52 protein-coding genes and 2 tRNA genes (2 of these 54 only partly in view) are annotated in these 56,642 nt (G+C 67.9%); 19 read left to right on the top strand and 35 right to left on the bottom strand.

The window, feature by feature from the left end:
• The 3 genes in view from RG19_RS10700 to RG19_RS10710 are tightly spaced (each overlapping or abutting the next) and all read left to right on the top strand, a layout consistent with a single transcriptional unit that may run on beyond the window.
• Positions 1-253, top strand: the end of a protein-coding gene (locus RG19_RS10700; RefSeq protein WP_058835255.1) for an SURF1 family protein. 551 nt of this gene lie to the left of the window's left edge; only the last 253 of its 804 coding nucleotides appear in the window; its start codon lies beyond the left edge, outside the window; its stop codon occupies positions 251-253.
• Positions 216-1,613: an ATP-binding protein gene (locus tag RG19_RS10705; protein WP_082672610.1), complete on the top strand. Its 1,398-nt coding sequence runs from the start codon at positions 216-218 to the stop codon at positions 1,611-1,613. Before RG19_RS10700 ends, RG19_RS10705 begins: the two co-directional genes overlap by 38 nt.
• Positions 1,603-2,139, top strand: coding sequence for a response regulator transcription factor (locus RG19_RS10710; protein ID WP_058835256.1), 537 nt, complete (start codon positions 1,603-1,605; stop codon positions 2,137-2,139). Before RG19_RS10705 ends, RG19_RS10710 begins: the two co-directional genes overlap by 11 nt.
• A 58-nt stretch (positions 2,140-2,197) precedes the next feature.
• Here the strand turns inward: RG19_RS10710 and RG19_RS10715 are convergent, their stop codons facing one another.
• Positions 2,198-2,425 carry a hypothetical protein gene (locus RG19_RS10715; RefSeq protein WP_157515238.1) on the bottom strand — a complete coding sequence of 76 codons (228 nt, stop codon included), beginning with the start codon at positions 2,423-2,425 and terminating at the stop codon, positions 2,198-2,200.
• 550 nt (positions 2,426-2,975) lie between these two features.
• Here RG19_RS10715 and RG19_RS10720 point away from each other — a divergent pair.
• Positions 2,976-3,170: a hypothetical protein gene (locus RG19_RS10720; protein WP_058835258.1), complete on the top strand. Its 195-nt coding sequence runs from the start codon at positions 2,976-2,978 to the stop codon at positions 3,168-3,170.
• 190 nt (positions 3,171-3,360) lie between these two features.
• Here RG19_RS10720 and RG19_RS10725 read toward each other — a convergent pair.
• Positions 3,361-3,435 (bottom strand) — tRNA-Val (locus RG19_RS10725).
• A 159-nt stretch (positions 3,436-3,594) separates the two neighbouring features.
• A complete protein-coding gene (gene uvrB, locus RG19_RS10730; RefSeq protein ID WP_058835259.1) occupies positions 3,595-5,619 on the bottom strand; it encodes an excinuclease ABC subunit UvrB in 2,025 nt (674 codons plus the stop codon).
• A gap of 226 nt (positions 5,620-5,845) precedes the next feature.
• On the opposite strand from uvrB, the gene RG19_RS10735 reads away from it, so the two are divergent.
• Positions 5,846-6,358, top strand: coding sequence for a GspH/FimT family pseudopilin (locus RG19_RS10735; RefSeq protein ID WP_058835260.1), 513 nt, complete (start codon positions 5,846-5,848; stop codon positions 6,356-6,358).
• Positions 6,359-6,499: 141 nt separating this feature from the next.
• Here RG19_RS10735 and RG19_RS10740 read toward each other — a convergent pair.
• From RG19_RS10740 to grxD, 12 genes are all read right to left on the bottom strand, one after another.
• Positions 6,500-6,576 (bottom strand) — tRNA-Asn (locus RG19_RS10740).
• A 46-nt stretch (positions 6,577-6,622) separates the two neighbouring features.
• Positions 6,623-7,072 carry a type IV pilin protein gene (locus tag RG19_RS10745; protein ID WP_058835261.1) on the bottom strand — a complete coding sequence of 150 codons (450 nt, stop codon included), beginning with the start codon at positions 7,070-7,072 and terminating at the stop codon, positions 6,623-6,625.
• Positions 7,069-11,004: a pilus assembly protein gene (locus tag RG19_RS10750; RefSeq protein WP_058835262.1), complete on the bottom strand. Its 3,936-nt coding sequence runs from the start codon at positions 11,002-11,004 to the stop codon at positions 7,069-7,071. The genes RG19_RS10745 and RG19_RS10750 overlap by 4 nt, the downstream gene beginning before the upstream one ends.
• Before the next feature lie 10 nt (positions 11,005-11,014).
• Positions 11,015-11,497, bottom strand: a complete 483-nt coding sequence (locus tag RG19_RS10755; RefSeq protein ID WP_425599699.1) for a PilX N-terminal domain-containing pilus assembly protein — start codon at positions 11,495-11,497, stop codon at positions 11,015-11,017.
• A 73-nt stretch (positions 11,498-11,570) separates the two neighbouring features.
• Positions 11,571-12,716 (bottom strand): PilW family protein, encoded by a 1,146-nt coding sequence (locus RG19_RS10760; protein ID WP_157515239.1) that lies wholly within the window; start codon positions 12,714-12,716, stop codon positions 11,571-11,573.
• Between the two features lie 23 nt (positions 12,717-12,739).
• Positions 12,740-13,276, bottom strand: coding sequence for a type IV pilus modification protein PilV (gene pilV, locus RG19_RS10765; protein ID WP_058835265.1), 537 nt, complete (start codon positions 13,274-13,276; stop codon positions 12,740-12,742).
• A complete protein-coding gene (locus tag RG19_RS10770; protein WP_058835266.1) occupies positions 13,273-13,797 on the bottom strand; it encodes a GspH/FimT family pseudopilin in 525 nt (174 codons plus the stop codon). The genes pilV and RG19_RS10770 overlap by 4 nt, the downstream gene beginning before the upstream one ends.
• Positions 13,798-14,104: 307 nt before the next feature.
• On the bottom strand, positions 14,105-15,487 hold the full coding sequence (gene ppnN, locus RG19_RS10775; protein WP_058835267.1) for a nucleotide 5'-monophosphate nucleosidase PpnN: 1,383 nt from the start codon (positions 15,485-15,487) through the stop codon (positions 14,105-14,107).
• 111 nt (positions 15,488-15,598) lie between these two features.
• Positions 15,599-18,820, bottom strand: coding sequence for a TonB-dependent receptor (locus RG19_RS10780; protein WP_058835268.1), 3,222 nt, complete (start codon positions 18,818-18,820; stop codon positions 15,599-15,601).
• 294 nt (positions 18,821-19,114) lie between these two features.
• Positions 19,115-19,720, bottom strand: a complete 606-nt coding sequence (locus RG19_RS10785) for a YhgN family NAAT transporter (RefSeq protein ID WP_058835269.1) — start codon at positions 19,718-19,720, stop codon at positions 19,115-19,117.
• A complete protein-coding gene (locus RG19_RS10790) occupies positions 19,717-20,463 on the bottom strand; it encodes an SDR family NAD(P)-dependent oxidoreductase (protein WP_238376694.1) in 747 nt (248 codons plus the stop codon). The genes RG19_RS10785 and RG19_RS10790 overlap by 4 nt, the downstream gene beginning before the upstream one ends.
• Before the next feature lie 2 nt (positions 20,464-20,465).
• The gene (grxD, locus tag RG19_RS10795; RefSeq protein WP_058835270.1) at positions 20,466-20,792 is read right to left on the bottom strand and encodes a Grx4 family monothiol glutaredoxin; all 327 of its coding nucleotides are present in this window, start codon (positions 20,790-20,792) and stop codon (positions 20,466-20,468) included.
• Positions 20,793-20,914: 122 nt separating this feature from the next.
• Between grxD and RG19_RS10800 the strand changes: the two genes are divergently transcribed.
• Complete coding sequence (locus tag RG19_RS10800; protein ID WP_058835271.1) at positions 20,915-21,511, top strand: Fe-Mn family superoxide dismutase; 597 nt, start codon at positions 20,915-20,917, stop codon at positions 21,509-21,511.
• Positions 21,512-21,518: 7 nt separating this feature from the next.
• Here the strand turns inward: RG19_RS10800 and RG19_RS10805 are convergent, their stop codons facing one another.
• Both RG19_RS10805 and purE read right to left on the bottom strand, forming a co-directional pair.
• Positions 21,519-22,670, bottom strand: a complete 1,152-nt coding sequence (locus RG19_RS10805; protein WP_058835272.1) for a 5-(carboxyamino)imidazole ribonucleotide synthase — start codon at positions 22,668-22,670, stop codon at positions 21,519-21,521.
• Positions 22,667-23,191, bottom strand: coding sequence for a 5-(carboxyamino)imidazole ribonucleotide mutase (gene purE / locus RG19_RS10810; protein WP_058835273.1), 525 nt, complete (start codon positions 23,189-23,191; stop codon positions 22,667-22,669). The genes RG19_RS10805 and purE overlap by 4 nt, the downstream gene beginning before the upstream one ends.
• 118 nt (positions 23,192-23,309) lie before the next feature.
• Between purE and RG19_RS10815 the strand changes: the two genes are divergently transcribed.
• The 3 genes from RG19_RS10815 to RG19_RS10825 all read left to right on the top strand — a co-directional run bounded on the left by RG19_RS10815 (position 23,310) and on the right by RG19_RS10825 (position 25,019).
• Positions 23,310-23,588 (top strand): Trm112 family protein, encoded by a 279-nt coding sequence (locus tag RG19_RS10815; RefSeq protein WP_058835274.1) that lies wholly within the window; start codon positions 23,310-23,312, stop codon positions 23,586-23,588.
• Positions 23,585-24,454 carry a carboxylating nicotinate-nucleotide diphosphorylase gene (nadC, locus tag RG19_RS10820; RefSeq protein WP_058835275.1) on the top strand — a complete coding sequence of 290 codons (870 nt, stop codon included), beginning with the start codon at positions 23,585-23,587 and terminating at the stop codon, positions 24,452-24,454. Before RG19_RS10815 ends, nadC begins: the two co-directional genes overlap by 4 nt.
• A 235-nt stretch (positions 24,455-24,689) precedes the next feature.
• Positions 24,690-25,019 carry a DUF3301 domain-containing protein gene (locus RG19_RS10825; protein WP_058835276.1) on the top strand — a complete coding sequence of 110 codons (330 nt, stop codon included), beginning with the start codon at positions 24,690-24,692 and terminating at the stop codon, positions 25,017-25,019.
• A 140-nt stretch (positions 25,020-25,159) separates the two neighbouring features.
• Here the strand turns inward: RG19_RS10825 and RG19_RS10830 are convergent, their stop codons facing one another.
• The 6 genes from RG19_RS10830 to RG19_RS10855 form a co-directional block, all read right to left on the bottom strand.
• Complete coding sequence (locus RG19_RS10830) at positions 25,160-25,606, bottom strand: ClpXP protease specificity-enhancing factor (RefSeq protein ID WP_058835277.1); 447 nt, start codon at positions 25,604-25,606, stop codon at positions 25,160-25,162.
• Positions 25,607-25,665: 59 nt separating this feature from the next.
• On the bottom strand, positions 25,666-26,301 hold the full coding sequence (locus RG19_RS10835; protein WP_058835278.1) for a glutathione S-transferase N-terminal domain-containing protein: 636 nt from the start codon (positions 26,299-26,301) through the stop codon (positions 25,666-25,668).
• A gap of 165 nt (positions 26,302-26,466) precedes the next feature.
• Positions 26,467-27,237, bottom strand: a complete 771-nt coding sequence (locus RG19_RS10840; protein ID WP_058835279.1) for a cytochrome c1 — start codon at positions 27,235-27,237, stop codon at positions 26,467-26,469.
• Positions 27,230-28,489, bottom strand: a complete 1,260-nt coding sequence (locus tag RG19_RS10845; RefSeq protein WP_058835280.1) for a cytochrome b — start codon at positions 28,487-28,489, stop codon at positions 27,230-27,232. The genes RG19_RS10840 and RG19_RS10845 overlap by 8 nt, the downstream gene beginning before the upstream one ends.
• Positions 28,490-28,492: 3 nt before the next feature.
• Positions 28,493-29,131: a ubiquinol-cytochrome c reductase iron-sulfur subunit gene (gene petA / locus RG19_RS10850; RefSeq protein ID WP_058835281.1), complete on the bottom strand. Its 639-nt coding sequence runs from the start codon at positions 29,129-29,131 to the stop codon at positions 28,493-28,495.
• A 151-nt stretch (positions 29,132-29,282) separates the two neighbouring features.
• Positions 29,283-30,233 carry a lytic transglycosylase domain-containing protein gene (locus RG19_RS10855; protein ID WP_157515240.1) on the bottom strand — a complete coding sequence of 317 codons (951 nt, stop codon included), beginning with the start codon at positions 30,231-30,233 and terminating at the stop codon, positions 29,283-29,285.
• Positions 30,234-30,447: 214 nt separating this feature from the next.
• Between RG19_RS10855 and miaB the strand changes: the two genes are divergently transcribed.
• Positions 30,448-31,968: a tRNA (N6-isopentenyl adenosine(37)-C2)-methylthiotransferase MiaB gene (gene miaB / locus RG19_RS10860; protein ID WP_082672611.1), complete on the top strand. Its 1,521-nt coding sequence runs from the start codon at positions 30,448-30,450 to the stop codon at positions 31,966-31,968.
• 82 nt (positions 31,969-32,050) lie between these two features.
• Here miaB and RG19_RS10865 read toward each other — a convergent pair whose 3' ends face one another.
• From RG19_RS10865 to RG19_RS10880, 4 genes are read right to left on the bottom strand one after another with little or no spacing between them, the layout of a single operon-like run.
• Positions 32,051-33,145 carry an ABC transporter permease gene (locus RG19_RS10865; protein ID WP_058835282.1) on the bottom strand — a complete coding sequence of 365 codons (1,095 nt, stop codon included), beginning with the start codon at positions 33,143-33,145 and terminating at the stop codon, positions 32,051-32,053.
• Complete coding sequence (locus RG19_RS10870; RefSeq protein ID WP_058836557.1) at positions 33,142-34,068, bottom strand: ABC transporter ATP-binding protein; 927 nt, start codon at positions 34,066-34,068, stop codon at positions 33,142-33,144. The genes RG19_RS10865 and RG19_RS10870 overlap by 4 nt, the downstream gene beginning before the upstream one ends.
• A gap of 55 nt (positions 34,069-34,123) precedes the next feature.
• On the bottom strand, positions 34,124-35,146 hold the full coding sequence (locus RG19_RS10875; protein ID WP_082672819.1) for an HlyD family secretion protein: 1,023 nt from the start codon (positions 35,144-35,146) through the stop codon (positions 34,124-34,126).
• Positions 35,146-35,847, bottom strand: a complete 702-nt coding sequence (locus RG19_RS10880; RefSeq protein WP_058836559.1) for a TetR/AcrR family transcriptional regulator — start codon at positions 35,845-35,847, stop codon at positions 35,146-35,148. The genes RG19_RS10875 and RG19_RS10880 overlap by 1 nt, the downstream gene beginning before the upstream one ends.
• 95 nt (positions 35,848-35,942) lie before the next feature.
• Between RG19_RS10880 and RG19_RS10885 the strand changes: the two genes are divergently transcribed.
• The gene (locus tag RG19_RS10885; RefSeq protein ID WP_058835283.1) at positions 35,943-36,926 is read left to right on the top strand and encodes a PhoH family protein; all 984 of its coding nucleotides are present in this window, start codon (positions 35,943-35,945) and stop codon (positions 36,924-36,926) included.
• A gap of 59 nt (positions 36,927-36,985) precedes the next feature.
• Positions 36,986-37,474 carry an rRNA maturation RNase YbeY gene (ybeY, locus tag RG19_RS10890; protein ID WP_058835284.1) on the top strand — a complete coding sequence of 163 codons (489 nt, stop codon included), beginning with the start codon at positions 36,986-36,988 and terminating at the stop codon, positions 37,472-37,474.
• 67 nt (positions 37,475-37,541) lie between these two features.
• On the opposite strand, the gene RG19_RS10895 is transcribed toward ybeY, so the two are convergent.
• Positions 37,542-38,069 (bottom strand): hypothetical protein, encoded by a 528-nt coding sequence (locus tag RG19_RS10895; protein ID WP_058835285.1) that lies wholly within the window; start codon positions 38,067-38,069, stop codon positions 37,542-37,544.
• Positions 38,070-38,287: 218 nt separating this feature from the next.
• Here RG19_RS10895 and RG19_RS10900 point away from each other — a divergent pair, with 218 nt between their 5' ends.
• The 6 genes from RG19_RS10900 to RG19_RS10925 all read left to right on the top strand — a co-directional run bounded on the left by RG19_RS10900 (position 38,288) and on the right by RG19_RS10925 (position 46,415).
• Positions 38,288-39,172 (top strand): CorC family transporter, encoded by an 885-nt coding sequence (locus RG19_RS10900; RefSeq protein WP_058835286.1) that lies wholly within the window; start codon positions 38,288-38,290, stop codon positions 39,170-39,172.
• On the top strand, positions 39,169-40,410 hold the full coding sequence (locus tag RG19_RS10905; RefSeq protein ID WP_058835287.1) for a lipoprotein N-acyltransferase Lnb domain-containing protein: 1,242 nt from the start codon (positions 39,169-39,171) through the stop codon (positions 40,408-40,410). Before RG19_RS10900 ends, RG19_RS10905 begins: the two co-directional genes overlap by 4 nt.
• A gap of 212 nt (positions 40,411-40,622) precedes the next feature.
• Positions 40,623-42,665 carry a glycoside hydrolase family 97 protein gene (locus tag RG19_RS10910; protein ID WP_238376623.1) on the top strand — a complete coding sequence of 681 codons (2,043 nt, stop codon included), beginning with the start codon at positions 40,623-40,625 and terminating at the stop codon, positions 42,663-42,665.
• Between the two features lie 313 nt (positions 42,666-42,978).
• On the top strand, positions 42,979-43,989 hold the full coding sequence (locus tag RG19_RS10915) for a magnesium and cobalt transport protein CorA (RefSeq protein WP_058835288.1): 1,011 nt from the start codon (positions 42,979-42,981) through the stop codon (positions 43,987-43,989).
• A gap of 114 nt (positions 43,990-44,103) precedes the next feature.
• Entirely contained in the window at positions 44,104-46,191 is a 2,088-nt protein-coding gene (locus tag RG19_RS10920) for a carbon starvation CstA family protein (RefSeq protein ID WP_058835289.1), read from the top strand.
• Positions 46,191-46,415: a YbdD/YjiX family protein gene (locus RG19_RS10925; RefSeq protein WP_058835290.1), complete on the top strand. Its 225-nt coding sequence runs from the start codon at positions 46,191-46,193 to the stop codon at positions 46,413-46,415. The genes RG19_RS10920 and RG19_RS10925 overlap by 1 nt, the downstream gene beginning before the upstream one ends.
• 191 nt (positions 46,416-46,606) lie before the next feature.
• Here RG19_RS10925 and RG19_RS10930 read toward each other — a convergent pair whose 3' ends face one another.
• The gene (locus RG19_RS10930; RefSeq protein ID WP_162267069.1) at positions 46,607-48,463 is read right to left on the bottom strand and encodes a M61 family metallopeptidase; all 1,857 of its coding nucleotides are present in this window, start codon (positions 48,461-48,463) and stop codon (positions 46,607-46,609) included.
• Positions 48,464-48,706: 243 nt separating this feature from the next.
• Here RG19_RS10930 and RG19_RS10935 point away from each other — a divergent pair, with 243 nt between their 5' ends.
• Complete coding sequence (locus tag RG19_RS10935; protein WP_058835292.1) at positions 48,707-49,330, top strand: helix-turn-helix transcriptional regulator; 624 nt, start codon at positions 48,707-48,709, stop codon at positions 49,328-49,330.
• 156 nt (positions 49,331-49,486) lie between these two features.
• On the opposite strand, the gene RG19_RS10940 is transcribed toward RG19_RS10935, so the two are convergent.
• The 6 genes from RG19_RS10940 to RG19_RS10965 form a co-directional block, all read right to left on the bottom strand.
• Positions 49,487-50,482, bottom strand: coding sequence for an ArsA family ATPase (locus RG19_RS10940; RefSeq protein WP_058835293.1), 996 nt, complete (start codon positions 50,480-50,482; stop codon positions 49,487-49,489).
• On the bottom strand, positions 50,473-50,742 hold the full coding sequence (locus RG19_RS10945; RefSeq protein WP_058835294.1) for a cory-CC-star protein: 270 nt from the start codon (positions 50,740-50,742) through the stop codon (positions 50,473-50,475). Before RG19_RS10945 ends, RG19_RS10940 begins: the two co-directional genes overlap by 10 nt.
• On the bottom strand, positions 50,735-52,417 hold the full coding sequence (locus tag RG19_RS10950) for a carbon starvation CstA family protein (RefSeq protein ID WP_058835295.1): 1,683 nt from the start codon (positions 52,415-52,417) through the stop codon (positions 50,735-50,737). The genes RG19_RS10945 and RG19_RS10950 overlap by 8 nt, the downstream gene beginning before the upstream one ends.
• 97 nt (positions 52,418-52,514) lie before the next feature.
• The gene (locus RG19_RS10955; protein WP_058835296.1) at positions 52,515-53,765 is read right to left on the bottom strand and encodes a DUF819 family protein; all 1,251 of its coding nucleotides are present in this window, start codon (positions 53,763-53,765) and stop codon (positions 52,515-52,517) included.
• A 133-nt stretch (positions 53,766-53,898) separates the two neighbouring features.
• Entirely contained in the window at positions 53,899-55,977 is a 2,079-nt protein-coding gene (locus RG19_RS10960) for a S9 family peptidase (RefSeq protein WP_058835297.1), read from the bottom strand.
• Between the two features lie 101 nt (positions 55,978-56,078).
• On the bottom strand, positions 56,079-56,642 hold the 3' end of the coding sequence (locus RG19_RS10965) for an alpha/beta hydrolase family protein (protein ID WP_157515241.1). It continues 1,404 nt past the right edge of the window; the window shows 564 of its 1,968 coding nt (coding positions 1,405-1,968); its start codon lies beyond the right edge, outside the window — the gene reads right to left on this strand; the stop codon is at positions 56,079-56,081.

Consider the following 56,642-nt stretch of genomic DNA (forward strand, 5'->3'; position numbering starts at 1 on the left):
AGCCGCGCTGGCGCCCTATTTCGTCGACGCCGAACGCGACCCGGCCATGCGCGGGTGGCCGCGCGGCGGCATGACCGTGGTGCGGTTCCGCGACCACCACCTGCAGTACGCGCTGACCTGGTTCGCCATGGCCCTGCTGACCGTGGTCGCCGGCGGCTGCCTGGTCGTGCTCGACCGCCGTTTGCGGCACCATCGTCGGTCTCCCGGAGAGACCCATGCCGCATCCGACCCCGGACCGTCCCCACCCCGCTGACACCGCCGCCGGCGACGACGGCATCGCCGCCGATGTGATCGCGGACGTTCTGCCCCGCCCCGATGGCCTGAGCGCACACCGCGACCGGGCCGGCCTGCGCAACATGCAGCAGCTGGTGCAGTTGCGCTGGATCGCCGTGGTGGGTCAGGTCGCGGCCATCCTCGTGGTGCATTACGGCCTCGGCATCGACCTGCCGCTGCAGGCGATGTTCGCCGTGCTCGGCGTGCTCGTGGTGTTCAACCTGATCAGCCTGGCCTGGTGGCACGGCCGCAGCCGGATCGCCGGCGGTGCGCTGTTGCTGGCGTTGCTGGTGGACATCGGCTCGCTCACCGCGCAGCTGTATCTCAGCGGCGGCATCACCAATCCGTTCGTGTTCCTGTACCTGCTGCAGGTCGCGCTGGGCGCGGTCCTGCTGCGCTCGCCCGCCAACTGGATGCTGGCCGCCGCCACCGCGCTGTGCGTGGTCGGCCTGGTGGTCTTTCCCGGCCCCACGGCGATTCCGGTCGATCCCGGCCGTGGCCTCGCCGATCCCTACGTACAGGGCCTGCTGATCTGCTTCCTGCTGATGGCCACCCTGCTGGTGGTGTTCATCGCCCGCATCGGCCGGATCCTGCGTGACCGGACCATGCACCTCGCCGCCCTGCGCCAGCGCGCGGCCGAGGAGGAACACGTCGTCCGCATGGGCCTGCTGGCCTCCGGCGCCGCCCACGAGCTCGGAACACCGCTGTCGACGCTGTCCGTGATCCTGGGCGACTGGCAGCACCTGCCCGCGTTCAGATCGGACGCCGAACTGCTGGCCGACGTGAAGGAGATGCAGACCCAGGTCCTGCGCTGCAAGGCGATCGTCACCAATATCCTGCTTTCCGCCGGCGAGACCCGCGGCGAGGCCCCGGCCCAGACCACGCTCCACGCGTTCCTGGACAACCTCGCGGACGAATGGGCCGCGTCGCGCCCGACACCGGAATTCGCCTACCGCAGCCGTTGCGACGCCAACCCTGCGATCGTCTCCGACACCGGCCTTCGGCAGATGGTGTTCAACGTGCTCGACAACGCGCTCGAGGCCTCGCCCGACCATGTGACCCTCGATGTGTCCTGCCGCGACAGCGATCTGGTCATCGAGGTGACCGACACCGGACCGGGCTTCATCGACGACGTGCTGCGACGCCTGGGCACGCCCTACAATTCGAGCAAGGACCGCCCGGGCGGCGGCCTCGGCCTGTTCCTGTCGGTCAACGTCGCCCGCACACTGGGTGGACGCCTGTCCGCCCGCAACCGCCCGGAGGGCGGTGCCGTGGTGACCGTGGTGCTGCCGCTGTCGTCGCTGGCGCTGCCTGCCGAGGAGCACGACGATGACGACTGACCGCCGGCTGCTGCTCGTCGAGGACGACGCCGCCTTCGCCCGTACCCTGACCCGCTCGTTCGAGCGCCGCGGCTACACCGTGCGCACGGCCGTCAGCGACGAGACCCTCGACACGCTGCTGTCCGAGTACACCCCGACCCACGCCGTGGTGGACCTGAAGCTCGCCGGCGGCGCCTCCGGCCTGTCCTGCGTGAAGATCGTGCACGAGCAGGTGCCCGCGGCCCTGATCGTGGTCCTGACCGGCTACGCCAGCATCGCCACCGCGGTGGAGGCGATCAAGCTCGGTGCCTGCCATTACCTCGCCAAGCCGTCGAACACCGACGACATCGAAGCCGCCTTCGAGCGTGCCGAGGGCAGCGTCGACGTCGAACTGACCGCGCGGAAGACCTCGATCAAGACGCTGGAGTGGGAACACATCCACGAAACCCTGGCCGAGACCGGTTTCAACATTTCCGAAGCCGCACGTCGCCTGGGGCTTCACCGGCGCACGCTGGCCCGCAAGCTGGAGAAGCGGCGAGTGAAGTGAGGGCGGACCGCGACCGCCACGGCGTGCGGCCGCGCCCGACCACGCGCCGTGGCGGCCGTCAGCCGAAGATCAACTCGCAGTGGCCGTTGTCGATGTACACGCTCCAGGCGCGCCAGGCCGTGCCGTCGCAGATCCAGTACACGGTCCGATCGGCTTCCCGGGTCACCGTCTCCTGACCGTCGACCTGACATGCCGTGGACGGCGGCACGTACGCCATCGCCTGTCCCGCGCACGACAGCGCCAACACCACCCCGGCCAACACGCCACGCTTCATTGTCGTCTTCATGTTCAGCTCCATGCCGCCAGAAGAAGGATGACCGGCACCTGGCGGCTCCGCCGCCGGCCGACCGACGACGCGTCATGCCGCCGGACCACGCCAGCCTACGCCCGGACCGAAGCCGCTGTCGCGGGTAGCGGATCGCGCGAACGGCGTCTCGCCATCGAGGCCGGCACGAACACGGGCGCACACCGCCCCGGCATCCAATCGCGAGCACACCACTGCCGCGCCGAGCGATCCCGAGGCCACGATCGCTCACACCAATGGCTCGAGGAGAGACGTCCCGAGGAAAGCGCCAGGTTCAGCGCGACCGCCCTCACCCTGCGCGACATGGTGGCGGACGCCATGCTGCCTCAACGCACTGCGCCGGGCACGCGGCGGCACGCCACGGTCTTACCGGCCAGTACGTGCTGCCGGAAGGCACAGCGGCGGCAACACCGGGCCTTTGCACCTTCTCGCGCGTCGGGAGTGCGCATCCGATGGCGTTCACCCGGGCATCGCTTCCGACCACAGGATACTGGCACCTCCTACGCGCACCGCGCGCGGATCCGGAGGCGACATGAAGTCTGGCGGCAATCCGAACGGGCAATGGCGGTTCTTCTTCTTCGTGCTGCTCGCGATCGCGGCGGCAGTGATCATCGCGCGGTTGAGCGACCGCAGCGCTGCCGACGCGACGACGTCGATCGAGACGTGGGGCGATGAGGCAGCCGTCGTACAGCCCCCACCGGTGGCGACCCGCATGCAGGTGGGATGAGCAGGCGGGCAGCGGTGCCGCCAACGCACTCATCGGCGCCATCTCGATGGAGGACCACCGGTTACAGGCGCGGGCGCGGGAACCGCACGTGATGCCGAAAAAAGAAAGAAAGCGCACATACGCGGTCCGTATGCGACCGGACCGGGATGGTCCGGGACCACCGAAACCGTCGTTGAAACCGGGTTTCGAGTGGTGGGCGGTACAGGGTTCGAACCTGTGACCCCTACCATGTCAAGGTAGTGCTCTACCGCTGAGCTAACCGCCCGTGGATCGGGCTTCGACCCGACCGATCCGATCATCGCGCTGTCGCGTCTGATCGGGCCGCGCATTCTATCCCAGCCGGCAGAGCCCCACAAGCCACGCGTGGCCACCGATTGCTGCGAGACGGGCCCGCGCTTCGGATGCCGCGAGCCCGACGGCCGCCCTAGCCCCGCGTCGCGTCCTTCAGCCGCCGGATCTCGTCGCGGATCTGGCCCGCCTCCTCGAACTCGAGATCGCGCGCGTGTTGGTACATCTTCTGCTCCAGCGCCTTCAGCTTGGCGGCCGCCTGGTTGGCATCCAGCGTGGCGTAGTCCTCGGCGGGCTCCGCCACGCGACGGCTGCGGCCACGGCCCTTCTTCTCGCCGGGCTCGGGACGCGCACCCTCCATGATGTCGACGATGGCCCGTTCGACCGACTTCGGCGTGATGCCGTGTTCAGCGTTGTAGTCGACCTGCTTCTGACGACGGCGATCGGTCTCGTCCAGCGCGGCCTGCATCGAGCGGGTGATCGAGTCGGCGTACAGGATCGCCTTGCCGCGCAGATTGCGTGCGGCACGGCCGATGGTCTGGATCAGGGAGCCGGCCGAACGCAGGAATCCTTCCTTGTCGGCATCCAGGATCGCCACCAGCGAGACCTCGGGCATGTCCAGCCCCTCGCGCAGCAGGTTGATGCCGACCAGCACGTCGAACCGGCCCAGGCGCAGGTCGCGGATGATCTCCACACGCTCGACGGTGTCGATGTCCGAATGCAGGTAGCGCACACGCACGCCGTGCTCGCCCAGATACTCGGTGAGGTTCTCGGCCATGCGCTTGGTCAACGTGGTGACCAGCACGCGGTCGCCCATGCCCACGCGCTCGTGGATCTCGCTCAGCAGATCGTCGACCTGGGTGCCGACCGGACGGATCTCGACCTCGGGATCGATCAGCCCGGTCGGCCGCACCACCAGCTCGACCACCTCGCCCTCGGACTTCTCGAGCTCGTACTTGCCGGGCGTCGCGGACACGAAGATCATCCGCGGCGCGCGCTCCTCCCATTCCTCGAAACGCAACGGCCGGTTGTCCAGCGCGGACGGCAGGCGGAAGCCGAACTCCACCAGCGTTTCCTTGCGCGAGCGGTCGCCCTTGTACATGCCGCCGATCTGCGGCACGGTCACGTGCGACTCGTCGAGCACCAGCAACGCATCCGGCGGCAAGTAGTCGAACAGCGTCGGCGGCGGCTCGCCGGCGGCGCGACGGGTCATGTGGCGCGAGTAGTTCTCGATGCCGTTGCAGAAGCCGACCTCGGCCATCATCTCGATGTCGAACTGCGTGCGCTGCGCGAGCCGTTGCGCCTCGACCAGCTTGTTCTGCGCGTACAACTGCTCCAGCCGCTCCTTCAACTCGACCTTGATCGTCTCGATCGCACCGAGCACGCTCTCGCGGGTGCTGGCGTAGTGGGTCTTCGGATAGACCGTGTAGCGCGGCACCTTCTGGCGGACCTCGCCGGTGAGCGGATCGAACAGGCTGAGGTTCTCGATCTCACCGTCGAACAGTTCGATCCGCAGCGCCTCCTCGTCGGACTCGGCCGGGTGCACGTCGATGATCTCGCCGCGCACGCGATAGCTGCCGCGTCGCAACTCGGTGTCGTTGCGGGTGTACTGCAGCTCGGTGAGGTGGCGGATCAGCGCCCGCTGCTCGATGCGTTCGCCGCGGGCCAGGATCAGGCGCAGCTTCAGATAATCCTCGGGATCGCCGAGGCCGTAGATCGCCGACACGGTCGCCACGATCAACGCATCCGGCCGCGACAGCAGCGCTTTGGTCGCCGACAGCCGCATCTGCTCGATGTGATCGTTGATCGAGCTGTCCTTCTCGATGAAGGTGTCCGACGCCGGCACGTAGGCCTCGGGCTGGTAGTAATCGTAGTAGCTGACGAAGTACTCGACCGCGTTGTGCGGGAAGAAGCTCTTGAACTCACCGTACAGCTGCGCGGCCAGGGTCTTGTTCGGCGCCATCACCAGGGTCGGCTTCTGCACCTGCTGGATCACGTTGGCGACGGTGTAGGTCTTGCCGGAACCGGTCACGCCCAACAGCGTCTGCCGTGCGAGGCCGGACTCGAAGCCCTCGATCAGCCGCTCGATCGCGCGCGGCTGGTCGCCGGCGGGGGCGTAGGGAGAGACCAATTGAAAGGGACGCTGCTGCGGATCGCGCATGGGGGCTCGGCTCCGGGAATCGATCAGTGTAGTGAAACGGATCTCATCAGGCGTGACGGACCCACGGAATCAGGCTGAGCTGAGATTCCGGCTGAGCTGAAACAGAACCGACACCTGGGCGGGGCCTTGTCCGACAGCCCGGTGCGCGCCTCGCCGATCGTCGTGCCGCCGAGCGGCGACCAGCATAGGAACCTCAGCATGAATACGGTCAGCAGGGAGGCTGTCCATGTCGTCGCACGCCCGGGGATTCAGCCTCGCCGAGGCACTGGTCACACTGGCAATCGTGTCCATTCTGGTCACCATCGGCCTGCCCGGTTTCGCCGGCATGCTGGCGGATGTCCGCACGCAGACCAGCCGCCACCAGCTGGGCGCGGACTTCGCGTTCGCGCGCAGCAGCGCCGTCACCCGGAGACAGTCCGTGGTCGTCTGCGCGGACGACGGCCAGCAACAGTGCGCCCGCAGCCGGGACTGGTCGAACGGCTGGATCGTCTTCGTGGATGCCGACCGGAATGGACAGCTCGGGGCCAAGGACACGCTTCTCCGTGTCACCCACGGCCCACGCCTGCACCGGGCACACGCCACGCGAACGATGGTCAGATTCCAGCCCGATGGCCGCGCAGCGGGCACCAATCTGAGCGTTCACCTGTGCCGGAACCGGACCCAGGCCGGCAGCGTCGTTGTGAACAATCTCGGACGTGTCCGGACCGTACGCGAAGCGGTCCAGTCGCATTGCGACTGACTCGACTGGTCGGGCGTGCTGGACCTCGGCGCACCACCCGCCCACGTCGAGCCTTGCCACACCGCCCTCCCTGCCCGACTGGGAATCTGATGTCCCAGAACGCAAACAGGCCGCGGATCGCCGCGGCCTGTCTACGAAATCTGGCGCCCGAAGTTGGACTCGAACCAACGACCCCCTGATTAACAGTCAAGTGCTCTAACCGGCTGAGCTATTCGGGCGGGGACGCGTATTGTAGAGGCTCCGGGCGCCGGGTCAAGCGGCAGATCAAGGCCTGGAGCCGAAATCGCACTCTGCGCTCTCGCCTGTCGTGTGTGTCTTCTTGCCGGTGTTGGTGAGGCCCAGCGCGCCGCATCTGTCGGGCAACTGCGCAGCACTGGTCGGCGTCGCAGTCAAGGTGAAGGTGCTGGGGCTCACGCCGCTTGTGGCGATGGTGTAGTGCGCGACACCCTCTCTGGGCGACTGGGTGAACGCGGGCGTCCAACTGGCGTACGAACTGTTGACCGTGTAGTGGCGCTCGGCCATCTGCGCCAGTTCCACCAGATCCGCCTTGGCCTGCGCGCGCCGCGACTTGCGCACCTGCTCCTGATAGGCCGGGTATGCAATGGCGGCCAGGATCGCGATGACCGCCACCGCGATCATCAGTTCGATCAGGGTGAAGCCCCTCGCCCGTCCTGCACGCGACCGTATCCGGGCTGCCACTGTCGTTCCGGTCATTGCACCTGCCTCCAGGATTGGCGGCCACAGGGATACCTCAGATACATCGGATTCGCACCCGCGACGGACACCACCATCCAGCACTGCTGATCGGCCGGATCGGGTGGATCGCCCGGGCCGCTAGGCTCGCCGGGACCACCCGGCTCGGGCAACCCCGGCGGCGGCGTCCTTGGCAACGTCATCACCGCCACATCCCGGACCGGCGCGCTGATGCTGGTGCCGTCCTCCTGGGTCAGCTCGACGCCGGCGACATTGTCAGCATCGAACATGGCATTACCGCCGGGGGCATCACGCACGCTCGACAGGGCCGGCGCACCGGTTCTCGCATTCAGGCCGAACAACCAGTTGCTGCCGCCCGCCGAGCACCCGCTCGCGTTCGGGTCGGGCACATAGGTCGGCAGGAACACATTGCCGCTGGTCACGGTCGGATAACCGATCACGCGCTCGCGCGACGGAAGATCGAAGTACCAACCACGTGACGTCGTAGGCACTGAACCCGGTCGAGTCACTATGCGTCCGCCACCCGTGGCGCTTCCGACCGTGGAGCGCGCCAGATTGCTGCTGTTGAGGGTCGACGACGGCACTCCGACCGAAGTGTCGTTCACCGCATAGACGGACTGGGTCGAAGTATCGGCCGGGTCGTCGTAGAAGGAGAAGCTGCCGGTTCCGAACAGGAGCATCACGCCGCCGGCCGGGCCGGCCGTGGCGGCGATACCGCCGGTGATGGGCTGGCGGAATCCACCCTGGGTCTGGGTCACGAACACCGGCTGCGTCACCGAGGTCGCGGTCGAGGTCAGGTCGAACTTCCACAACGCGCCCTTCTGGTCGCCTGCATACACCGTGTCCGCGAACCCGTCCGGGCCGGCGGCCCAGCCATTGCCCGTACGACGCCAACGGTCGACCACGACGATGTTGCCCAGTCCGTTCGGATTCGCACGGCTATTGGGATTCGCCGGTTCTTGCGCTTCGATCATCCGGATCGTCGGCGTGCCCGAGGCGATGTCCACGACGAACAGCACCGCCTTACCGCTCGCGCTGTTGTACCCGTTGCCGAAGATCGCCTTCCAGCTGACACTTCCGTTGTTGGCGCGTACCGGCACGATCACCGGGCGACCCAGCACGTGACCGATGTTGTCGCGCACCTCCTGCGGCAGCGAGGTGTTCATGTCGCTTATTTCCCACAGCCGGTCGCTCGCCGAGAACGAGCCCGCCGAGCGCGACGCAGCGGCGACGTCCAACGCGAATACGGAGCGGCCACCTGCCCCGGACGTGCCGACCAGCACCGTGCTCCAGCCGTTGCTCGGCCGGTAGGCATCCGACACCACGACCGGCCCATCCACGTAGTAACGGTGCTGGAAGGCCTGGTTGTTCTGATCGGCCGCATTGTAAGGCAGCAGCAGATTGCCCATGTGGCCGATCGAGGTCGCGGGAATGTAGGCGAACTTCTCGCGGCCACCCTGGTCGTCGGGTGCGTCGTTCCGGCGCGCCATGGCCGCGGTCAGACCACCGTCGAAGGCATGCAGCATGCCGTCGTTGGCGCCGGCATACACCATGTACCGGCGGTTCTGATCCGCACTGGCCTTCTGGCTCAAATAGGTGCCGTACGTGCTGCCATAGTTGACGTTGTTGACCGTGGGCAGCCCACGGTACCCGTAGTCGTCGGTCGGCGCGCTGACTACGGGAGTGGAGTTCACGATATCGCCGAGCACCGTCGTGCGGTCGCGCAGCCGCCCGCCATTGCGGACTTCCAGTGTCGTGGTGCCGAGCAGATAGTTCAGCGCCTGAGACACGTTCACGTTCAACGCTGCGAGGTTGGCCGCCGTGCAGGTACGCATGTTCTCGTACAGGCTTCCCGGCTTGCGGCACAGCACATTCAGGTTGGAAATGTTGCTGGCATTGAACTGCACGACCGTGTTGTCGTTCGGTGTATCGAGGCCGTTACGCGCGAAGAACACGTTGCGTGCCGCCGCACCCTGCACTCGCATGCGGGCGGACGCTTCCCACGCGTTCTCGAACCGCGCGACGCGATTCGCACCAACCAGCACACGCTCGGCGGTCAGCGTGCTCGACCAGTCGGTGCCCTGATTGGTCACCGAGTAAGCTGGCGTTACCGCGAGCGACCCAGGGCCAATCCGCGCCCCGCTGAGCGCGATACCCCCCGAAGGTGACGCGCCCGAACTGACCGACGCGAGGATGCGCCGCATCGCCGCGGTGATGTCCGCCGGCGTGTTCGCATTGATGAACTCGCCGCGGGTATTGAGCGAGGCGTGCCAGATCTCGTCCACCGTCGGGCCGCCATCCGAGTCGCGGGGATTCCCTGCGGCATTCCAGTTCGGCGGATTGCCGAACGGATCGCGAGTCGCTGCCTGGTTGACGTCGTAGATCGCGCCACGCGCCCCCAGCGTCACGCCATAGAAGTTCATGTGCAGGTCGGCTTGGCAGTTTAACCGCGAGCTCGGATTTGCCGCGCTGCAGCCGGGCGGTACCGGAACACGTCCTGGCGGAAAACCTGTACCAGTACGCAGCGGCGCAACACCTTGCCCCGAAGCTCCCGTACCGCTGACGTAATAGCGGGCCGCGATATCGGCGATCGTGTTGGAAAAATTATCAGCGAACGGCGATCCCATGTTCGTATCGACATTGCCCACATTGGTCGGGCCATTGCCGCTGTTGGTGAAGCCGTCGGTGAACAGCATGCCGCCGTTGCGCTGGCAGGCGTAGGTGATCGGCGCACCGGCCCCCGTCCGGCGGAACTGCTCGCCCATATGCGACACCGCATCGCGGTTGGGGGTGCCGCCGCCCGACCCCAGCGCCAGCAGGCCGGCCTGCAAGCCGTAGAAGCTGCTGTAGAGGTTGGTCCGTGCAGCAGGCAGGTCGTGCATGGTCACGTTCACGCGATTGTTGATCGTGAAGTAGCCGACCCGCATGTTGTTGACGCCCGCCACCGAGTGGGTCATTGCACCGACCATCGACAGCAGCCGGTTGCGGTGGTATTGGAACCAGTTGGCGAAGTTCTGGATGGCCGCGTCGTATTCGGCGGTGGAGTTGTAATTGGCGGGCTTGATCTCGTAGCGCCGCATGTTGCAGCCGGGGCCGCACGCGTTGTTGACGATCGGCCGGTTGGCGTCGGCGGTGCGATAGCCCGCGGGCGCCGCGTTCGCTGCAGGGAGATAGAAGGTGGCCGGGAAGTAATCGAATCCGTACGCGGGATTGCCGCTGATCGTCGTGGCGCCGGTGTTCCAGGTGCCATTCGCCGTCGTCCGGTAACGCATTCCTCGACCGGCGAGATTTGGAATCGTCATCCCGCTGACCATCTGGAACGGTTCGTTCGTCGCCCGGTTACTGGTCAGGTCGTAGGTGACGTTGTAGGCGCGCGTGAACGAACTGCCGTAGGTCCCGGGCGCGCGCGGATCGGCGCGGGCTGCGGTCGGACTGGCATTGGGCCAGGAGGTCACACCATCGGCGTTGCGCCACGGCTCGTACACAACAGCCGGATTGAAATAACCTGCGTTGTACGCGTGCGAACGCGCGAACCCGAACGCATCGAGCGGCGGGATCGCCCGCCCCGGACTGTATGATGAGTTGAAGCCATCGTGCGGGAAGAGATACAGATAGCAGTCGACCGAGTTGTTCGCGCACGCCGGGCCCACGTTGAAGAACACGCCGCTGCTGCTGAAGAAACTGCCGTTGCTGCTGTTCCAGAGCATGCGGCCGTCGCCGCCGGGGAAGATCCGTTCGAAGGTCATCGAGTTGGAATCGTCCACCGCCATGATGAAGGCCGGCGGCACCTGTACCTGGGTATTGAGTGGCGCCTGCGCCAGCGCATCGCCAGGACGCGCCTGCGCGGCGAACACCGAGTACGCCAGGTAGGCGCCTCCGGCGACCAGACCGAGCGCCGCCACCATGGGCAGCATCATCCGACGACGAAGCATCGCATTCCCCTCAAAGCTTGTAGATCGAATCGACCGCGGCCGCGGAGGTGTGGTTCGTGGTCGAATCGACGTTGTAGGTGGTGATCTGGTAGATCCGAATGGGCGCCACGTTCCCGGTCGGGCCGAGCCCCATGGCGACGGGCGACTCGCCCACCACGCACTGGTCGATCTGGCGCACGTTCACGGCGGGCGCGCCCTCCATGTTCTGGTTCGCCACCCAGCTCGAGGTGTCGAAGCCCTCGTCGCAGCGCCGGTTGATGTCGGCCTCGGTGACCACGGCCTCGACGGCACCGGCGCATCCGGAGGTGTCGGTGCGATCCTCGAATGCCTGGATGAGGCACTCGTTGCTGCGCAACGTACCTTCCGCGTTCTGGAACGCCAGATTGACCGCACGGTAGCCGGCCGCCATGCGTTCCTGCATGCCGACCACCTGCAGGCCGACCACACCGAGCAGCGCCAGCAGGATCAGCATGATCAGGGCGATGTAGAGCACCGCACCCCGCTGCCGGCGTGGCGCTCGGAACGCCCTGCGACCTGGAAGAACTCGTAGCGATCGCGTCATCGTCTCAGTTCCCGAACAGGCGGTTGCGCACCGCGACCGTGGCCTGGTAGCCGGCGCGATAGTGCGTGTCGTTGGCCGAGGGCGGGTGGAAGCTCACGCCCATGACGTCCAGGGCGTCCGCCGTCTGCACGGCCGCAGGAGAAGGGCTGCCCACCACGAGCCCCGCACGCACCACGCCCACGCGCCGCCACTGCGCGGCATCCTCGCCGAGCGTGGCGGCGGTGACGTAATCGCTGATGCTGCCGAGCGGCGGGCTGTCCTGCGAGATATCGGGGGTCTCGTCCAGCCCGTAGATCAGTTGCAGGCTCTCCACGCCCTCCACCAGCTCTTCGATATGCCCTGGGTCAAACGTACCGCCACTGTTGGCGCGTGCGCGATACAGCGACGGCAAGCCGGATGCCCCGGGTGCAACGTAGTACACGAGAACATTGGCCCGATACAGGCTCGTCTGCCCCTGTGGCGACGGTGTGTAGCGGTCAGCAAGCGCGGTCGCGCCCGAACCCGTGGCGATCACGCTGCCCGTCCCTCCGCTTCCGGGAAACACATCGGCGAACGAGCAGTCGGCGATGCCGAACATCGTTGGAGCGCCGACGCCTTCATCAGTGAGGACCTCCCAGCCGTCCGTCGTGGCGCCGGTTGCGACCGGAATCGTCACGACACCCGCACTCGTCACCCCGTTGACCTGGGTGCCCCGGGCACCGAAGAAACGAAGCACGATGATGTCACTGCCAGCGGTCAGCTCCGGATTGAGGCCTTCAATCTCTGCAGGCAATGCAGGCACCCACGTCGCCGCACCGGCACGCAGCGTCACATCGTCTCCCGGTGCCGTCCCGGTCGCCTCGTAGCCTTGCACGGAGACGCTGAAATCTAGGATCTGGTTGGGGCCAGTGGCCGTGCCCAATCGGTTGACTGGATCACCCTCACCCACGATGAAATGCGCCTGGTCGTTGACGCACCCGAAGTGCCCGGCCATGCGCAGGTCGCGCTGCAGGTAATCCAGCGCGAACCGCGCGTTCTCCTGCACCCGGGCCAGTCCCTCCGAGGTCTGGTAGGCCGTGCGCGAAGCACCGAAAACCTGCACCAGTCCGAGGATCAGCAACGAACCGATCAACAGCGCGATCAGCAGTTCGATCAGCGACACGCCCGCCATCGGATGAGTAGAACGTCCAGGCCTCATAGCCGGCTCACCACTTCGAACGACCCCTGCACGTTGGCATTGCCCGTATCCCAGTTGTCCGGACTCCAACGCTCGTCGGCCCAGTACACCGACACCGAAATCTGGCCATCGGACAGGAAGTTCACATTCGCACCCGCGCTGGGGCCGAGCGTCTGCAGCACCTGGCACTGCCAGCGCAGCACATTGCCGGCGATGGTGACCTCACCGATCGGCTGGCTGGCTGGCGCACCGCTTCCGCCGCAGTCATCGGCATCGATCGAGCCCGGGACGAAGCCTGCCCCGGACGAGCCGGTGTAGTACGCGGACTGGTAGCGGTTCGCCCGCATCTGATCGAGCAGGTCGTACGCGAGGTTGGTCGCCTGGGTGCGCTGGTTCGCACTCTGGGCGAAACGCAGGTTCATCGTCTGCAGCAGCGCGAAGCCCAGCAGGCCGACGCCCAGGATCACCAGGGCGACGAGGACCTCAATCAGGCTGAAGCCCCGTGCCGCGCGAAGCGTGCCGAAGCGTCGGGGTGGCTGTCTCCTACTGTTCATTCGCAGAGCTCCCTCTCCACGGTCACCTGACCGGTTGCGTTCACGGTCAATTTCCTGCGCAGCTCCTGACCGTCGGGACAGACATCCGGTTGCACATGAAAGGTCCGTGGCACCACGGCACGCCCGCGTTGATCGAATGCGAGGGTCGTCGCGGTCCCGGCACCGGCACCTGTCGTCGCCTCGACCTCCATCTTCCGACGCGCGTCCACGACCCGGAGCACCTGGTCGTTTTCTCCGCCAAGCGTGCCGTCGCCGTCGCCATCGATCCATACCAGCCAGCCGTCGTTCCACGTGCCGGAACAGGCGGTGCCGTCCGCACTGGCGCAGATGCCGGCACCGCCGGGGCTGCGCAACGCCTCGACGCGCGCCAGCGACAGCGAGGCGATCAGCTCGTTCGTGGTCGTGGCCACACGGTTACTGCGCATCGTGCCTTCGAAATTGGGGAACGCGATGGCAATGACGATCGCGAGGATCGCGATCGTCACCATCAGTTCCACCAGCGTGAATCCCCTCTCGCCCATACGGCGCACACCTTTCGGAGGCTCCCATCCCAGCCGACAGGGTAGCCCCCGCCAGCGCCTGTTCAAGCGGGACGGGGACGAACGGTCGTCCGGTCCGGACGAACGCTGCGGGCGGCTGTCTCCCGGCCAGGGAGGGTGGACGACCACCATCCGTTGGGCGCACTTCTGTGATTCAGGACATGCCTGCACGACGAGGACCAGCCTCGGTGTCCGTCACTCATAGGGATACGAGCGCGCCAGCTCGCCCTCGACCACTGGAAGGCCGGCTGCCGGCGTGCGGTGGACGCGCGCCGACGGGGTGGCCGACCTAGACCACCACCTCGTAACAAGGCCGATACTGCCCGGAGATCTTCATCCGGCGCTGGGCCACGAAGGCCTGCAGCAGGGCGTCGAGGGCGCGCATGATCGCCGGATCGCCGTGGATCTGGAACGGCCCGTGGGCTTCCACCCGGCGCATGCCGTCCTCCTTGACGTTGCCGGCCACGATGCCGGAGAACGCCCGCCGCAGGTCGCCGGCCAGCTCGTGCGGCTTGCGGCCCGGGTTGAGGTCGAGCGCAGCCATCGCCTCGTGGGTCGGCTCGAACGGCGACTGGAACTCCAGCGGGATCGTCATCGACCAGTTGAAGTAGAACGAATCCTTCTGGTGGATGCGGTGCTCGCGCACCTTCTTGATGCCTTCGGCCATGCGCCGGGCCACCTGCTGCGGATCGGCCACGATGATCTCGTAGCGCGAAGTGGCCGCCTCGCCCAGGGTCAGGCGCAGGAACTGGTCGATCTGCTCGAAATACGGCGCGGACGCCGTCGGCCCGGTCAGGATCAGCGGGAACGGCACGTCCGCATTCTCCTCGCGCATCAGCAGACCGAGCAGGTACAGGATCTCCTCCGCCGTGCCCACGCCCCCCGGGAACACGATGATGCCGTGGCCCAGGCGGACGAAGGATTCCAGCCGCTTCTCGATGTCCGGCATGATCACCAGGTGGTTCACGATCGGGTTCGGCGATTCCGCCGCGATGATCCCCGGTTCGGTGATGCCGATGTAGCGCGACTGATAGCGGCGCTGCTTGGCATGGGCCACGTTGGCGCCTTTCATCGGCCCCTTCATCGCCCCCGGCCCGCAGCCGGTGCAGATATCGAAACCGCGCAGGCCCAGCTCGTAGCCGACCAGCTTGGTGTAGTCGTACTCGTCGCGGTTGATCGAGTGCCCGCCCCAGCACACCACCAGGTTCGGGTCCGACGGCTGCAGCAGACGCGCGTTGCGCAGCAAACCGAAGATCTCGTTGGTGATGCCTTCCGAATCCTGCGCCTCGCGTCCTTCGTCCAGCTCGATGGCGCGATAGGCCAGGTCGCGGACCACGGCGAACAACAGCTCGGCGATACCGCGGATGATCTCGCCGTCGACGAACGCCATCGCCGGCGCGTTCTGCAGGTCGATGCGGACGCCGCGGTCCTGCTGGGTCACCTGGATATCGAAGCTCGGGTACAGCTCCTGGGCGGCGCGCGGATCGTCACTGGCGCTGCCGCTGGTCAGCACCGCCAGCGCGCAACGCCGCAGCAGATCGTGCATGCCGCCACCGGAGGCGCCCTTGAGCCGGGCGACTTCCTCGCGGGAGAGGATATCCAACCCGCCACGCGGGTAGATCCGCGCGTTCACTACCGGCAGCGTGGTCGCCACCCCATTCTGGTCCGTCATTCTCGTCTTCTTCTTGTCGTCTGAGCCGGCGCACTGTAGCGCAGCGGTCGGCGCAAAAGGAAACGGCCGGGACAAGGCCCGGCCGTTTCCAGTTCAGCGTACGACGGTGGATCAGAAGCGGTAGCGGTAGCTCAGCATCGCCGACCAGCGGCTGACCGCGGTGTTGCCCTTGTCGTTGTTGTTTTCCTGGATCGCGGCGCTGTCCGGGCGGGTGAAGTCGTACACGTACTTGCCCGTCTCCGGATCGATGCCGGCATAGTTCGCGACACGCTGCGTCGAGAAGAAGCCGTAGTCGTCGATCAGACCCCAGTCGCTGTTGATCAGGTTGCCGATATTGAAGATATCGAGCGCGATCTCGGAACGGTGACCCTGGAAGAAGCCGGGCAGTTCCTGACTGATGCGCACGTCGAAGCTGTTGACCCACTTGGCGCGGAACGCATTGGCCGGCGCCACGCCACCCTGATGACTCTTGACGTGCGGGTTCTGGTCCAGCCATTCGAAGAACGCGCGCTCCATCTCGGCACCGCCAGTGAAGAGCACATCGCCCGGACCATTGGGCACGTAGAACAGATCATTCGTGCCGGCACCGTCACCGTTGGCGTCGTTGAAGTACACCAGGCTGTAAGGACGACCCGAGCGGCCTTCGTAGAAGGTCGAGACCTTGGTCTGGTAGTCGCCGAAGAACGCGTGCTGCCACGACAGGATCGCGCTGAAGCGGTCCTTGATCGCGTAGCGCGAGTTGTAACTCATCGGGTCGTTGGCCTGGAAGCTCAGCGTGTTGTTCCAGTTCGAGGTGTTCTGCGAGCTGGTCAGCGGGCTGACTTCCTGCGCATTGGTGTAGGTGTAGGCCAGCGACCAGTTCCAGTTGCCGTCGTTGAACGGCTTCTGCAGAGAGAACGTCGCCTGCGAGCTGTAACCGCTGCTGGTGTTGCGGCCGATCAGCACGTCGCCGATGTCGCCTGGCCGATCGGCACGGTTGCTCACACCATTGCGGCCGTTCTGGATGCTGGTGACGCCCGTCCGGGAGTCAGTGGACGCATTCGCGCTGTCGAGGCCGGCACCGTTCCAATACATCGCGCGCCCATCCGGTCCAAGGCGGGTGGGATCGCCGATGTCCAGACGCTCGAAATACACAGCATCGTTAACCTTCGTGTAGAGATACTCCGCCGATGCGACGATGCCGTACCACGGCAACTCGTGATCGAACGCGATGTTGGCTTTCCACGACGACGGCTGACGGAAGCCCGGCTCGAGCACGTCGACATTCAGGCGACCGGCAGCGGGACCGCCCGGCGGAATGTAGGGGTTCGAGGCGCTGACATCGGGCGTCAGGGCGCCAACGAGCGCGCCGGTCGAATTGTTGACGTCGTACTCAAGATAATTGGCGCCGTTGTTCGAATAGACGCCCGACAACCAGACGTTCGGTGCCGCCCCCTGGAACAGACCGAAGCCACCCCGCAGCTGGGTCGGACGATCGCTGTCGAAGGTGTAGTTGAAGCCGAAGCGCGGCTGCCACAGGCTCCTGCCTGCAGTCACTGTGTTGTCGACACCGTAGAGTTCCATGATGCGCGGCTGGAACACCTGTTGCGCACTCCAGCTCGGACGGTCCCAGCGCAGACCGTAGGTCAGCGTCAGGTTGTACGTGGCCGCCCAGGTATCCTGCACGAAAAAGCCCAGGTTCTGGGTCTTGTACTCGGCCGGAATGCTGCCCGGACCACTGGGCACGCGCAACTGGTAGCTGGTCGGCGTACCGGACGCGAATGCGTCGACGTTGGCGAAGTCGTAGACGCCGAACAGGTTGCGCCCATAGAAATTGAAGATGTCGTTGTATTCGTAGTCGGCACCGAACTTCAGGGTGTGATCACCGGCGTAGAAGTAACCCGCCAGCGACGCGCTCCACTGATCGGTTTCGAGCACGTTGGTGTGCGTGTTCTGCTCGGTACCGAGGTAGATCGAATCCTCGCCGAAGCGGACGCGGACCTGCGGGCCCTCGGAGTACGGCTGGCGCACCGAGGTGTATTCGCGGTTGGACACGCGGAACTCGGTGCTGAAGACGTCGCTCCAGTCGCTGAAGAGTTCACCGGCCCAGCTGTCGAAGCTCTTCTCCTGGTCGTACCAGAAGCTGTTGAGCGAGATCGCCGAATTGGTGATCTGCGGGAAGCGCGGCTGGATCTGGTCGAAGTTCGAGTACCGCAGCATGGCGCGGTGGTTCTCGTTGATGTTCCAGTCGATCTTGAGCGCGTATTCCTCGAGCTCGGTGCGGCTGCCCACTTCGTCGAATGAGCCGGCCGGCAGACCGTAACCTGAGGCGATCTGCTGGACGCGCGCGATGTCGGCATCGGTGATGCGGCCCGTGGCCAACGGCGTGCCGCCCTCGCTCACGCCGGGCGCGCTACGGGTGTTCTTCTCGTAGTTGGCGAAGAAGAACAGGCGGTCGCGGAGCAACGGGCCACCGAAGGCCGCACCGTAGGTCTTCTCGTCGTCGAAACCGTTGAACTCGACGTTGCGGAGGTTGCTGCGCACCCAGTCGCCGTCGCGGTAGCTGCCGTAGACCTCGCCGGAGAACTCGTTGGTGCCGGACTTGGTCACCACGTTGACCACCGCACCGGTGCCGCCGGTGATGGTGGTGTCGTAGTTGGCCAGGTCGATGTTGATTTCCTGGATCGCGGCCATCGACACCGGCTGGCGTTCGGTCGGCAGATTGTTGGCTTCCAGGCCGAACGGATCGCTGACCGACAGGCCGTCGATGCGGATCACGTTGTAGCGGGTGTTCTGGCCACCGGCCGAGATCGCGCCGTCCGCCTTCGAGACCTGCGAGATGCGCGGATCGAGGCGGATGTAGTCCTGGATGTTGTGGTTGGCGGACGGCAGCGCGTCGATGACCTCGCGGGTCACGTTCGAGCCGGTGCCCATCTTGGTCGCGCTGAAGACGTCCACGGCACCCGACACGCCGTAGGCGGTCACGGTGTCCAGGGTCGTCACGTCGCCGCGCAACTGGGCGTTGACCTGGTTGACCTGGTTGAGGTTGAGGAAGACGTTGTCCTCGGTCGTGGTGCCTTCACCGGACTTGTTGATGGTGATCGTGTACGGGCCACCGACGCGCAGGCCGCGGGCGTTGTAACGACCGCTGGCGTCCGTGGTCGCACGGCTGGTGGTGCCGGACTCGACGTGGCGGATGGTCACTTCGGCACCGACGACGGGCTGCCCGTCGGCACCCATCACCTGGCCGCCCAGGCCGGCGGAGGTGCTTTGCGCGAATGCGGGCGCCGCGGCGAGCGCAGCGATCAGACCGAGCGACAACCGGGACAGGCGGACGCGGTGGTTCGGAGTCATGGTGATGAGCCTCGAGAGGAACGTTGGATGAAAGCGTTGAAGAAATCTGGGTGGCGATCAGGAACGACGAAAACGCCACGGCGTGGCGTCGGTCATGGACGGCGTACAGCGCTTGAAGTCCCCCGGTCTTCCCTGCGGACGCGTGACTGGGCGTCCGCCGTTAACAACAGATTAACATGCTATCGGTCACAGATGACAGCGTCGTGACGTGTACGACGTCGCGCAAGGTCATGAATAGGCTCAGATTTTCCGCTGGAGGTGAGAAAGGCGCGCTAAGTGCCTGTCACGCGGTCATCACGCGGGCGGCGTCCCTACGCCGCCCAGGTAGCTGGCGATGCCGTCCAGCAACATCTGCACCGAGATCGCGACCAGCAGCATGCCCATCAGGCGCTCGATCGCGGTCAGTGCGCGCATGCCGAGCAGCTTGTAGAGGTAGGTCGACGAGAACAGGATCGCCGCGCTCGCGCCCCAGGCGATCATCAACGCGAGACTCCACTCCCCGAGGCGGTCGGGCTCGGAACTGCCCATCAGCATCACCGCCGCCATGCCCGAAGGGCCCGCCACCAGCGGGATCGCCATCGGGACGATGAAGGGCTCGCCGTCGGGAATCTCGCCCATCAACCCCTGCGGGCTGGGAAAGATCATGCGGATGCCGATCAGGAACAGGATGATGCCGCCGGCGATCGACACCGACTCCTGCCGCAGGTGCATCAGTTCGAGCGCGTACTGCCCGCCCCACAGGAACAGCATCAGCACGACGAGCGCGATCATCAGTTCGCGCGCGAGCACGATCCGCTGCCGCTTCGGCGGCAGCCGCCGCAGCATGCTGAGGAACACGGGGATGTTGCCCAGCGGGTCGAGGATCAGGAACAGCAGCAGCGCTGCCGAAGCGATGGTCACGCCGGCGGGCTCCAGATCCGGCCGCGATGGGCGGCCCCTTCGGAAGACAGCAAGGTCACGCAGGCCTGCGCGTAGTCGGCCGGGTCGCGAGACAGGCCGTCGTCGTCCTCCACGTATGCCCGCGCCCGCAGCGATGTCCGCATCGGCCCCGGCCGCAGGCCGCTGACCCGGACGGGCGTGTTGGCGAGCTCCGCAGCCAGCATGGACACCGCCGCTTCGACGCCGGCCTGGGCCACGCCGTAGCCGCCCCAAAACGCCTGCGACGTGCGTGCGGCATCGTCCACGACGAACACCACTGCGCTGTCGTTCGCACGACGCAGCAGCGGTACGCACGCATGGGTCAGCCACCAGCGCGCAGTCAGGTTGACGTGCAGCGCGCGCGCGAAGAGCGCAGGATCGGCATGTTCGAACGGTGTCAGGCCACGGAAGTCCGCCGCGCAGTGCAGGAGCCCGTCGAGGCGCCCGTAGGCATCGCCGATGCGCTGCGCGAGTTCCGCGTAGTCGTCGGCACCGGCGCCTTCCAGGTCGAGCGGATACAACGCCGCCTCGCCGCCTGCGGCCACCACCGCATCGTGCACGCGGTTGAGCCGCGGCACCTTGCGTCCGAGCAGCACCGTGCGCGCACCCGCGGCTGCGCAGGCTTCCACGGCGGCCCGGCCCAGCCCGCCGTAAGCGCCGGACACGAGCACGACCCGCCCGGCCAGCGGACGGGTGGCGATGGACAGCTCGACCGGCGCGGACACGCTCACGCCTTCTGGACCTCCGCCACCATCCGCGCGAGCTCGCCGGATTCGTGCAGCTCGACGGTGATGTCGCAGCCGCCGATCAACTCGCCATGGATGAACAGTTGCGGGAACGTCGGCCAGCTGGAGAAACGGGGCAGGTTGGCGCGCACCTCCGGATCCTCGAGGACATTGACCACCCGCAACCCCTCGGCCTCCAGCCCCGCCGCGCGCAGGGTCTCGAGCGCCCGGCTGGAGAAACCGCACATGGGGTACTCGGGCGTGCCCTTCATGAAGAGCACGATGGGATGGGCCTCGATTTCGTCCTGGATGCGCTGCATCACCGACATGACTGCTCCTGCGTCGCCGCGTGCCGCCGCTGCGCGAAGATCGCGCGAAGACCGGCCGCACCGCCTGGATTAGAATCCGCCATTGTAAGCGCTCCCGACCGCGCTACCCCGCGCGCCGCGCAATGCCCATCGAAACCGCCGCCCTCCCCTACGATCGCACCGCCCTCGAGCCGCACCTGTCCGGCGACGCGGTGGAGCAGCACTACGCCCTCCTCGTGGCCGACATCGAGCGCGTCAACGCGCTGGTCGCCGGTGGCCCGCTGGCGGATGCGTCGCTCGAAGACGTCGTGCGCCAGGCCCAGGGCCGGCTGTTCGAACACGCGGCGCAGGCCTGGAACACCGACCTGTACTGGCGCTGCCTGCAGCCGCCCGCGGCCGGAGGCAACAGCGAGCCGGCCGGACGGCTCGCCGAGGCATTGACGGCAGGCTTCGACGATTTCGCCGGATTCCGTCGGCAATTCGAGGCCATCGCACTGCGCGGGTTCGGCGCCGGCTGGGTCTGGTTGCTGCAGCGCACCGATGGCCGACTCGCGATCGCGGCGACCGCCAACGCGGCCACCCCGCTGACCGGGCCCGACCGCCCGCTGCTGGCCTGCAGCCTCTGGCAGCACGCCTACTATCTGGATTACCAGGACCAGCGCGAGAAGTATCTCGCTGCATGGTGGCAGTTGGTGAACTGGCGCTACGTGGCCTCGCGCATGGCGAAGCCTGCCGCCTGAGGAGCGGCTACGCCCGCCCTTCGCGCAGCCGGGCGATCACCGGCGCCACCTGCGTCTCGCGGCCGAGCTCACGGCCGACCCGCTCCAGCGTCTCGGTCAGGATCGGTGCGGTGTCGCAGCGCACGGTTGCGTGGCCGACCTTGCGGCCCTCGCGTGGCGACTTGCCGTAGTCGTGCCAATGTCCGCCCGGTGCGTCGAGAAGCGGGCCGTGCGCCGGCATCGCCCCGACCCAGTTCAGCATGCAGGCATGCCCACGCATCGTCGTCGCGCCCAGCGGCAGGCCGAGGACCGCGCGCAGGTGGTTCTCGAACTGCGAAATCTCCGCACCTTCGATCGTCCAGTGCCCGGAGTTGTGTACACGCGGCGCCATCTCGTTGGCCAGCAACCGCCCATCGTGCAGGAACAGCTCCAGTGCGAACGTGCCCACGTAGTCCAGCCGCTCGGCCAGCGCACGGGCGTGCGCCTGCGCGGCCTCGACGAGATCCGGGGTCACCGCGGCCGGCGCCAGGCTCGCCGAGAGCACCCCGTCGACATGCCAGTTCTCGGTGATCGGCCAGGTACGGAAATCGCCATCGCGGCCGCGTACCGCCACCACCGAGAGCTCACGCTCGAACGGGACGAAGGCCTCGACGATCAAGCCCACGCTTCCGGCCTGCGCGCCCAGCGCGTCCCAGGCACGGTCCAGGTCGGCCGGCACTTTGAGCCGGAACTGGCCCTTGCCGTCGTAGCCCAGGCGCCGGGTCTTGAGGATGCACGGCAATCCCACCTGCGCCACCGCGGCATCGAGGGCGGCACGCGTGGGCACGTCGGCGAAATCGGGCACCGGAATATCGAGCGCGCGGAACAGCGACTTCTCCGCCAGGCGATCCTGCGCCACGCCCAATGCGTCGGGCCCGGGAAACACGGGCACCCGCTGTGCCAGCCAGCGCGCGCTTTCGGCCGGCACGTTCTCGAAATCGAAGGTCGCCACGTCCACGCGGTCCGCGAACTCGGCCAGTGCGGCCTCGTCGCGATAGTCGCCCACCAGCAGCGGTGCGAACTGCCCGGCGCAGGCATCGGCCACCGTGTCCATCACCAGGAACCGCAGCCCCAGGGGCGCGCCGGCCAGCGCCAGCATCCGCGCCAGCTGGCCCCCACCGAGGATGCCGACGGTGGTCATGCGAACCCCTTGGCCGGCAGTTCGACACGCGGGTCGTCGTGGCGCGCCACGTCGTCGGTCTGCCGGGTGCGGAACGCGGCCAGCGCCGCCAGGACCTCCGGCTGGTCGTGCAGCATGGCCGCAGCGAACAGGGCCGCGTTGGCCGCGCCCGCCTGTCCGATGGCGAAGGTCGCCACCGGAATTCCGGCCGGCATCTGCACGATCGACAGCAGCGAATCCAGCCCGCTCAACGCCTTCGACTGGACCGGCACGCCGAGCACCGGCACCGGTGTCTTGGCCGCGAGCATGCCGGGCAGGTGCGCGGCGCCGCCGGCGCCGGCGACGATCGCGCGCAGCCCGCGTGCCTGCGCCTGCTCGGCGTAGGTGAACATCGCATCAGGGGTCCGGTGGGCCGAAACCACTCGGACCTCGTGCGGCACGCCCAGCATCTCCAGGCGGTCGGCGGCGTGGCGCATGGTGTCCCAATCGGACCGGGAGCCCATCACGATGCCGACGAGCGGCGAGGAAGCATTGGCGGACATGCTGGGGAGTTCCGGAACGAAACGTCCATTTTAGGCCAGTGGCGCGGCGCGTGCCGGCGGTCGGTCGTCGACACGCGCCGCGCTACACTGCCTCCCCCCGATCTGCCCGCCTTCGCTCATGGACCGCAAGCTGCTCGATCTTCTCGTCTGCCCCGCCAGCCACCAGTCGCTGTCGCTGCTCGACAAGCCCGGCCTCGACGCCCTCAACCGCGCGATCGACGCGGGCACCCTGAAGCGCGCGGACGGCAGCGCACAGTCGGTCCGATTGCAAGAGGCCCTCGTCACCCGCGACCACAAGCGCGTTTACCGGGTCGACGACGGCATCCCGGTGCTGCTGGCCGACGAGGCCATCGCCACCGATCAGGCCGACGGATTCCCTGCCGCCCCGGCCCGATGAACGCATCGCTGTCGCCCCCGCCGCAGGAGACGATCGAGGCGGACGTCGCCCGCGCGCTGGCCGAGGACCTCGGCGACGGCGACGCCACCGCCGCCCTGCTGCCGGATGTCCCCGAAACCGCTTATCTGCTGTGCAAGGAAGACGCCGTCGTCTGCGGGGGTCCGTGGTTCGATGCCGTGCACCGGCGACTGGATCCCGACGTCCGCATCGACTGGCAGGCTCATGAAGGCGAGCAGGTCGCCGCCGGCAGCGTCCTGGCGATCCTGAGCGGCCGGAGCCGCGCACTGGTCAGCGCCGAGCGCACCGCGCTCAATTTCATGCAGACGCTGAGCGGCACCGCGACCGCCACCGCCGCCCATGTGCGGGCCGTGAGCGGCACGCGCACACGTATCCTCGATACCCGCAAGACCCTGCCCGGCCTGCGCCTCGCGCAGAAGTACGCCGTGCGCGCCGGTGGCGGGGAGAATCACCGCATCGGCCTGTACGACGCGGTGATGCTGAAGGAGAACCACGTCCGCGTCGCCGGCTCCGTCACGGCCGCGATCGCCGCGGCGCGCGCGCATGCGCCGAACCTGCCGCTGATCGTCGAAGTGGAAACCCTCGACCAGCTGCGGGAAGCGCTGGATGCCGGTTGCACGCGCATCCTGATCGACGACTTCGACGCCGCGACGCGCCGCGAGGCGGTCCGCATCGCGCAGGCGCCGCCCTACGCGGGCCGCATCCCGCTGGAGGTGTCGGGCAGCGTCCAGCTCGACGCGCTACGCGCGATTGCCGAGGACGGTGTGGACTGCATCTCCATCGGCGCACTGACCAAGCATGTCCGTGCGGTCGACCTGTCGATGAAGCTCGGCCCGCCGCCAGGCTGACGTCAGGCGGTCCCGCCATGTCGCGGGCCGCTCCCGCAAGATCGCCGTGCCGCCCGTTGCGTCCCGCGAGCCCGGCCAGGCATCAACCGCCCCCGCTCGTCGCCATCCCCGCCGTCGACCGGCCTGCACGGGCGCGCGCTTTCGCAGTAGCCGATGCCGACGCCGGAGCCGCCCCGGCCGACTGCCCGGCGTGAAACATCTTGCACACCTGCCCGACCACCGCCACATTGGCGCCATGTCGGAACTCACCGTGCTCATGATTCTCGGCGCCGCCGCGTTCGGGTGGTGGAGCGCCGGTCGCGCCGCGGCCGAGCGGGCCGAGCGCATCGGCCGCGAAGCCTGCCGCCTGGCAGGCGTGCAGTGGCTGGACCAGACCGTGCACGCCAGCGGTCTGAAGTTGCGCCGCCGGGACGACGGGCGGCTCGGCGTGGCCCGCAGTTTCCGTTTCGAGTACTCCGGCGACGGCGTCGAGCGCTCGGTCGGCCGCCTGGTGCTGCACGGCGAGGAACTGGTGGCGTTCGTGGGGCCGATCGGCGGCGAGCAGGTTGTCGAGGCGATGCGCTGACCGGGGCACGTTCGCATCCATGCGGCCTCCGACACCGCGGCGCGGGGACATCCGGAGCTCTGGCGAATGCAGTACGGCGCAGCGCGCCCCGACTCGGATCCGATCAGCCCGGGTCTTTCCGTCCCGGTCGGTCCGGCCGTCTACTTCACCACACGCAGGTGCGCACCGCGCTTCGGTGCGGCGTCGCCCTCGGGCTCGGGCGGGAGATCGTCGGGCGATGGCGGCTCGTCGTCGGGGTCGGGGGCATGCCCGCCGATGTCGTCGGGCAACACCATGCCGTGGCCGGTCTCGCGCGCATAGACCGCGAGGACCGCGGAGATCGGCACATCGACCGGCTGGCTCACACCGCCGAAGCGCGCGGTGAACCGGACGCTGTCGTTGTCCATGTCCAGCCGCGCAACCGCCCGTTCGGCGATATTGAGCACGACCCGCCCGTCCTTCACCGTGTGCGGCGGCACCCGCACGTGGGGCTGCGTCGCATCGACCAGGATGTGCGGCGTCATGCCGTTGTCGGCGATCCACTCGTACAACGCCCGCAACAGGTACGGACGGTGGCTGGTCATTTGCGGCAACTGGGGTTCGTTCATCGATGCAGTGTAGCGGCTGGACGGAGGGCTTCCAGCACGTGGAGACCGGAAGGCGGGCGTCAAACCGGCATATCGCGCAGATTGCGCTCCTGCGGCGTCAGGCTGCGCACGAAGCCCGGATTGCGGAAGATGCGGTTGCCGTAGTCCTCGATCGCCTTGCCGTCCTTGGGCAACGGCACGCCCAGCGATTCGAGCCGCCAGATGATGGGGGCGATCGCGCAGTCGGCCAGGCTCATTTCCGGGCTCAGGAAGAACTTGCTCGCCTTGAACAAGGGCACGGACGCCGTGAGCAGTTCGCGCAGGCGCTTGCGCCCGGCATCGGCCTGTTGCTTGTTGCCGAACTGGATCGCCTGGATCTGCGGCACCCAATCGTGCTCCAGACGCAGCATCGCCAGCCGCAGGCGCGCCCGGGACAATGGATCGATGGGCATCAGCGGCGGATGCGGATAGCGCTCGTCGATGTACTCGCACACCACCGAGGCCGCGTAGAGCACCAGATCGCGCTCGACCAGGGTCGGGACCGAGTGGTAGGGGTTGAGGTCGATCAGATCCTCGGGCGGATCCTGCGGATCGACCGGGATCAGATCGTAGTTGACGCCCTTGGCCGACAGCACCAGACGGACGCGATGACACAGCACATCGTCGACGGCGGAAAACAGGGTCAGTGCATGACGCATACGCGGACTCGACGCCACTTCGTTTCTCCCGGCAGCCGGTCGCCGCCGGCCGCATCGACGCTGCCCGCCCCTTGCAGGCAGCCGTCATGGTTTCTGGTTACTTCAGCGCATTCCATACCTCGCTGCATGCACCAAGCCCCGCCGGGGAGATCCGCCCGGGAGCGGTCGCCGATGCGGCGGACTTCAGTGCACGTCGCGCCAGTACTCCTTCTTCAACAACCACGCCAGGAACGTGAAGAACACCAGGAACAGGATCACCCACACGCCGATGCTCTGACGCTTGAGCGCAGCCGGCTCCGCGGCGTACTCCAGGAACGCGGTGATGTCGCGGGCCACGCGATCGAACTCGGCCTCCGACAGCTTGCCGGGATGCGCCATCTCGAGCGACTCGATGCGCGGCTCGCCGGTTTCCTCGTCGATCTCGCCCAGCACCGGCCGCTGCAGGCCCTGCATCTCCCACAACGGGTTGGGCATCGACACATTGGGGAACACGCCGTTGTTCCAGCCCAGCGCGGCCTCTTCGTCCTGATAGAACGACTTGAGGAAGGTGTAGACCCAGTCCGGCCCGCCGATCTTGCTGCGCACCACCAGAGTCAGGTCCGGGGGCGGCTGGCCGAACCAGCCCTCGGCATGCGAGGCCGGCATCGACGACACGATGTGATGACCGTAGTCGGCGCCGGTCAGGTTGAGGTTCTCCATCACCTCTTCCTCGGTCAGACCGAGATCGTCGGCCATCCGCGAGTAGCGCAGGTACTGCAGCGAGTGGCAACCGGCGCAGTAGTTCATGAACAACTGCGCGCCACGCTGCAGCGAGCCGCGGTCGGCGATGTCGGTGCCCGACTGCTGCAGCGGCACCGCGGGGTCCGCGGCAAGGACGTTGAACGACAGCAACAGGCCACCGGCGAGGACCGCGGCACGGCGCACCAGGGCGATCGCGGAAATCGTCTTAGTCATGAGTGATCACCCGCTCCGGCACCGGCTTGGTGATGTCCAGCTTGGTCCACAGCGGCATCGTGATGAAGAACGCGAAGTAATAGAAGGTCAGGAAGCGGCCGACGATGGTCTCCACCGGGTCGGTGCCGGGACCGGCGCCGATCTTGCCCAGCCACACGAAGCTCACCGCGAACAGGCCCAGCAGCACCTTCGACAACAGACCGCGGTAGCGGTAGGAGCGGACCTTGGCGCGATCGAGCCAGGGCACCAGGAACAGGATCGCGATCGCGCCGAACATCACCAGCACGCCCATCAGCTTGTCCGGCACCACCCGCAACATCGCGTAATACGGGGTGTAGTACCAGACCGGCTTGATGTGCTCGGGCGTCACCAGCGGGTTGGCCTCGACGAAGTTGTCGTGCTCGAGGAACCAGCCGCCGAACTCCGGCGCGTAGAAGATGACGAAGGCCGCGAAGATCAGCAGGAAACCGACACCGACCAGATCCTTGACCGTGTAGTACGGATGGAACGGGATGCCGTCGGTCGGCGCGGTGGCCGACCAGCGATTGCCCTTCGGCCCCTTCTTGATCTCAACGCCATCCGGATTGTTGGACCCGACCTCGTGCAGCGCGCCCAGGTGCAGCACCACCAGAAGCAACAGCACCAGCGGCAGCGCGATCACGTGCAGTGCGAAGAAGCGGTTGAGGGTGGCGTCGCTGGGCAGGTAATCGCCCATGATCCACTCGGTCAGGCCGTTGCCGATCACCGGGAATGCGCCGAACAGCGAGATGATCACCTTCGCGCCCCAGAACGACATCTGGCCCCAAGGCAGCACGTAGCCCAGGAAGGCTTCGGCCATCAGCACCAGGTAGATCAGCATGCCGAGGATCCACACCAGCTCGCGCGGACGCTGGTAACTGCCGTACATCAGCCCGCGGAACATGTGCAGGTAGACGACGATGAAGAACAGCGATGCGCCGGTGGAGTGCATGTAGCGGATCAGCCAGCCCCACTCCACGTCGCGCATGATGTACTCGACCGAGGCGAACGCCTCGGCCGCGCTGGGCTTGTAGTGCATCGTGAGGAAGATGCCCGTCACGATCTGGTTCACCAGCACGACCAGTGCCAGCGAACCGAAGTAGTACATGACGTTGAAGTTCTTCGGCGCGTAGTACTCGGTCATGTGCTTGCGGTACGCGGGCATCATGCCCGGCGCACGCGCGTTGACCCAGTCCATCACACCGTTTGCGGTCCGGACGACGAAGTTCGACATGGCTTAGGCGGCTCCTTCCGGATCGACACCGATGACGATCGTGTCGTCGTCCTCGTAGTAATGAGGCGGCACGACCAGGTTGGTCGGCGCCGGCACGCCCGCGTACACCCGCCCGGCCATGTCGAACTTCGACTTGTGGCAGGGGCAGAAGTAGCCACCCTTCCAGTTCGAATCGAACGGCTGCGGACGGATTTCGGCGACCATCTCCGGAGAGCAGCCCAGATGCGTGCACAGCCCGACCAGCACGGAGATCTCCGGCTTGAGGGAGCGCAGCTCCGGGTTGGCTTCGCGGATGTACTCCGGCTGCTGGTCCACATTCCCCGACTGCGGATCGCTCAACTCCCCGTCCAGGGTGGGCAGCGCCTCGAGCGTCGCCTGCGAGCGCTTGACCACCCAGATCGGCTGGCCGCGCCACTCCAGGATCAGGCGTTGCCCCTCCTGCAGGGCACTGATGTCCACCGTCACCGGCGCGCCGGCGAGCAGCGCGCGCGCGCTCGGGTTCCAGGACTTGATGAACGGCACCGCCGCACCTACCACGCCCACCGCCCCCACCACCGCCGTCGTGGCGGTCAGGAAGCGACGACGCCCCGTGTTGACTTCATCCTCGCCACCGGCGGGATTGATCACCGTTTCATTGCCCATCCGGCACTCCGCAAAGCTGTTCGGTCGCTGGTCGAAACTGGCTGCCACGCGTGGCTTCGATCCCCCGAAGCCCGCGCATAAAGACGCTGAAGTGTAACGGAACGCTGAATCGAGGAACAATCCGTCCAGCCGATCATCGGATCCCGGGCGATCAAGGCGCTGCGGCGCTCGCCAACTGCCCCCGGTAGCGCTCGGAGAGGATGTTGACCCGCTGCACGTAGCGCTGGGTCTCGCTGAAGGGCGGCACGCCCCCGTGCCGGTCGACGGCGCCCTCGCCGGCGTTGTAGCCGGCCGCAGCCAGGGTCAGGTCGCCGTTGAAGCGTCGCAGCAACCAGGCCAGGTACTCCACGCCACCGCGTACGTTCTCGGCCGGATCGAAGGCATTGCCGACGCCGAACCGCTGCGCGGTGGCGGGCATCAGCTGCATCAGTCCCTGCGCGCCGGCCCGTGACAGGGCGTTCGGGTTGAAGGCCGACTCGGCGTGCATCACCGCCCGCACGATCGCCTCCTCGACCCCGAACTCACGGGCGGCCGCGCGCACTTCCGCCGCATACGCCTCGGTGTTGAGCCGCACGTTGCTGAAGTTCACCCCCGGGCTCGGCGCGCAGGCGTGGCAGGTCTCGATGAAGCTGTAGGCGATCGTCCGCATCGCCGTGGCACCCGAGCCCCGCGCCGGCGGCCGGCTGGTGTAGTGGCGCACGCCGTCCTGGACGTAGGAGTAGAGCTGCCCCTGCACATGCCGGGTGGTCGGCGTGGACGCCGGCCGTGCGGGTGCCGGCCGTGCGGGTGCCGGCGCAGCGGCCGGTGCGGATGCGGCGGCCGCTGGTGCAGACGTATTCATGAACGTCGCCGGCGCGCTGCCGCCGACGCTGGCCGGCGAACCGGCCACCCGGCCCGGCTCGGTCACCTTGCCCGCGGCCGCGGGTGCGGCCGGGCGCGGGCGCTCGGGGGTGTAGCCGATCGAGCGGCACTGGGCACCGGGCACGCGCTTGCTCACGTACTGCGGAATGCCGTCGCCGCTGTCGCACCGGTACAGCGTACCGGCCGCGGCCGGAGCGGCCGCGAGCACGCAGATGATTGCAATGATCCCCTTGATCCCCATCGCGCGCAGTCTCGCCGCAAAGCCCGCGCTTGCCAAGCGGCGCATGCCCGCAGCCGTGACCGCGCGCACTCTCGGCGCTGGCGGCCGGGCCATGAACGGGGCGCCGTCGCAGGCGTCGCGGCGGCCGCCCCGGTTACACTGCGCCCCGGCCGCCCACGCCTCCATCCCTTTCGCCATCCGGCCCGGACTCACCGCCGCGCCCCCGGACACGCCCATGACCGCACATACCGCCCGCCCGCAGGCCGCCCTCGGCGACATCCTGCCGCTCGCCACTCCCGCCCGCACCGTTCCGGACGCGCCCGGCACCGGTTCGCCCGCGTCCGGCAAGCCCGCTTCCGGCAAGCTCTACATCCAGACCCACGGGTGCCAGATGAACGTGTACGACTCGGACCGCATGGCCGACGTGCTCGCCGCCGCCGAGGGCCTGGAGCTGACCGACCGCGCGGAAGACGCCGACGTCATCCTGGTCAACACCTGCTCGATCCGAGAGAAGGCGCAGGAGAAGGTGTTCAGCCAGCTCGGGCGCTGGCGGCTGCTCAAGCAGAGCCGGCTCGAGCGGGACGGCCGCGACGTGATCATCGGCGTCGGCGGCTGCGTGGCGTCGCAGGAGGGCGAGGCGATCGTCAAGCGGGCACCGTTCGTGGACCTGGTGTTCGGCCCGCAGACCCTGCACCGCCTGCCGGAGCTCATCCGCGCCCGCCGCCAGCAGAAGCGGCCGCAGGTCGACATCAGCTTTCCCGAGATCGAGAAGTTCGACGCGATGCCCGAGCCGCGTGCCGAGGGGCCGACCGCGTTCGTCTCGATCATGGAAGGCTGCAGCAAGTACTGCAGTTTCTGCGTGGTGCCCTACACCCGTGGCGAGGAAGTCAGCCGGCCGTTCGAGGACGTGCTGGTGGAAGTCGTGCAGCTGGCGGCCCAGGGCGTGCGCGAGGTCACCCTGCTCGGCCAGAACGTCAACGCCTACCGCGGCCCGATGGGCGCCCCCGCCGAGCCGGACGGCGCGGTCACCGACGAGGCCTTCGCCGATCTCGGCCTGCTGATCCGCACCATCGCCGAGATCGACGGCATCGAGCGCATCCGCTTCACCACCTCGCACCCGCTGGAGTTCTCCGACTCGCTGATCGAGGCCTACCGCGACGTACCGCAGCTGGCGAACTTCCTGCACCTGCCGGTGCAGTCGGGCAGCGACCGCATCCTGTCGGCGATGAAGCGCGGGTACACGGCGCTGGAGTTCAAGCAGAAGGTGCGCAAGCTGCGCGCAGTGCGCCCGCACATCTGCCTGTCCTCGGATTTCATCGTCGGTTTCCCCGGCGAAACCGATGCCGATTTCGAGAAGACCATGACGCTGATCGAGGACGTCGGCTTCGACCAGAGCTTCTCCTTCATCTATTCGCGCCGGCCCGGCACCCCGGCGTCCGACCTCGCCGACGACACGCCGGACGCGGACAAGCACGCACGGCTCGAACGCCTGCAGGCGGCGATCAACGCCAACGCCCGGCGCATCAACGAAGCCATGGTGGGCACCGTCCAGCGCGTGCTGGTCGAGGGCGTGTCGCGCAAGAGCGAGCACGAGCTGACCGGCCGGACCGAGAACATGCGTTTCGTGAACTTCCCCGCGCCGAAGCGGCTGATCGGACAGTTCGTGGATGTGACCATCACCGAGGCGATGAGCAACTCGCTGCGCGGCCGGGTGGCGCTTGCCGAACCGGAGGTCGCCGCGCCCGCCGCTGGCTGACCGCACTGTGGCAGCACCCCGCGCCGACCGCGGGCGTTCCGCCACGGACGCGTCCATCGTCGGCCACGGGGCCGCGCATGCCTCAATCCAGCCGCTTGCGGAAGCGCAGGATCGCCGCCGTCATGGTGACCGCGGTGAACGCGCACAACGCCGCCACCGCAGGCCACAGCTCCCACAGGCCCGCGCCGCGCAACATCACGCCGCGGATCAAGCGCAGGAAGTGCGTCATCGGCAGGAGCTCCGCGCCCCATTGCACCACGTTCGGCATGCCCGCGAACGGAAACATGAAGCCGGAGATCAGGATCGACGGCAGGAACACGAAGATCGTCATCTGCATCGCCTGGAACTGCGATTGCGCGCGGGTCGAGATCAACAGGCCGAGACTGAGATTGGCCACGATCAGTAACAGCGCGGCCACATACACATCGAGCAGGCTGCCGCGCAGCGGCACGTCGAAGAACAGGAAGCCCAGCACCAGGATCAGCGTCGTCTGGATCAGCCCGATGACGGCGTAGGGCATCACCTTGGCCACCATCAGTTCGCTGCGGCTGAGCGGCGTGGCGATCAGCAGTTCCATGTTGCCGCGTTCGCGCTCGCGCACGATCGCCATCGCGGTGAACATCACCATCGTCATGGTCAGGATGATGCCGATCAGCCCCGGCACGATCGTCACCGCCGAGCGCCGCTCCGGATTGTAGAAACTCACCACCTCGATCTCCGGCGACGCGCGGGCGCCGCGCGCCCCGCCGGGCCCTTCCAGCGGCAACTGGGCGAGCTGGTTGGCTGCCGCCTGCACGACCGTATCGGTGCCGTCGACCATCACCTGCACCGCCGGCCGCTCATCGACGAGGCGGCGCTCGAAATCCGGAGGAATCACGACCCCCACGCTGATCTCGCCACGCCGCAGCCGCTCCACCAGTTCCTGCGGCGTATCGACCACGGCGACGGTCTCGATGATTCCGGTGGCGGTCATGTCCATCACCGCCGCGCGCGACGTCGCGGTCATCGCCTGGTCGGCGACCGCCGCGTCCAGGTTGCGGGGGTTGAAGTTGATGGCGTAGCCGAACAAGAGCAGATCGATGACCGGGATCGCCACGATCATCGCCAGACTGATCCGGTCGCGGCGGATCTGCCGCAGCTCCTTCAGCACCACCGCCCAGAGCCGACGCAGGTTCAAACCCCGTGCTCCCCGCGTTCGTGCCCGCGCGTCGCCGCCACGAACACGTCCTCGAGGTCCGGCGTCGATGCCGTCACCGCCGCGTCCACGCCGGCGTGGCGCAGGGCATCGCCCACCGCGATCTCCACATCCGCGCCCGGGCGCGCCAGCACCCGCAGGCTGTTGCCGATCTGGGCGACGCTGAGCACCCCCGGCAGGTCCGCCAGCACCTGGTGCGCGCGCCGCGGGCGCGCCGCCTGCACCTCCACCGTCCGCCCGCGCAGATCCGCCGCGAGCGCGCCCGGCGCCCCGTCGGCGACCAGCACGCCGCGATCCAGGATCGCGATGCGATGGCAGCGCTCGGCTTCGTCCATGTAGTGGGTGGACACCAGCAGCGTGGTGCCGTCGTCGGCCAGTTCGAACAGTTTTTCCCAGAAATCGCGGCGCGACTCGGGATCGACCGCGCTCGTCGGTTCGTCCAGGAACAGCAGCTCCGGCTCGTGGATGACCGCAGCCGCCAGCGCCAGCCGCTGTTTCTGGCCGCCGCTCAAGGTCCCGGCCAGCTGCGGCTGGCGGTCGCCGAAGTGGTAACGCTCGATCAGCGCTTCGACGCGCGCCCGGCTCGCCTGACGCGACAACCCGTACACGGCCGCCATGAACTCCAGGTTCTCGCGCACGGACAGGTCCTCGAACAGCGAAAACTTCTGGGTCATGTAGCCGATCCGCAAGCGCAACGCGTCCGCCTCGTCCGGCACCCGGAGGCCGAGCACCTCGATGTCGCCGGCACTCGGCGTGAGCAGCCCGCACAGCATCCGGATCGTGGTCGACTTGCCCGAGCCGTTCGGCCCCAGGAAACCGTACACATGCGCACGCGGCACGGTGAGGTCGACCGCGTCGACCGCCTTCAACGCACCGAATCGCTTGCTCAGCCCGCGTGCGCGGATGGCGACGTCGTCCACGCCATCGCGTACCGGCACCCGCTCCGGCCCAGACTCGGACTCAGGGGCGACCATCGAACGTCACCCGCAACGGCAGGCCGGCCGGCAGATCGCCGGCATCGTCCAGTGTCACTTCGGCCAGATAGCTCAGACGCGTCGCATCGCGACCGGTGAGCGCGTAGTACGGCGTGAAGGTGGGCTCGCTGCGGACCATCCGCACGCGCCCGGCGTAACGGCGTTCGCCACCGGCACCGACCAGGACCGTGGCGCGGTCGCCGACCGCGACCCCGGCTCGCAGCGGCTCGGGCACGTAGACCCGTGCATACGGGGTGTCGCCCACCAGCAGCACGGCCAACGGCGCACCCACCGGCGCCTCGTCGCCCAGCCGGTACGGCAGGCTGTCGACCCGGCCAGCGCGGGGCGCGATCACTTCGAGGCGTCCACTGGTGACCGCCTGTCCGCGCAGTTGCGCTTCGGCGGCCGCAAGCGCGGCTTCGGCCTGTGCGATCTGCTCGGGGCGTACGCCGTTACGCAGCTCCTCGAGCGCCGCAGCGGCCGCCGCGACCTGCGCCCGGGCATTGCCGGCCGCGGCACGGGCACGATCCACATCGGCCGCCGAGACCAACTGGCGCTGCCCCAGCGGCTGGACCCGCGCGTAGTAAGCCTGCGCGTCGCGGGCCTGCGCCTGCGCGGCGGCGAGGTTGGCCCGCGCCTGGTCGATGTCTTCGCGCCGGGCGCCATTGCGCAGTTCGTCGAGCGCCTCCTGCTGGCGGGCCACGTCGGCCTGCGCCGCAGCCAGTTGCGCGTCGCCGCGGGTCTGTTCGAGCGCGAGGATGCGTGCACCCGCCTCGACCCGGTCGCCTTCGCGTACGGCGATGTCGACGATGCGCTCGGCGGCCGGGGCCGGCAGCGCGATACGGTCGTATTCGAGCGTTCCCAGCGCTTCGTTCGCCGGCGGCGCGCAACCGGCGAGCGCCAGCACCGCGATCGCAACGGCGCATGCCGCGACCGGCCAGCGCGCGCGCGTGCCGGAAGACCCCGACCGTGCGATGCCCGGGGTGCGCGGGAGGCGGGGGATCGACATCATTCCGGGAGCTCCAGGCCGCGTTCCAGCAGGGCGAGCGCGTGGCTGCGGATGTGATCGATCCCCAGATCCTCGCTGTCGAACAGTTGCCGCCAGATCGGCGTACCCGATGCCGGGAACAGGGTCAGCCCGACCAGCGACACCATCACCAGACGCGGATCGAGACCGGCGTTGAGCCGGCCGGCGGCCTGCTCCCGGGCGACGCGGCCGGCCATGAACGTGGCGATTTCCGGCGCCAGCCGGGTGACCAGCAGATCGCGCAATGCACCGCCTTCGCTGACCACTTCGCGGATCCACAGCGGCGGCAGCCACGGATGGCGCGCGATCAACCCGCAGATCGCCTCAACGAAAGCCGTCAACAGCTGGCGCAGCGGCGCATCCGGCATCCCCAGCAGGGTTTCGCGTACCTGCGCGAATACCGGCATCAAGCGCTCGGCGATCACCGCCTCGAACAGACCGGCGGTATCGGTGAAGTAGTAATGCAGCAGGGCGGGCGTCACGCCCGCCTCGCGGGCGATGTCGCGCAGGGACGTGGCCGCGATGCCCTTGCGCACGTAGCAGGCGAGTGCGGCATCGAGCGCGGCGTCGCGGCGGCCGGCCTCGCCGCCGCTCGGACGCCCCGGCGCGCGCCGTTTACGCGGGGTGCCGGGCGCCTCCGGCGTCGGATCGGGAGAGGTCTGGGGTGTGCGGTCGACTGCCATGCTCGCCATTATTAATTGACCGGTCAATTAAAGTGCGAATCGCGCCTGAACATGCGGCGCCCGGGGCCCACCGAGTGCGCTACTCTCCGCGCCCTATGCCGATGCCCGCTCAGACCGACTTCCCCCTCGAACCCGCCGACACCGAGCGACTCGCCAACCTGGCGGGCCCGTTCGATGCCCACCTGCGCCAGATCGAGCTGCGTCTGGGCGTCGAGATCGCCAACCGCGGCCCGGTCTTCCGCATCCACGGACGCGATGCCGAGACCGTGCGCCGGACCGAGGCGCTGCTGCGCCGGCTCTACGATGAGACGGCAAGCGAGGTGTTCGACGCCCAGGCGATCAACCTGCGCCTGTCCGACGCCAATGTCGCCGCGGACGAGGACTACGCACCGCAGGAGGTCGCGGTGAAGGTCAAGCGCGGCACCGTGCGCGGTCGTGGCGCGAACCAAGGCAAGTACCTGCACGCCATCGCCACCCACGACATCAACTTCGGCATCGGCCCGGCCGGCACCGGCAAGACGTTCCTGGCCGTGGCCATGGCGGTCGAGGCGCTGAACGAGGCCCGGGTGCAACGGCTGGTGCTGGTAAGGCCGGCCGTCGAAGCCGGCGAGAAGCTCGGCTTCCTGCCCGGCGATCTCTCGCAGAAGGTCGATCCCTACCTGCGGCCGCTGTACGACGCGCTGTACGAAATGCTGGGCGTGGAAAAGGTCGCCAAGCTGCTGGAACGCAACGTCATCGAGATCGCGCCGCTGGCGTACATGCGCGGGCGCACGCTCAACGATGCGTTCGTGATCCTCGACGAGGCGCAGAACACCACCATCGAGCAGATGAAGATGTTCCTGACCCGGCTCGGCTTCGGCTCCACCGCGGTGGTCACCGGCGACCTCACCCAGATCGACCTCCCCAAGCATGTGAAATCCGGCCTGCGCGACGGCATCGACGTCTTGCGCGCGGTGGAAGGGGTCAGCTTCACCTTCTTCGAAGCGCGCGATGTCGTACGCCATCCCCTGGTCGCACGGATCGTCAACGCGTACGAGCGCCGCGACGCCAAGGACAACGAGACCGGTCCATCGGTTTGACCGCCGCTCCGGCCGCATGCATCCCCTGCAAGCGCCGGCAAAACGCCTACAATCGACCGATGACCCAGGGTCCCATCCGTCTCGATGTCGCGGTCGGCTATGCGACACCCCGCAAGGGCGTGCCCGCTGCGGTGAGCTTCCGCAGATGGACGGCGGCGGCGCTGAAGGGACGCATCCGCGAGGCCGACCTCGCCATCCGCATCGTCGGCAGCCGCGAGGGGCGTGCGCTCAACCGGCACTATCGCGGCAAGGACTACGCCACCAACGTGCTGAGCTTCCCCACCGAGCTGCCCGAAGGGCTGCCCGAAGGGGTGCGCCTGCCGCTACTCGGGGACCTGGTGATCTGCGCACCGGTCGTCGCACGCGAGGCGCGCGAGCAACGCAAACCGCTCAACGCCCACTACGCGCATCTGACCGTCCATGGCGTGCTCCACCTGCTGGGCTGGGACCACGAGGACGCCCGCGAAGCGGAATGCATGGAGCAGCTCGAGCGCGAGATTCTGGCCGAACTCGGCATCGACGATCCCTACCTCGACACTGCGCCCTGACCCGGCGCGCGGTCGATGCGCGGCCGCGACCACGCAGGCGCCACAGCCCGGACGCCGGCCATTCCGGTCAGAGGCAGTCGCTCAGGCCGTCGTAAATGGAGCGGCCCGCACCGGGCAGCGGCGCGTACAACGGCGCCACGCCGTCGACCGCGGCCAGCAACGCTTCCACGGTGGTGCCCGGCGCCAGCGGCGCCACGCACTGCCAGGTCGGCACCTCGATCGTGAGCGCACCGGTCCGGAGGTCGACCTCCTCGTGGCTGGCCGCGAAGCTCCACGCACAGGAAGCGATCCGGCCGCTGGCCAGGTGCACCGAGCAGGTGAACCGCAAGGCTTCGATGTTGGTGTACTCGCCTTCACAAAAGGTATCCCCGCAGATCTGGTCGAAATCCCGGGCCAGCTCCCAGGTCATCCGGAACCAGGCGTTGATCAGGGCGTCGTGGCCGCGGGTATAGCCCGAAACGTCGCTGTAGCCCGCATCGGCCCGGGCCGACACCGGCGCGGCGACGACGACGGCAAGCGCGGTGGCGAGCGCGATCCGCCTCGCACGGGACGGGACCCGACGGGATGGGCGGGACGGGGACGTGGCTCCGGACATGGGACGGTCCTGGCTGGGGGAGGAAGTCGGATCATCTCCGCGCCAGGCGGCCGCGGGCAGCCCCTTTCCGCCGCATGCCCGCGTAGGATTTCGCCCCGGTCGCACCCCGGATTCCAGGCCACGGGCCCCGGTCCGCCACGCCCGCGCTGGACACGGCCCGAGGTGGTCGCGCTAGACTTCTCCCGACGCCCTATCCCCCGGGCGCCGATACCGCCACGATGTCTGAAGACGACAGTAGTTCCTCCTCCCCCTCCGAATCCCAGGACAAGCGCCGCAGCTGGCTCGATCGCATCAGTTCGGCGATCTCAGGCGAACCGACCACCCGCGAGGATCTCGTCGAGATTCTCCGCGACGCCCAGACCGACGGCCTGATCGAAGCCGACACGCTGCGCATGATGGAAGGCGCGATCAACGTCTCCGGCATGAGCGTGGCCGACGTCATGGTGCCGCGTTCGCAGATGGTCGCGCTCGACATCGAGGCCGATTTCAGCGATCTGATGCGCGAGATGGTCGACTCCGGCCACTCCCGCTTCCCGGTCCACGGCGAAGACAAGGACGAGGTGCTGGGCATCCTGCTGGCCAAGGATCTGCTGCGCGGCGTGGTGCCGGGCAGCCCCGCGGTCAACGTCCGCGAGTTGTTGCGCCCGGCGGTGCTGATCCCCGAATCCAAGCGCCTGGACGTGCTGCTGCGGGAATTCCGCCAGTCGCGCAACCACATGGCGATCGTCATCGACGAGTACGGCGGCGTGGCCGGACTGATCACGATCGAGGACGTGCTGGAGGAAATCGTCGGCGAGATCGACGACGAGTACGACGAGGCCGAGGACGCCAGCGCGCTGATCGCCGCGCAGGCCGACGGTCAGTACCTGGTCAACGCGCTGACTCCGATCGAGGATTTCAACGCACGCTTCGGCGCCGATTTCGGCGACGACGAGTACGACACCATCGGCGGCCTCGTCACCGCGGCCATCGGCCATTTGCCCGAGGCGGGCGAAGAACTGACGCTGGGCCGGTTCGGCTTCCGCGTGGCCCGCGCCGACACCCGCCGGCTGCACGCGCTGCACGTGAGCGTGCACGCGGACCCCGCGCCCGAGGCCGAATGATCCGGGCGCCGAGCGCGTCGCGCCCGCGGCGCCCGCTTGCGCCGCGGGCGCTCGCATCGATCCTGCTCGTACTGGCCTGCCTGTGGTCGCTGGCCGCCGCCGCCGCACCGCGCATCGGCGTGGTGACGATGTTGCCCGGCGAGATCTTCTTCGAGCGCTTCGGCCACAACGCCATCGTGGTCGACGACCCGGCCACCGCGTCCGGGCCGGTGTCCTACAACTACGGGTTCTTCGATCTGGACGAACCCGACTTCGTCGGCAATTTCGTCCGCGGCGACATGAACTACATGCTCGTCGCCCTGCCGCTCGATCAGGATCTGGCCTACTACCGCGAGGTCGGCCGCGGCGTCTCGGTGCAGTGGCTCGATCTCGATCCCGACGAAGCCGCATCGCTGGCCGCCTTCCTGGCCGAGAACGCGCGGCCGGAGAACGCGCGCTACCGCTACGACTATTTCCTCGACAACTGTTCCACCCGCGTGCGCGACGCCCTCGACGGCGCGCTGGACGGCCTGCTCCACGAGCGCCTGCAGGGGCGCTCGCGCGGCAACACCTTCCGCGGCGATGCCGTGCGGCTGGCCTCGCCCGCGCCGTGGATGTGGCTGGGTTTCGACATCGGCCTGGGGCCGCTGGCCGACCGCCCGAATGCGCTGTGGGAAGACGCCTTCGTGCCGATGCGCCTGGCCGATGCCCTGCGCGGGATCCGTCGCGCCGACGGTCGCCCGCTGGTGGCGGAGGAAGTCGAATGGTTGCCGCACCGGCTCGCGCCGGAGCCCACCGAGGCGCCGCGCCGCTGGTGGCCGTGGGCGCTGGCCGGCATCGCGATCGGCGCCGGCCTGGTCTGGCTGGGACGCACGCGGCCTCGTATCGCCGCCGGCACCGCACTGGGCTTCTGGTCGCTGTGCACGCTGCTCGGCGCCACGATGCTGCTGATCTGGCTGGGCACCGACCACCGCTTCGGCTGGCAGAACCAGAACCTGCTGTTGTTCAACCCGCTGTGCATGCTGCTGCTGCCGGCCGCGTGGCGGCTGTCGCGCGGGCGGGCCGCCGGTCCGTGGTGGCCACCGCTGCGGTCCGCGCTGGCGCTGTGCGCGGTGATCGCGCTGTTCCTGCACTGGCTGCCGGTGCAGCCGCAGCGCAACGTCCACTGGATCGCGCTGATGCTGCCCCTGCATCTGGCGTGGCTGTGGGCGTTTCCGAAGACCGCGTCGCCCGGCATCCCGGCCACCGCTGCGGATTGACCCGCACGCCTGACGGGCGCCCTCGCATGCAGGCATGCGCCACGTCGTCGCGTCCGTCCGCGACGCGACCCGCGCCGCCATCGAGGAAACCATGACCGCATCGCCACATGCACGTGCGGGCAGCGCATACGTATTCGGCGCCGCCCTTCCGGCCGGCGATGCCAGTATCCGGACGAAGCGGTCGCATCGACCGCGATCGAACCGGGGGCATCATGTCGTGGCGTCTGTTCTGCTGTCTTGTCCTGACCGCACTCGCGGGCGTCGCACATGCCGACAGTTCATCGCCGGCGCGGATCGCCTCGCCCGACGGTCGCCTGCAGGTCGAGCTGTCCACCGATGGCGAAGGCCGTCCCAGCTGGCGCGCCGAGCGTGACGGGCACCCGCTGATCGCACCCTCGCGGCTGGGCATGCTGTTCGCCGACATGCCCAAGTTCGAACGCAACCTCGCACTGACCGCACACACGACCGGCGCGCACGACGGGACCTGGACACAACCGTGGGGCGAACGCCACACGGTGCGCGACCATCATCGCGAACTGCGCGCCACGTTCACCGAACAGACCGGCGCACAACGCCGCTTCGATGTCGTGGTCCGCGTGTTCGACGACGGCATCGGCTTTCGCTACGACATCCCGCGCCAGCCGGGCCTGGAGCGTCTGGAGATCGTCGACGAGCTGACCGAGTTCGCCGTCGCGCCCACCGCCACCGCCTGGTGGCTGCCGGCGCTGGAGTGGAACCGCGAGGAATACCTGTACGCGCGCACGCCACTGACCGAGGTCGGCCGGGTGCAGACGCCGATCACGTTGCGAACCGACGAGGGCACCCATCTCTCGCTGCACGAAGCGGCCCTGGTGGACTACCCCGCAATGAATCTCGCCCGCGTGGACGGCCAGCGCCTGCGCGCCGACCTCACCCCGGGCATCAGTCAGGCGCGTGCCCGCGTGAGTACCCCGTTCGCCACTCCCTGGCGGGTCCTGCTGGTCACCGACACGGCCACCGCCCTGGCCGATTCCAGCCTGATCCTCAATCTCAACGAACCCAACGCCCTCGACGACGTCTCCTGGGTGCGGCCGATGAAGTACGTCGGCATCTGGTGGGAGATGCATCTGGGCACCAAGACCTGGGCCTCGGGCCCCGACCACGGCGCCACCACCCGACATGCCATCGACACCATCGACTTCGCCGCAGAGCACGGCCTCGAGGGCGTCCTGATCGAGGGCTGGAACGTCGGCTGGGACGGCGACTGGTTCGGCAATGGCGAGAGCTTCAGCTTCACCGAGCCCTATCCCGACTTCGACCTCGAACGCGTGGCCGCACACGCACGCGAGCGCGGCGTGCAGCTGATCGGCCACCACGAGACCTCCGGCCACGCGGCGCACTACGAAGAGCAGATGGACGACGCCTTCGCCCTCTACGAACGCCTGGGCGTGGGTGCGGTGAAGACCGGCTACGTCGCCGACGGCGGTCAGGCGAAGGTGCGCGACGAGGCCGGACATCTGCGCTACGCCTGGCACGAGAGCCAGGCGATGGTGCAGCACCACGATCGCGTCGTGCGCGCCGCGGCCCGGCACCGCATCGCGGTGAATCCGCACGAACCGGTCAAGGACACCGGCCTGCGCCGCACCTGGCCGAACTTGATCACCCGCGAAGGCGCGCGCGGCATGGAGTACAACGCCTGGGGCCTGCCCGGCAATCCGCCCGAGCATGAAGCCACCCTCGCCTTCACCCGCATGCTCGCCGGACCGATGGATTTCACGCCGGGCGTCTTCGCGATGCGCACGCGCTCGGGCGCGCCGATGGCCACCACGCTGGCCAAGCAGCTCGCGCTGTACGTGGTGATCTACAGCCCGCTGCAGATGGCCGCCGACCTGCCCGACCACTACCGCGCCAACCTGCCCGCATTCCGTTTCATCCAGGATGTGCCGGTGGACTGGGCCGACAGCCGCGCGCTGGCGGGCGAGGTCGGCGAGTACGCCGTGTTCGCCCGACGCGACCGCCATTCCGAAGACTGGTACCTGGGTGCGGTGACGGACGCCGAGGCGCGTACGGTCGAGGTGGCGCTGGACTTCCTCGCACCCGGCCAGCGTTACCGGGCACACGTCTACCGCGACGGACCCGGCGCCGGCTTCGATGCCGACCAGACCGACATCGTGATCGAACAGCACGATGTCGACGCCGGCCGGACCCTGTCGCTGGCGCTGGCCCGCGGCGGCGGTCAGGCGATCCGGTTCGAGGCGCTGCCCGACAGGCCGTGACCCCTCGCGGCACGGAAGGGTGGATGAGGGCAGGCTGGAACGACTCTGCCGCCCCCCCCTCACCCCTGCCCCTCTCCCGCACGCGCGAGAGGGGGTCCGAGCGGGTCGTCCGGCTGCAATCCGGCTGCGCCCCGCAGGTCGCCCGCCTTCTGCTAGCGCCCCCCATCGCCTTGATCGCCGTCATCGGTCCGCGGACGCGCCCTCCCACGCCACGCGCCGTGCCTTCGTGCACCTGCCCCACGCCTGGCCGCGCCACGCCGTTCCCGGGCGCCACACCTTGCCCGGCCGTCCCGCCACGCGCAGGATGCGGCCAATGGATGCCAACGCCGACCCCGCCGCTCGCCCGGAACGCCCCGCCTGCGTCGTGAACTGTGTCTGGTACGACCGTCAGGCGCGCCGTCACGATATCGACCTCGATGCGATCAGCGACCGCATCGCCACCGGCGACGGCTTCGTCTGGCTGGGCCTGTACGAGCCCGACGACACCACGCTCGACAAGCTGCAGGAAGAGTTCGGCCTGCACGATCTCGCCATCGAGGATGCGCACAAGGCGCATCAGCGGCCGAAGATCGAAGCCTATGGCAACTCGCTGTTCGTCGCGGTAAACACCGCGCAGATGGTCGACGAACGGATCCTCTACGGCGAGACCCACATCTTCGTCGGCCCGAAGTTCCTGATCACCGTGCGCCACGGCGCATCGCTGTCCTACGCGCCGACGCGCGCGCGTGTGGAACGCGAGCCCGAGCTGCTGGCGCTGGGGCCGTCGTACGCGCTGTACGCCGTGCTCGACTTCATCGTCGACAACTATCTGCCGATCGCCGGCCGCTTCAAGGCCACGCTGCGTGCGCTCGAGCGCGACATCTTTTCCGACGCCTACCGGCGCAGCACCATCGTCCGCCTGTACGACCTCAAGCGCGAACTCACCGACATGCGCATGTCGGTCTCGCCGCTGCTGGACGTACTGTCGCAGCTGGTGCGCTCGCCGTCGGGGCAGATTCCGGAAGAGGTCCGCCTTTACTTCCGCGATGTCCACGACCATGTGGTGCGGGTCAACGACACCATCGACGCGCTGCGCGACATGCTCGGCACCGCGATGGCGGTCAACCAGTCCCTGGTCACCCTGGCGCAGGGCGAGACGGTGAAGAAGCTCGGCGCCTGGGCCGCGCTGCTGGCCGCCCCGACCCTGATCACCAGCTGGTACGGAATGAACTTTCAGGGCATGCCGGAGCTCGACGACCGCTACGCCTACCCGATCCTGATCGCGGTGGTGGGCACGGTCTGCTTCGGCCTGTACCGCCTGTTCAAGCGCGTCGGCTGGCTGTAGCCGGCCCCGGGGGCGGGATTCGACCAAAGTCTAAGCATCCGGCCGCATTCGCTTATTGATTCGGCCCCCGCCCAGGAGGAGGCTTGCGCCGTCATCCCGGGAGAATCCTCCATCATGAAAGTCGTGTCGAAAGTGGCATGGGCCGGCCTGGCCCTGCTCGGCGCGTTCTGCCTCGCCACCGTTGCCCTGCGTCGGGGCGAGTCCATCAATGCCCTGTGGATCGTGACCGCGGCGGTCTCGATCTACCTGGTCGCCTATCGCTACTACAGCCTGTACATCGCCAAGCACGTCATGCGGCTGGACCCGACGCGTGCCACGCCGGCGCACGTCCACAACGATGGTCTGGACTACGTGCCCACCAACAAGCACGTGCTGTTCGGCCACCACTTCGCCGCCATCGCGGGCGCGGGCCCGCTGGTCGGCCCGGTGCTGGCCGCGCAGATGGGGTACCTGCCCGGCATGTTGTGGCTGATCGCCGGCGTGGTGCTGGCCGGCGCGGTGCAGGACTTCATGGTCCTGTTCATCTCGTCGCGCCGCGACGGCCGCTCGCTGGGCGACATGATCCGCGAGGAGATGGGGCCGGTCGCCGGCACCATCGCGCTGTTCGGCGCCTTCATGATCATGATCATCATCCTGGCGGTGCTGGCGATGATCGTGGTCAAGGCCCTGGCCGAGAGTCCATGGGGCATGTTCACGGTGATGGCGACGATCCCGATCGCGATCTTCATGGGCGTCTACATGCGCTACCTGCGTCCGGGCAAGATCGGCGAGATCTCGGTCATCGGCATCCTCGCCCTGCTGTTCGTCATCTGGTTCGGCGGCAAGGTCGGCGCCCACGAGTACTGGGGGCCGTTCTTCACCTTCACCGGCACCCAGATCACCTGGATGCTGGTCGGGTACGGCTTCGTCGCCGCGGTGCTGCCGGTGTGGCTGCTGCTGGCCCCGCGCGATTACCTCTCGACCTTCCTCAAGATCGGCGTGATCGTGGCGCTGGCGATCGGCATCATCATCGCCAGCCCCGAGGTCACCACGATGAAGATGCCGTCGCTGACCCAGTTCGCCTCCAGCGGCGAAGGCCCGGTCTGGCGCGGCGACATCTTCCCGTTCCTGTTCATCACCATCGCCTGTGGCGCGGTGTCGGGCTTCCATGCGCTGATCAGCTCAGGGACCTCGCCGAAGCTGCTCGCCAACGAGACCCACGCCCGCTACATCGGCTACGGCGGCATGCTGATGGAGTCGTTCGTGGCGATCATGGCGCTGGTCGCGGCCTCGATCATCGAGCCGGGCATCTACTTCGCCATGAACAGCCCGGCGGCCGCGATCGGCACCGATCCGGCCCAGGTCGCGGCCACCATCAGCAGTTGGGGCTTCCACGTGACCCCGGAAATGCTGGCCAAGACCGCCGAAGACATCGGCGAGGCCAGCATCATCTCGCGCGCCGGTGGCGCACCGACGCTGGCGGTGGGCATCGCGGTGATCCTGCACGACGCCCTGCCCGGCGGCGACGGGATGATGGCGTTCTGGTACCACTTCGCGATCCTGTTCGAGGCGCTGTTCATCCTGACCGCGGTGGATGCGGGCACCCGTGCCGGCCGCTTCATGCTGCAGGACCTGCTGGGCAGCTTCGTACCGGCGCTGCGCCGTACGGAGTCCTGGAGCGCCAACGTCATCGGCACCGCCGGTTGCGTGGCGCTGTGGGGGTACTTCCTCTACCAGGGTGTGGTCGATCCGCTGGGCGGCATCAACACGTTGTGGCCGCTGTTCGGCATCGCCAACCAGATGCTGGCCGGCATCGCGCTGATGCTGTGTACGGTGGTGCTGTTCAAGATGAAGCGGGACCGCTACGCGTGGGTGACCATCACGCCGGCGATATGGCTGCTGATCTGCACCACGTACGCAGGCCTGATCAAGCTGTTCGACAGCAATCCGGCGATGGGCTTCATCGCCCAGGCACGCCACTACCAGAACGCGATCGCCAACGGCGAGCTGCTGGGCGCGGCCAAGACCATGGGCCAGATGCAGCAGGTGGTGGTCAACGGATTCGTCAACGCCGGCCTGACCACGCTGTTCCTGTTCGTGGTGTTCAGCGTGCTGTTCTACGCGGTGCGCGCGATCCTCAAGGCACGCTCGGTCGCCGAACGCACCGACCGGGAAACGGCCTACGTCGAGCTGTCGCCCGACCAGCAGAAGGCCTGGCTGTAATGGGCTCGCAACTGGTACCGGCGTCCTTCTTCGCCACCCAGAAACTGGTGTGGCGGAGACTGGTGCAGACCGCACGCCTGTGCTGCGGGATTCCGGATTACGACAACTACGTGCGGCACATGCTGGAAAAGCACCCGGAGCGGGAGCCGATGGACTACAAGACGTTCTTCCGCGAACGCCAGGAGGCCCGCTTCGGCGGGCGCTCCGGGTTCCGCTGCTGCTGACCGTCGGGCCCGTTCCGGACACTCCGGACGTTCCAGAAAAACCGAAGCGGGGCCGACAGGCCCCGCTTCGTTTGCTCCTCTTGGCCGTGGCCGCCCACCTCGCCCGGAGCGCCCCGCGGTTTCCTGCATCCGGGGAATGCCCTCCCCGCTGCGTGCGGACAACGGATCGTCGCACCCCTCCCGGACCCTCCTCATCTCGAAGCAGGATCCCCGGACCGCCGGTACGACGACGCTTGAGCCTCGAGAAGACCGGACAGCCGGTCGGGCACGTGTTCCATCCGCCTCAGAGACGGATAACGCAGGCCGCCGCGATACGCCAGCACGCCTGTCGCCTGCGCACCCCGGAACTCGTAGCCCAACGCAAGCGGATGCTCGTTCGGAGCGTCGATCGCCACCAGGAGCCGTTCCAGCGAGAACGCCTCGCCATCAACCGTGAGCAACTTCGCGCCCGGCACTATGCCCGCGTCGAACGCCGGACCGTCCCAGGCGACGGATCGCACCGAACCCGCATCCGTTACCGTCATTCCGATCGAGTGAGTGAGGTCGCTCGCCCCCAGTTCGGCCTCGTGCTGCTCGAAGGTCCTGCTGGGTCGGCGATCGAAGACGAGCGACCACCCCGCGCGTGCCAGGCCTTCCAGCACCACGGGCTCGCGTGCGTCCAGCCTGTCGTCGAGATAGGACGACCAGTCCATCGGCACGAGCCTGCCGAGCACGTCGCAGATATCCTCGAAGTCGTACGTCGTGACACCGCCACCTCCGCCGGCACCGAAGAAATCGCGCGCGAAGTCGTCCAGGCCCACACGGCCCGCCGAGCGTTCGCGCAAGGTCGTGTCGACATCGAGCCACAGCAGGACGCCCTCGGTGTAGTAGTCCTTCCTCCGCTGCCATTCGGGCCACACGGTCGACCTGGCCGACATGTACAACGGGTCGTTGGCGGTGTCGCGCAGCGACTTCCAGGCGCGCCCGCTTCTGGCGACGACGTCCGCCGCATCCAGCGCGATCTTCTCCAGCGTCTCGTCCCGGCTCCTCAAGCCGCTGCGCGCGGCGAGCACGCGCCCCCAGAACTCCGTCTGCCCTTCGTACACCCACAACAAACTGTTCCTGACCGGCACATTGAGCGTCGGGGCCCATGCGTCCCGTGGCTGTCGTGCGCGTCCATTCCACGCATGGACGTACTCGTGCGCGATCAGGTCGAGATTGTTGAGCTGTGCCGACCTGTCGAGGAAGTAGGCCGATGGCAGGTAGATCTCCGCCGAATCCGCATGCTCCACGCCACCTGCGGGAAAGTCGTCGTCGAGGACGACGACGATCTCGAAGCGACGGTAGGGCGCGTGGCCGAGCAGCGCGTGGGTCTCGGCGATCATCCGGCGCAGCATGTCCACGTCGTCTGCCGCGACATCGAGTCCGGCGGGGGCGCCCGCAAGCACATTGAGCGTGACCGGTGGCGCTTCCGGCATGCCCAGCGGAATGCGGCGGGTGTATCGGGACGCGAAGACAGGCGCATCGGACAGCCGCTCCAGCGACGTGGACCCGAAGGTCGCGACATTGCCCTGCATGCCCTCCAGCTCGAGAGCGCTGATCGGCGTCAGGCCCTCCGGAAAGCGCGCCCTGGCGCGGACCGGGATGTTCCTGGCGAACCAGCCCGCCGGGTACAGGAGGGTCTTGTGCCATTGCAACACCACCAGGTCCGGCTGCATGACCGGATCGCCGGGCCGGGTGACGTACTGGAACTCGACCTCCAGAACGGCTGTTCCCTCCGGGACGTCGACGTGGAAGGCATGCGGGTCGATGTCGTCGCGGCGCCAGGCGAGCCGGGTGGACCCGTCGCCGATGAAGAGCCCCGCCAGACTGGCCACCGACACCGTCCTGGCATGGCTGGCCGGCTCCCATTCGGGATACAGCAACGTGACCGGTCCGCTGGTCTGGACAGGGATCAGCTGACGTACCCGGAAGAGGCCGCGCGCGACATCCGTCGCGTCGACGTCCAACACCATCTCGCCGTCGAAGTGACGGTCCTGGGGAGCGGCGACCGTCTCGGCGCGGGGCATCGGCTGCGGAGGGTCCGCGAAGGCAGGCGCCGACCCGAGCATCATCGCAAGCGCCGTCAGCACCCACCCGAGCCCGGGGCTGCGTACCGAACCATTGGAAAACATCGTGTCGCAAGCCTCCGGAAAACCGCCCCGCTGCGGGCGGAGCGGCATCCTACCGCTGCGGAGACAGATTGTACAAACTAGACAAGATGTAAATGAGAGACGACTGACTTAGGATGACCCGACCCACCGAGCAGCCCGATGCCGAAGACCACGTCCACCAAAACCGACCTGTCCGTGCACGTCCCGGTCGCCGACGCGATCGCCGCACTGTTTCACCCGCACGTGGAAGTCGTCATCCACGATCTGGCCACATTGACGATCGCCCACATCGCCAATCCGATATCCAAGCGACGCGCAGGCGACAGTTCCGCTGCGGATCGTTTTCCGGACACCACGCTGGAGCAGGCGGTGATCGGCCCGTACCGGACCACCACGTCGACCGGTCGCAACCTCCGTTCGATCACGGCAGTGCTGCGGAACGGCCAAGACGCGCCCCACGGGATGATGTGCGTCAACTTCGACGTGTCCGTGCTGGAAGATGTGCAGACACGCCTGGCAGGCCTCGCGTTCCTGCCGGGATTCGCCGAGCCGCGTACCTTCTTCCACGACACGTGGCGACAGACACTGGAGCAGATCGTCCGGACCTACGAGACCGAGGAAGGCCGGCCGGCAACTGCGCTCGATGCGGCAGGCAGGACCGCCCTGATCCAGCGGATCGACGATGCGAGGATTTTCGACGTCAGGAACGCGGCGCCCACGGTCGCGGCCCGGCTTGGCATCTCGCGCGCATCGCTCTACAAGTATCTGAAGCAGACCAGGTAACCCGGGCGAACGTCCGCCCTCGCCGTCTCCGTTCTCTCGATCCAGGCCCGCGGGACTGCCTGGGCGCACCGATGACGTACGGGTACGCAATCGCGCTGCCGTCGCGATGCGCGGTCGGTACGCACGCCCTCCCGCCGGGGAGGGCCTTGCGCAGGCTCAATCCGCTCCCAGCAACTCCACCAACCGCGCCAGCGCATCCTCGCCCACGATGTCCTCCGCCAGCAGCGGCAGCTCGAGCGGCGCCAGCGCCGGGAGCGCGTCGCGCAATGTGTCCAGATGCACGGCTTCCTGCTGGTGGCGTTGTCGCAGGAAGACGCCGGCGTCGGCCGGGGTGCGTTTGTTGACCACCAGCCCGGCGACGTCGATGCCGGCACGCGCGAGCTGCGCATGCAGCTCGATCGTCTCCAGCACCGGCAGCCGTTCCGCAGCCAGCACGATGACGAATGCCGTGGTGCCGCCATCGGCCAGCACGCGACGCAGGTGCTGGAACCGTTCGCGACGCCGCTGCAGGATGCCGCGGATGGCCTGGTCGCGGTCCTCCGGCGTGTCCGGTGCGCGCTCGCTGTCGAACACGCGGCGGCCGTGGCCGTCGTCGCGGGCGAGATTGCGCAGCGCAGTATCGAAACGACGGCTCTGCGCCTGCCGGTGCAGCAGGCCGTCGGTCCAGGCCGTCAGCATCTCCGGCAACGCCATCAGGCGCGCGGTGTGCCCGGACGGCGCGGTGTCGAACACGATCAGGTCGTACGCCTGAAGCCCGTGCTCGACCAGTTCGGCGATGCGTTCGAGCAGCGCCGCCTCGTGCATGCCGGGCGCATCGCGCGACAGGTTCAGATGCTTGTCGACCTCGCCGCCCAGATGCGCCGGCATCAGCCGCCGCAACGAACGGGCCACGGTGTCCAGATGCGCACCCACCGTCGCATCGGGATCGATCTCCACCGCGTCCAGCCGCTCGCGCAATGCGACCGGCTGCGGCCCCAACCGGCACTGCCACAGATGACCCAGGTTGTGGGCCGGATCGGTCGACACCAGCAGCACGCGGCGCCCGGCCTGCGCCTGCGCCAGCGCCGTGGCCGAGGCCACCGAGGTCTTGCCCACCCCGCCCTTGCCGCCGAAACAGATCACCCGCCGCGAACGCGCGAGTGTCAGCAGCATCCGATGTGCTCCAGCGGCGAACGCTCCATGCCCATGCGCCGATGCCAGTCGTGGAACCGGTCGTACATGACCGGCATCAGTTCCAGCGTGTGGAATCCGGCGGGATTGGGCACGCCGAGCGATTCGGAGAAGACCATCAGCATCAGCAGGTCCTCCTCGTCACGCTGGGCCCGGGCGATGCCGCGCCGGTACGGCGCGGCGTAGTACTCGTGCAGGCCCGCCTGCAGGCGGGCCCACCAGGTGCCGTCGCGATCAGGCATCGCGGGCGGGCCCGGCGCCCTCGCGCGCTTCGCGCCGGGTCCGGTTGATCACCGTGGCGGCTTCCAGGGCCACCCAGAGCGCGGCGACCAGGATCACCAGGTCCATGCCCACCAGCAGCCAGTTGCCGTCCTCGTAGAACTGCCGCAGCTGCACCAGCAGCGCATAGACGGTCATGATCAGCAGGAACACCAGCGGAATCGCAGTCATCCACGCCGGACGCTTGAGCTGGATCAGGATCACCGACACGATCGACAACGTCAGCGCCGCCATCAACTGGTTGGTGGTGCCGAACAGCGGCCAGATCACCATGCCGCCGGTGCCTTCCTCGCCGGCGCCGAACGCCAGCGCGACGCAGAAGCCCACCGCGATCAACGTGCCGACCACACCGCCCACCCGCAGGCCGGCGATCTCTGCCGCTTCCTGGATCACGTAACGCTGCAGGCGCACGCCACTGTCCATCGTGGTCGCGGCGAACAGCACCACCATCGTCGCCAGCAGGGTGGCGCCCAGCGTGGCCGGGATACCCAGGCCAGCGGTCAGCAGCGTGCTGCCGCCCTGTACGAACGCCGCAACGTTGCCGCCGCCGAACTGATCGTACACCGCCTCCCATTCCACCAGTGACGCGAATCCGGCGGTACAGGCAATGATCGCGGCCAGTGCCAGCAGGCCTTCGCCGACTGCACCACCGTAGCCAATGAACCGGGCATCGGTTTCCTTGTCGAGCTGCTTCGACGTGGTGCCAGATGACACCAGGCCGTGAAACCCGCTGATCGCACCGCATGCGATGGTCACGAACAGCAGCGGCAACAAGCCTGGCGTTCCCGCTGGGACATTGGTGTTGAAGGCCGGCGCAGCCAACGTTGGCGCCGCGAGCACCACGCCCAGGAACAGGATGCCGATCCCGATGCCCAGCTGCATACCGTTGATGTAGTCGCGTGGCTGCAGCAGCATCCACACCGGCAGCATCGACGCGATACCGCAGTAGACGAACAGCAGCAGGATCCACTGCGACCGCTCCGTCAGACCGAACAGGCTCTCCGGCAAGCTCACCGGAACCTGCTCGCCCACCAGCACCATCGCGTACAGGAACGCCAGGCCGATCACCGAAGGCCACAACAGACGAATATTGGTGCGATGCATCAGCTGGCCGATGATCAGCGCTACGATCACCGCACTCCACACCGGAATCACCGAACTCGGCGTGCTGACGAACAGATTGGCGATCACCACCGCGAACGCGGCGTTGACCATCATCAGCAGCAGGAAGATCACCACCAGGAAGAGGTTGCGTCCGCGGGCGCCGATGAAACTGCCGGCCAGGGTGCCGATCGACTTGCCGCGATTGCGCGCGCTCGCCCACAGCGCGCCGAGATCGTGCACGCCGGCGAAGAACACCGTCCCCAGCGCCACCCAGAGGAACGCGGGCGCCCAGCCCCAGATGACCGCGATCGCCGGACCGACGATCGGTGCGGCACCCGCCACCGACGTGGTGTGGTGGGCCCACAGCACGAAGCGGTTGGTCGGCAGGTAGTCGACGTTGTCGCGCATGGTGTGCGCGGGTGTCACGAAGTCCGGATCCAGCCGGTAAATGCGCTCGGCAATGAACTTCGAATAGATGAAATAGCCCAGCAGCATGATGCCCACGCCGAGAACCAGCAGGACGATTGCGTTCATGCCTCTCCCCCACGAAAACGAAGAATCAGCGACCGATCATCACTCACCCGGCAAGTGCGCAGGTCAAAACACGCAAAAATTACGACTAAAGTCGTACCTATTGTCCGGCCATGATGCGCAGGATCTGACCGATGAAATACGCGATGACCGTGCCCGTCGCGTAACCGAACGTGCCGAGCAACACGCCCACTGGCGCGAGCGATGGATGGAATGCGCCCGCCACCACCGGTGCCGATGCCGCCGCGCCGATGTTGCCCATCGAGCCGACGCCGAAGTAGAACAGCGGCGCCTTGAGCAGCTTGGCGACGCCCCAGATCACCAGCACGTGCACCGCCATCCAGATCGCGCCGATGGCCAGCAGCTCCGGCCGGTTGGCCAATTGCATGAAGTCCATCTGCATGCCGATGCACGCGATGAGGAAGTACAGGCACACCGTGCCCAGGCGCGACGCGCCCGCGCTTTCCAGTTCGCGCACACGGGTGAAGCTCAGCAGCAGGCCGATCGCGGTGGAGGTCACGACCACCCAGACGAACGCGGAGTCGAGGCTGAAACGCGACGCCAGCGCCACGTTCGCGCCGAACCAATCCGCAACGGGACTGGAGACCGCATGCGCCAGGCCGACCACGCCGAAACCCACACCGACGATCGCCATCAGGTCGGTCAGCGTGGGAATGCGCGCATTCGCCGCCTCGTAGGCGCTGATGCGTTCGCGCATTTCGTCGAGGGCGCGCGTGTCGGCGCCGTTGCGCGCATCGATCTGCGCGGCACGGTTGGCCAGGAACAGCAGCGTCGCCAACCACAGGCTGGCGAAGGCCACGTCGACCACCGCGAACTGCCCGAACAGCGTCGCATCGACCTCGTAGATCTCGCGAATGGCGACCATGTTCGCGCCACCACCGATCCAGCTGCCCGACAGCGCCGCCATGCCACGCCAGGTATCGCCCGCCATCGCCGCGGGATGCAGCCATTCCATGATCTGGAACGACACCACCGCACCCAGTACCACGCCGAGCGTACCGCCGACGAACACGATCAACAGTTTCGGCCCGAGTCGCAGGATGCCCTTCAGGTCCACCGACAGCGTCAGCAGCACCAGCGCCGCCGGCAACAGGATCCGGCTGGCGATCGGGTTGTACAGCGCGCTGTTCTCCCCGTCGATCAGACCCGCGGTGTTGTACAGGGCCGGCACGAAATAGCACAGCAGCAGTGCCGGCACCCACGCGAAGACCTTCTTCCAGAATGGCGTCGGCCCGCTGGCGAGCCAGAAGATGCCGCCCAGGGTCGCGGCGATCAGGCCGAACACGACGATGTCGTTGGTGATGAGGGCGGTACTGGCGGTGTCGTTCATGCGGAAGGTGCGTCCAGGGAAGACGTGAAGTGGGCAGAGTGCGCGAGGCCGCGCCGCACGGCGGATGCCGGCGCCGATACGCGCGCGCCCCGGCGAAGATCGCCGGGGCGCGCGATGTCACATTGAGACACGATCAGTTCGCGAAGTAGTGCCGCAGCCAGTCGTTGACCGTCTCGTGCCAGTACACGCTGTTGTGCGGCTTGAGCACCCAGTGGTTCTCGTCCGGGAAGTACATCAACCGCGACGGGATGCCCTGCCGCTGCAGCGCGGTGAATGTGCTCAGGCTCTGGTCGACCGGTACGCGGAAGTCGTTCTGACCGGCCACCACCAGCATCGGCACGCGCCACTCGCCGATGTGGCGCGCAGGGTTGAAGCGCTCGTAGCCATCCGGATTGTCGTAGACGGTACCGCCGTGCTCCCACTCGGTGAACCAGAGTTCCTCGGTCACCAGCCCCATCGAACGGGTGTCGAACACTCCGTTGTGGTTGACCAGGCACTTCCATGGCGCATTCCACTGGCTCGCGATCCAGTTGACCATGTAGCCGCCGTAGCTGGCGCCCAGGGCGCAGGCACGGTCGCCGTCGAGGAAGTCGTAGTCGCGCAGCGCCGCGGCCCATCCCTTCTGCAGGTCTTCCAGCGGGCGGTCGCCCCAGTGCTGGCTGATCGCGTCGGTGAAGTCCTGGCCGTAGCCGGTGGAGCCGTGGAAATCGATCATCACCACCGCCCAGCCCTGGCCGGCGTAGGTCTGCGGATTCCAGCGGTAGCTCCAGCCATCGCCGAAGCTGCCCTGCGGGCCGCCGTGGATCAGGAACGCCACCGGATACTGCTCGCCTTCGCGGTAGTTCCAGGGCTTGACCACGTAGCCGTGCACGGTGTTGCCGTTCCAGCCGCGGAAGGTGAACTGCTCGTAGTCGCCCATGCGCACATCCGGCAGGCGTTCGGCCGCATCCGGGGTGATCGCACGCAGCTCGGTCGCATCGGCCGTGGTGGTGTAGATGACGTCGCCGCTGCGCATCGTATTGCGCGCCACGGCCAGCGTCTGTCCCGCCACATCGAACGACGACACCGAACCCTCGCCGATCAGCCGGGTCACGTCGCCGCTGGCGATATCGATGCGGAACAGCGGGTACTCACCGGTGTCCTGCGCGGCGGCGTAAAGCGCCTGGCCATCGGCGCTCACCGCCAGGCTGCTGGGCGAGCGGTCCCAGTCCGGCGCGATCTCGCGCGCCTGCCCGCTGGCGAGATCGAGCGCCATGATCGCGTAGCGGTCGGCCTCGAACCCGGGTCGCTGCATCGCCCGGTAGAACAGCGTGCCGCCGTCGGCGCTGAACACCGGGCCGGTGTCCCAGGCCGGGTTGGCCTCGGTGAGATTGACCGGTGCGCGCGCCCCGGCCGGGTCCAGCCGATAGAGATCGAAGTTGGTCGACCACGGCGCCGCGGCACCGGCGACACGCACGCTGGCGACGAGGCTGCCGCCGTCGGGCGCCCACGCATAGTCCTCGGCACCACCGAACGGCTTGGCGGGAATGTCGCCGTCCAGCGCCTGGCTGACCGCCGTGGCGGATGTGGTGGCCGCGGCGCCCTCGCCTGACACGGGCGCCACGTAAAGCCGGCTGAGGCGGCCGTCGTTCCAGGTATCCCAGTGGCGTACGAACAACTGGTCGTAGGTGACGCCACTGACCTTCGAGGCCTCGTGCCCGTCCAGGCGCGCCTTGCTGCAGGCGAACACGTCGGCCTCGCCGGCGCAATCGGTGAACACGTCCGCACTGAACGCCACGCGGGTGCCGTCGGGCGACAGCTGGTAGCTGCCGATGTCCAGCGCGAAGTCGGTGACCTGCCGCGGCTCGCCGCCGGTGGCCGGCATCGCGTACACCTGCTGGGTGCCGTGCTTTCCGCTGAGGAAATACAGCGTGGCGCCGTCGGGCGAGAAGGTCGGCGAATTGACCGCCCAGCCTTCCGGCGTGATCCGCTGCGGCGGCCGCAGATCGCGCGTGCGCAGGTCGCGCAGGTACAGCGCGGTGCCGGACGCATCGCCTTCCAGGTCGACGGTCCGCTCGACGAAGACCAGCCGGCCGCCATCGGGCGACAGCGTGGGCGACGACACCCGGGTCAGCGACACCAGGTCGCGCGGTTGCAGGCCACGCTCGGCCTGCGCCTGGAGCGGCAGCAGAGCCGTCAGGCACAGCGGCAGCAGGGCGGTACGGAACTTCATGGGCGGCTCTCTCCGTCGATCGGCATCGGCGGATGTTAGCCGATGCCGCGCCGTCGCCGGTTTTGCCGTGTCCCGCGGCTAGCGGCGCAGAGCCGCCGGCCTCAGGACGCGGCCTGCCGCCCGCCGATATGACGGTGCAGGAAATCCAGCAGCCGGCGATAGAACTCCCGCCGGTGCTCGACGTTGTAGAAGCCGTGCCCTTCGTTCGGGTAATACAGGGTTTCCACCGGCACGTCGGCGCGCTTCAGGGCGCGCTCCATCAGCCGGGTATGCTCGACCGGGGCGATCATGTCCTCGCCACCGGCGGCGAGAAACACCGGCACGCCGATCCCGTCGGCCAGCCGGGTCGGCGATGCGGCCGCCAGCGTCGCGGTGTCGGTGCCCAGCCACTCGCCGGTCCAGGTACTGGCCGAGCGCCCCTGCCGGCGGTTTTCCGTCCGGATTCGCGGCAGGTCGTAGACGCCGACATAGCCCGCTGCGCAGCGATAGAGTTCCGGTGCCCGCACCGTGCCCATCAGGGCCGCGTAAGCGCCGTAACTGGCGCCGTAGATGCAGATGCGATCCGGATCGGCGATGCCCTGCTCGACCGCCCAGCGGGTCGCATCGGTCACATCGTCCTGCATCCGCCCGCCCCACTCGCGCGCGCCGGCGTGGCGGAAGGCACG

This window comes from Luteimonas abyssi, from assembly GCF_001482195.1.
GTDB classification, from domain to species: domain Bacteria; phylum Pseudomonadota; class Gammaproteobacteria; order Xanthomonadales; family Xanthomonadaceae; genus Luteimonas; species Luteimonas abyssi.

What these genes read in the sequence shown, in the direction of transcription:
- RG19_RS10830 (WP_058835277.1), bottom strand. Translation starts at nt 25,606, where the DNA reads ATGAACGAACCCCAGTTGCCGCAAATGACCAGCCACCGTCCGTACCTG.
- RG19_RS10905 (WP_058835287.1), top strand. Translation starts at nt 39,169, where the DNA reads ATGATCCGGGCGCCGAGCGCGTCGCGCCCGCGGCGCCCGCTTGCGCCG.
- RG19_RS10940 (WP_058835293.1), bottom strand. Translation starts at nt 50,482, where the DNA reads ATGCTGCTGACACTCGCGCGTTCGCGGCGGGTGATCTGTTTCGGCGGC.
- RG19_RS10800 (WP_058835271.1), top strand. Translation starts at nt 20,915, where the DNA reads ATGCCCATCGAAACCGCCGCCCTCCCCTACGATCGCACCGCCCTCGAG.
- RG19_RS10750 (WP_058835262.1), bottom strand. Translation starts at nt 11,004, where the DNA reads ATGCTTCGTCGTCGGATGATGCTGCCCATGGTGGCGGCGCTCGGTCTG.
- RG19_RS10935 (WP_058835292.1), top strand. Translation starts at nt 48,707, where the DNA reads ATGCCGAAGACCACGTCCACCAAAACCGACCTGTCCGTGCACGTCCCG.
- ppnN (WP_058835267.1), bottom strand. Translation starts at nt 15,487, where the DNA reads ATGACGGACCAGAATGGGGTGGCGACCACGCTGCCGGTAGTGAACGCG.
- RG19_RS10950 (WP_058835295.1), bottom strand. Translation starts at nt 52,417, where the DNA reads ATGAACGCAATCGTCCTGCTGGTTCTCGGCGTGGGCATCATGCTGCTG.
- RG19_RS10720 (WP_058835258.1), top strand. Translation starts at nt 2,976, where the DNA reads ATGAAGTCTGGCGGCAATCCGAACGGGCAATGGCGGTTCTTCTTCTTC.
- RG19_RS10925 (WP_058835290.1), top strand. Translation starts at nt 46,191, where the DNA reads ATGGGCTCGCAACTGGTACCGGCGTCCTTCTTCGCCACCCAGAAACTG.
- pilV (WP_058835265.1), bottom strand. Translation starts at nt 13,276, where the DNA reads ATGAACAGTAGGAGACAGCCACCCCGACGCTTCGGCACGCTTCGCGCG.
- uvrB (WP_058835259.1), bottom strand. Translation starts at nt 5,619, where the DNA reads ATGCGCGATCCGCAGCAGCGTCCCTTTCAATTGGTCTCTCCCTACGCC.
- RG19_RS10960 (WP_058835297.1), bottom strand. Translation starts at nt 55,977, where the DNA reads ATGAAGTTCCGTACCGCCCTGCTGCCGCTGTGCCTGACGGCTCTGCTG.
- ybeY (WP_058835284.1), top strand. Translation starts at nt 36,986, where the DNA reads ATGACCCAGGGTCCCATCCGTCTCGATGTCGCGGTCGGCTATGCGACA.
- RG19_RS10900 (WP_058835286.1), top strand. Translation starts at nt 38,288, where the DNA reads ATGTCTGAAGACGACAGTAGTTCCTCCTCCCCCTCCGAATCCCAGGAC.
- RG19_RS10880 (WP_058836559.1), bottom strand. Translation starts at nt 35,847, where the DNA reads ATGGCAGTCGACCGCACACCCCAGACCTCTCCCGATCCGACGCCGGAG.
- grxD (WP_058835270.1), bottom strand. Translation starts at nt 20,792, where the DNA reads ATGTCGGTGATGCAGCGCATCCAGGACGAAATCGAGGCCCATCCCATC.
- RG19_RS10815 (WP_058835274.1), top strand. Translation starts at nt 23,310, where the DNA reads ATGGACCGCAAGCTGCTCGATCTTCTCGTCTGCCCCGCCAGCCACCAG.
- RG19_RS10760 (WP_157515239.1), bottom strand. Translation starts at nt 12,716, where the DNA reads ATGGCGGGCGTGTCGCTGATCGAACTGCTGATCGCGCTGTTGATCGGT.
- RG19_RS10910 (WP_238376623.1), top strand. Translation starts at nt 40,623, where the DNA reads ATGTCGTGGCGTCTGTTCTGCTGTCTTGTCCTGACCGCACTCGCGGGC.
- RG19_RS10945 (WP_058835294.1), bottom strand. Translation starts at nt 50,742, where the DNA reads ATGCCTGATCGCGACGGCACCTGGTGGGCCCGCCTGCAGGCGGGCCTG.
- RG19_RS10770 (WP_058835266.1), bottom strand. Translation starts at nt 13,797, where the DNA reads ATGGGCGAGAGGGGATTCACGCTGGTGGAACTGATGGTGACGATCGCG.
- RG19_RS10920 (WP_058835289.1), top strand. Translation starts at nt 44,104, where the DNA reads ATGAAAGTCGTGTCGAAAGTGGCATGGGCCGGCCTGGCCCTGCTCGGC.
- RG19_RS10735 (WP_058835260.1), top strand. Translation starts at nt 5,846, where the DNA reads ATGTCGTCGCACGCCCGGGGATTCAGCCTCGCCGAGGCACTGGTCACA.
- RG19_RS10930 (WP_162267069.1), bottom strand. Translation starts at nt 48,463, where the DNA reads ATGCCCCGCGCCGAGACGGTCGCCGCTCCCCAGGACCGTCACTTCGAC.
- RG19_RS10710 (WP_058835256.1), top strand. Translation starts at nt 1,603, where the DNA reads ATGACGACTGACCGCCGGCTGCTGCTCGTCGAGGACGACGCCGCCTTC.
- RG19_RS10745 (WP_058835261.1), bottom strand. Translation starts at nt 7,072, where the DNA reads ATGACCGGAACGACAGTGGCAGCCCGGATACGGTCGCGTGCAGGACGG.
- RG19_RS10825 (WP_058835276.1), top strand. Translation starts at nt 24,690, where the DNA reads ATGTCGGAACTCACCGTGCTCATGATTCTCGGCGCCGCCGCGTTCGGG.
- RG19_RS10705 (WP_082672610.1), top strand. Translation starts at nt 216, where the DNA reads ATGCCGCATCCGACCCCGGACCGTCCCCACCCCGCTGACACCGCCGCC.
- RG19_RS10855 (WP_157515240.1), bottom strand. Translation starts at nt 30,233, where the DNA reads ATGGGGATCAAGGGGATCATTGCAATCATCTGCGTGCTCGCGGCCGCT.
- miaB (WP_082672611.1), top strand. Translation starts at nt 30,448, where the DNA reads ATGACCGCACATACCGCCCGCCCGCAGGCCGCCCTCGGCGACATCCTG.
- RG19_RS10885 (WP_058835283.1), top strand. Translation starts at nt 35,943, where the DNA reads ATGCCGATGCCCGCTCAGACCGACTTCCCCCTCGAACCCGCCGACACC.
- nadC (WP_058835275.1), top strand. Translation starts at nt 23,585, where the DNA reads ATGAACGCATCGCTGTCGCCCCCGCCGCAGGAGACGATCGAGGCGGAC.
- RG19_RS10715 (WP_157515238.1), bottom strand. Translation starts at nt 2,425, where the DNA reads ATGAAGACGACAATGAAGCGTGGCGTGTTGGCCGGGGTGGTGTTGGCG.
- RG19_RS10845 (WP_058835280.1), bottom strand. Translation starts at nt 28,489, where the DNA reads ATGTCGAACTTCGTCGTCCGGACCGCAAACGGTGTGATGGACTGGGTC.
- RG19_RS10875 (WP_082672819.1), bottom strand. Translation starts at nt 35,146, where the DNA reads ATGTCGATCCCCCGCCTCCCGCGCACCCCGGGCATCGCACGGTCGGGG.
- purE (WP_058835273.1), bottom strand. Translation starts at nt 23,191, where the DNA reads ATGTCCGCCAATGCTTCCTCGCCGCTCGTCGGCATCGTGATGGGCTCC.
- RG19_RS10895 (WP_058835285.1), bottom strand. Translation starts at nt 38,069, where the DNA reads ATGTCCGGAGCCACGTCCCCGTCCCGCCCATCCCGTCGGGTCCCGTCC.
- RG19_RS10805 (WP_058835272.1), bottom strand. Translation starts at nt 22,670, where the DNA reads ATGACCACCGTCGGCATCCTCGGTGGGGGCCAGCTGGCGCGGATGCTG.
- RG19_RS10840 (WP_058835279.1), bottom strand. Translation starts at nt 27,237, where the DNA reads ATGACTAAGACGATTTCCGCGATCGCCCTGGTGCGCCGTGCCGCGGTC.
- RG19_RS10915 (WP_058835288.1), top strand. Translation starts at nt 42,979, where the DNA reads ATGGATGCCAACGCCGACCCCGCCGCTCGCCCGGAACGCCCCGCCTGC.
- RG19_RS10955 (WP_058835296.1), bottom strand. Translation starts at nt 53,765, where the DNA reads ATGAACGACACCGCCAGTACCGCCCTCATCACCAACGACATCGTCGTG.
- petA (WP_058835281.1), bottom strand. Translation starts at nt 29,131, where the DNA reads ATGGGCAATGAAACGGTGATCAATCCCGCCGGTGGCGAGGATGAAGTC.
- RG19_RS10780 (WP_058835268.1), bottom strand. Translation starts at nt 18,820, where the DNA reads ATGACTCCGAACCACCGCGTCCGCCTGTCCCGGTTGTCGCTCGGTCTG.